The 57,671-nt window shown below is 64.0% G+C and carries 51 protein-coding genes (2 of these 51 cut by a window edge); 14 read left to right on the forward strand and 37 right to left on the reverse strand.

The annotated features are described in order from the left end of the window. Positions 1 to 385, forward strand: partial view of an acetyl-CoA acetyltransferase gene (locus I6F35_RS26015; RefSeq protein WP_225120513.1) — the 3' portion only. The gene continues 1,136 nt to the left of window position 1, outside the view; 385 of the gene's 1,521 nt are visible here — the last part of the coding sequence; its start codon lies beyond the left edge, outside the window; the stop codon is at positions 383 to 385. Positions 386 to 442: 57 nt separating this feature from the next. Here I6F35_RS26015 and I6F35_RS26020 read toward each other — a convergent pair whose 3' ends face one another. From I6F35_RS26020 to ltnD, 7 genes are all read right to left on the reverse strand, one after another. Continuing rightward, positions 443 to 1,639, reverse strand: coding sequence for an efflux RND transporter periplasmic adaptor subunit (locus I6F35_RS26020; protein WP_225120514.1), 1,197 nt, complete (start codon positions 1,637 to 1,639; stop codon positions 443 to 445). Then, positions 1,629 to 4,808, reverse strand: coding sequence for an efflux RND transporter permease subunit (locus tag I6F35_RS26025; RefSeq protein WP_225120515.1), 3,180 nt, complete (start codon positions 4,806 to 4,808; stop codon positions 1,629 to 1,631). The genes I6F35_RS26020 and I6F35_RS26025 overlap by 11 nt, the downstream gene beginning before the upstream one ends. 292 nt (positions 4,809 to 5,100) lie before the next feature. Next, entirely contained in the window at positions 5,101 to 6,792 is a 1,692-nt protein-coding gene (locus I6F35_RS26030; RefSeq protein WP_225120575.1) for a methyl-accepting chemotaxis protein, read from the reverse strand. A gap of 188 nt (positions 6,793 to 6,980) precedes the next feature. Continuing rightward, complete coding sequence (gene otnK / locus I6F35_RS26035) at positions 6,981 to 8,258, reverse strand: 3-oxo-tetronate kinase (protein ID WP_225120516.1); 1,278 nt, start codon at positions 8,256 to 8,258, stop codon at positions 6,981 to 6,983. Then, positions 8,255 to 9,037, reverse strand: coding sequence for a 2-oxo-tetronate isomerase (otnI, locus tag I6F35_RS26040; protein WP_225120517.1), 783 nt, complete (start codon positions 9,035 to 9,037; stop codon positions 8,255 to 8,257). Before otnI ends, otnK begins: the two co-directional genes overlap by 4 nt. A gap of 207 nt (positions 9,038 to 9,244) precedes the next feature. Beyond that, complete coding sequence (locus I6F35_RS26045) at positions 9,245 to 10,912, reverse strand: autotransporter outer membrane beta-barrel domain-containing protein (protein ID WP_225120518.1); 1,668 nt, start codon at positions 10,910 to 10,912, stop codon at positions 9,245 to 9,247. Between the two features lie 339 nt (positions 10,913 to 11,251). Continuing rightward, positions 11,252 to 12,166 carry an L-threonate dehydrogenase gene (gene ltnD / locus I6F35_RS26050; protein WP_225120519.1) on the reverse strand — a complete coding sequence of 305 codons (915 nt, stop codon included), beginning with the start codon at positions 12,164 to 12,166 and terminating at the stop codon, positions 11,252 to 11,254. A gap of 98 nt (positions 12,167 to 12,264) precedes the next feature. Between ltnD and I6F35_RS26055 the strand changes: the two genes are divergently transcribed. Next, positions 12,265 to 12,939: an aldolase gene (locus tag I6F35_RS26055; RefSeq protein ID WP_225120576.1), complete on the forward strand. Its 675-nt coding sequence runs from the start codon at positions 12,265 to 12,267 to the stop codon at positions 12,937 to 12,939. A gap of 117 nt (positions 12,940 to 13,056) precedes the next feature. Here the strand turns inward: I6F35_RS26055 and I6F35_RS26060 are convergent, their stop codons facing one another. The 6 genes from I6F35_RS26060 to I6F35_RS26085 all read right to left on the reverse strand — a co-directional run bounded on the left by I6F35_RS26060 (position 13,057) and on the right by I6F35_RS26085 (position 18,679). Next, positions 13,057 to 13,761, reverse strand: a complete 705-nt coding sequence (locus I6F35_RS26060; protein WP_225120520.1) for an ABC transporter ATP-binding protein — start codon at positions 13,759 to 13,761, stop codon at positions 13,057 to 13,059. Next, positions 13,745 to 14,476: an ABC transporter ATP-binding protein gene (locus I6F35_RS26065; RefSeq protein WP_225120521.1), complete on the reverse strand. Its 732-nt coding sequence runs from the start codon at positions 14,474 to 14,476 to the stop codon at positions 13,745 to 13,747. The genes I6F35_RS26060 and I6F35_RS26065 overlap by 17 nt, the downstream gene beginning before the upstream one ends. Next, entirely contained in the window at positions 14,473 to 15,465 is a 993-nt protein-coding gene (locus I6F35_RS26070) for a branched-chain amino acid ABC transporter permease (protein WP_225120522.1), read from the reverse strand. Before I6F35_RS26070 ends, I6F35_RS26065 begins: the two co-directional genes overlap by 4 nt. Next, positions 15,465 to 16,343 carry a branched-chain amino acid ABC transporter permease gene (locus tag I6F35_RS26075; protein ID WP_225120523.1) on the reverse strand — a complete coding sequence of 293 codons (879 nt, stop codon included), beginning with the start codon at positions 16,341 to 16,343 and terminating at the stop codon, positions 15,465 to 15,467. The genes I6F35_RS26070 and I6F35_RS26075 overlap by 1 nt, the downstream gene beginning before the upstream one ends. Positions 16,344 to 16,515: 172 nt before the next feature. After that, entirely contained in the window at positions 16,516 to 17,760 is a 1,245-nt protein-coding gene (locus I6F35_RS26080; RefSeq protein ID WP_225120524.1) for an ABC transporter substrate-binding protein, read from the reverse strand. Between the two features lie 100 nt (positions 17,761 to 17,860). After that, the gene (locus I6F35_RS26085) at positions 17,861 to 18,679 is read right to left on the reverse strand and encodes a putative hydro-lyase (RefSeq protein ID WP_225120525.1); all 819 of its coding nucleotides are present in this window, start codon (positions 18,677 to 18,679) and stop codon (positions 17,861 to 17,863) included. Positions 18,680 to 18,796: 117 nt separating this feature from the next. On the opposite strand from I6F35_RS26085, the gene I6F35_RS26090 reads away from it, so the two are divergent. The 5 genes from I6F35_RS26090 to I6F35_RS26110 all read left to right on the forward strand — a co-directional run bounded on the left by I6F35_RS26090 (position 18,797) and on the right by I6F35_RS26110 (position 24,571). After that, positions 18,797 to 19,714: a LysR family transcriptional regulator gene (locus tag I6F35_RS26090; RefSeq protein ID WP_225120526.1), complete on the forward strand. Its 918-nt coding sequence runs from the start codon at positions 18,797 to 18,799 to the stop codon at positions 19,712 to 19,714. 120 nt (positions 19,715 to 19,834) lie between these two features. Further along, positions 19,835 to 21,085: a Zn-dependent hydrolase gene (locus I6F35_RS26095; protein ID WP_225120527.1), complete on the forward strand. Its 1,251-nt coding sequence runs from the start codon at positions 19,835 to 19,837 to the stop codon at positions 21,083 to 21,085. Positions 21,086 to 21,116: 31 nt separating this feature from the next. Next, a complete protein-coding gene (locus I6F35_RS26100; RefSeq protein ID WP_225120528.1) occupies positions 21,117 to 22,028 on the forward strand; it encodes an NAD(P)-dependent oxidoreductase in 912 nt (303 codons plus the stop codon). 175 nt (positions 22,029 to 22,203) lie between these two features. Beyond that, positions 22,204 to 23,793: a tyrosinase family protein gene (locus I6F35_RS26105; protein ID WP_225120529.1), complete on the forward strand. Its 1,590-nt coding sequence runs from the start codon at positions 22,204 to 22,206 to the stop codon at positions 23,791 to 23,793. 7 nt (positions 23,794 to 23,800) lie between these two features. After that, entirely contained in the window at positions 23,801 to 24,571 is a 771-nt protein-coding gene (locus I6F35_RS26110; protein WP_225120530.1) for a DUF2182 domain-containing protein, read from the forward strand. Between the two features lie 161 nt (positions 24,572 to 24,732). On the opposite strand, the gene I6F35_RS26115 is transcribed toward I6F35_RS26110, so the two are convergent. Beyond that, positions 24,733 to 25,812: a tartrate dehydrogenase gene (locus I6F35_RS26115; protein WP_225120531.1), complete on the reverse strand. Its 1,080-nt coding sequence runs from the start codon at positions 25,810 to 25,812 to the stop codon at positions 24,733 to 24,735. 223 nt (positions 25,813 to 26,035) lie between these two features. Here I6F35_RS26115 and I6F35_RS26120 point away from each other — a divergent pair, with 223 nt between their 5' ends. Then, the gene (locus I6F35_RS26120) at positions 26,036 to 26,809 is read left to right on the forward strand and encodes an SDR family oxidoreductase (RefSeq protein ID WP_225120532.1); all 774 of its coding nucleotides are present in this window, start codon (positions 26,036 to 26,038) and stop codon (positions 26,807 to 26,809) included. Between the two features lie 104 nt (positions 26,810 to 26,913). Here I6F35_RS26120 and I6F35_RS26125 read toward each other — a convergent pair whose 3' ends face one another. Further along, on the reverse strand, positions 26,914 to 27,765 hold the full coding sequence (locus I6F35_RS26125; protein WP_225120533.1) for an alpha/beta hydrolase: 852 nt from the start codon (positions 27,763 to 27,765) through the stop codon (positions 26,914 to 26,916). A gap of 103 nt (positions 27,766 to 27,868) precedes the next feature. Here I6F35_RS26125 and I6F35_RS26130 point away from each other — a divergent pair, with 103 nt between their 5' ends. From I6F35_RS26130 to I6F35_RS26145, 4 genes are all read left to right on the forward strand, one after another. Further along, positions 27,869 to 29,296, forward strand: a complete 1,428-nt coding sequence (locus I6F35_RS26130; RefSeq protein WP_225120534.1) for an amidase family protein — start codon at positions 27,869 to 27,871, stop codon at positions 29,294 to 29,296. A gap of 240 nt (positions 29,297 to 29,536) precedes the next feature. Further along, the gene (locus I6F35_RS26135; RefSeq protein ID WP_225120535.1) at positions 29,537 to 30,850 is read left to right on the forward strand and encodes an MFS transporter; all 1,314 of its coding nucleotides are present in this window, start codon (positions 29,537 to 29,539) and stop codon (positions 30,848 to 30,850) included. A 25-nt stretch (positions 30,851 to 30,875) separates the two neighbouring features. Continuing rightward, entirely contained in the window at positions 30,876 to 31,541 is a 666-nt protein-coding gene (locus I6F35_RS26140) for a sulfite oxidase-like oxidoreductase (protein WP_225120536.1), read from the forward strand. Positions 31,542 to 31,606: 65 nt separating this feature from the next. Beyond that, positions 31,607 to 32,833 (forward strand): bifunctional alpha/beta hydrolase/OsmC family protein, encoded by a 1,227-nt coding sequence (locus I6F35_RS26145; protein WP_225120537.1) that lies wholly within the window; start codon positions 31,607 to 31,609, stop codon positions 32,831 to 32,833. 298 nt (positions 32,834 to 33,131) lie between these two features. Here the strand turns inward: I6F35_RS26145 and I6F35_RS26150 are convergent, their stop codons facing one another. From I6F35_RS26150 to I6F35_RS26225, 16 genes are all read right to left on the reverse strand, one after another. After that, positions 33,132 to 34,136, reverse strand: a complete 1,005-nt coding sequence (locus I6F35_RS26150) for a zinc-binding alcohol dehydrogenase family protein (RefSeq protein ID WP_225120538.1) — start codon at positions 34,134 to 34,136, stop codon at positions 33,132 to 33,134. Between the two features lie 6 nt (positions 34,137 to 34,142). Next, entirely contained in the window at positions 34,143 to 34,463 is a 321-nt protein-coding gene (locus I6F35_RS26155; RefSeq protein WP_225120577.1) for a GIY-YIG nuclease family protein, read from the reverse strand. A gap of 476 nt (positions 34,464 to 34,939) precedes the next feature. Then, a complete protein-coding gene (gene paaK, locus I6F35_RS26160; protein ID WP_225120539.1) occupies positions 34,940 to 36,271 on the reverse strand; it encodes a phenylacetate--CoA ligase PaaK in 1,332 nt (443 codons plus the stop codon). Between the two features lie 18 nt (positions 36,272 to 36,289). Next, positions 36,290 to 36,754, reverse strand: a complete 465-nt coding sequence (gene paaI / locus I6F35_RS26165) for a hydroxyphenylacetyl-CoA thioesterase PaaI (protein WP_225120540.1) — start codon at positions 36,752 to 36,754, stop codon at positions 36,290 to 36,292. A gap of 167 nt (positions 36,755 to 36,921) precedes the next feature. Continuing rightward, positions 36,922 to 38,001: a 1,2-phenylacetyl-CoA epoxidase subunit PaaE gene (gene paaE / locus I6F35_RS26170; RefSeq protein WP_225120541.1), complete on the reverse strand. Its 1,080-nt coding sequence runs from the start codon at positions 37,999 to 38,001 to the stop codon at positions 36,922 to 36,924. A gap of 126 nt (positions 38,002 to 38,127) precedes the next feature. Then, positions 38,128 to 38,631 (reverse strand): 1,2-phenylacetyl-CoA epoxidase subunit PaaD, encoded by a 504-nt coding sequence (gene paaD, locus I6F35_RS26175; RefSeq protein WP_225120542.1) that lies wholly within the window; start codon positions 38,629 to 38,631, stop codon positions 38,128 to 38,130. Further along, a complete protein-coding gene (gene paaC / locus I6F35_RS26180) occupies positions 38,625 to 39,401 on the reverse strand; it encodes a 1,2-phenylacetyl-CoA epoxidase subunit PaaC (protein WP_225120543.1) in 777 nt (258 codons plus the stop codon). The genes paaD and paaC overlap by 7 nt, the downstream gene beginning before the upstream one ends. A 147-nt stretch (positions 39,402 to 39,548) precedes the next feature. Further along, positions 39,549 to 39,836 (reverse strand): 1,2-phenylacetyl-CoA epoxidase subunit PaaB, encoded by a 288-nt coding sequence (gene paaB, locus I6F35_RS26185; RefSeq protein ID WP_225120544.1) that lies wholly within the window; start codon positions 39,834 to 39,836, stop codon positions 39,549 to 39,551. Positions 39,837 to 39,846: 10 nt separating this feature from the next. Beyond that, positions 39,847 to 40,839 carry a 1,2-phenylacetyl-CoA epoxidase subunit PaaA gene (gene paaA, locus I6F35_RS26190; protein ID WP_225120545.1) on the reverse strand — a complete coding sequence of 331 codons (993 nt, stop codon included), beginning with the start codon at positions 40,837 to 40,839 and terminating at the stop codon, positions 39,847 to 39,849. A 74-nt stretch (positions 40,840 to 40,913) separates the two neighbouring features. Next, on the reverse strand, positions 40,914 to 41,783 hold the full coding sequence (gene paaX, locus I6F35_RS26195; RefSeq protein ID WP_225120578.1) for a phenylacetic acid degradation operon negative regulatory protein PaaX: 870 nt from the start codon (positions 41,781 to 41,783) through the stop codon (positions 40,914 to 40,916). A 186-nt stretch (positions 41,784 to 41,969) separates the two neighbouring features. Further along, on the reverse strand, positions 41,970 to 42,740 hold the full coding sequence (locus I6F35_RS26200) for an alpha/beta hydrolase (protein WP_225120546.1): 771 nt from the start codon (positions 42,738 to 42,740) through the stop codon (positions 41,970 to 41,972). A 138-nt stretch (positions 42,741 to 42,878) separates the two neighbouring features. Beyond that, the gene (locus I6F35_RS26205; RefSeq protein WP_225120547.1) at positions 42,879 to 44,165 is read right to left on the reverse strand and encodes a DUF445 domain-containing protein; all 1,287 of its coding nucleotides are present in this window, start codon (positions 44,163 to 44,165) and stop codon (positions 42,879 to 42,881) included. Positions 44,166 to 44,374: 209 nt separating this feature from the next. Further along, positions 44,375 to 44,851 (reverse strand): phasin, encoded by a 477-nt coding sequence (locus I6F35_RS26210; protein WP_225120548.1) that lies wholly within the window; start codon positions 44,849 to 44,851, stop codon positions 44,375 to 44,377. Between the two features lie 180 nt (positions 44,852 to 45,031). After that, positions 45,032 to 45,631, reverse strand: coding sequence for a GNAT family N-acetyltransferase (locus I6F35_RS26215; protein ID WP_225120549.1), 600 nt, complete (start codon positions 45,629 to 45,631; stop codon positions 45,032 to 45,034). Next, entirely contained in the window at positions 45,628 to 46,710 is a 1,083-nt protein-coding gene (locus tag I6F35_RS26220; protein ID WP_225120550.1) for an alpha/beta fold hydrolase, read from the reverse strand. The genes I6F35_RS26215 and I6F35_RS26220 overlap by 4 nt, the downstream gene beginning before the upstream one ends. Continuing rightward, positions 46,707 to 47,090 carry a hypothetical protein gene (locus I6F35_RS26225; RefSeq protein ID WP_225120551.1) on the reverse strand — a complete coding sequence of 128 codons (384 nt, stop codon included), beginning with the start codon at positions 47,088 to 47,090 and terminating at the stop codon, positions 46,707 to 46,709. The genes I6F35_RS26220 and I6F35_RS26225 overlap by 4 nt, the downstream gene beginning before the upstream one ends. Before the next feature lie 176 nt (positions 47,091 to 47,266). On the opposite strand from I6F35_RS26225, the gene I6F35_RS26230 reads away from it, so the two are divergent. Continuing rightward, the gene (locus I6F35_RS26230; protein ID WP_225120552.1) at positions 47,267 to 48,187 is read left to right on the forward strand and encodes an alpha/beta hydrolase; all 921 of its coding nucleotides are present in this window, start codon (positions 47,267 to 47,269) and stop codon (positions 48,185 to 48,187) included. A 107-nt stretch (positions 48,188 to 48,294) separates the two neighbouring features. Here the strand turns inward: I6F35_RS26230 and I6F35_RS26235 are convergent, their stop codons facing one another. From I6F35_RS26235 to I6F35_RS26260, 6 genes are all read right to left on the reverse strand, one after another. Then, positions 48,295 to 51,528, reverse strand: coding sequence for a cytochrome P450 (locus I6F35_RS26235; protein ID WP_225120553.1), 3,234 nt, complete (start codon positions 51,526 to 51,528; stop codon positions 48,295 to 48,297). Positions 51,529 to 51,689: 161 nt separating this feature from the next. Next, positions 51,690 to 52,682, reverse strand: a complete 993-nt coding sequence (locus tag I6F35_RS26240) for an alpha/beta hydrolase (RefSeq protein ID WP_225120554.1) — start codon at positions 52,680 to 52,682, stop codon at positions 51,690 to 51,692. A 12-nt stretch (positions 52,683 to 52,694) separates the two neighbouring features. After that, positions 52,695 to 54,242 (reverse strand): wax ester/triacylglycerol synthase family O-acyltransferase, encoded by a 1,548-nt coding sequence (locus I6F35_RS26245; protein ID WP_225120555.1) that lies wholly within the window; start codon positions 54,240 to 54,242, stop codon positions 52,695 to 52,697. A 73-nt stretch (positions 54,243 to 54,315) separates the two neighbouring features. Then, the gene (locus I6F35_RS26250) at positions 54,316 to 55,116 is read right to left on the reverse strand and encodes an alpha/beta hydrolase (protein ID WP_225120556.1); all 801 of its coding nucleotides are present in this window, start codon (positions 55,114 to 55,116) and stop codon (positions 54,316 to 54,318) included. Further along, entirely contained in the window at positions 55,117 to 55,365 is a 249-nt protein-coding gene (locus I6F35_RS26255; protein WP_225120557.1) for a DUF6489 family protein, read from the reverse strand. A gap of 140 nt (positions 55,366 to 55,505) precedes the next feature. After that, the gene (locus tag I6F35_RS26260; protein WP_225120558.1) at positions 55,506 to 56,759 is read right to left on the reverse strand and encodes an FAD-dependent oxidoreductase; all 1,254 of its coding nucleotides are present in this window, start codon (positions 56,757 to 56,759) and stop codon (positions 55,506 to 55,508) included. Positions 56,760 to 56,959: 200 nt separating this feature from the next. On the opposite strand from I6F35_RS26260, the gene I6F35_RS26265 reads away from it, so the two are divergent. Beyond that, positions 56,960 to 57,671: the beginning of an ABC transporter substrate-binding protein gene (locus I6F35_RS26265; RefSeq protein ID WP_225120559.1), read on the forward strand. It continues 881 nt past the right edge of the window; only the first 712 of its 1,593 coding nucleotides appear in the window; the start codon lies at positions 56,960 to 56,962; the stop codon falls past the right edge of the window.

Genomic DNA, 57,671 nt, shown 5'->3' on the forward strand with positions numbered 1-57,671 from the left:
CGGCCTGCTCTATGGTCAGGGCGGCTTCGTCACCAAGCATCATGCGCTGGTGCTGTCGCGTGAGGCACCGAAAGAAGCGCTCGAGCAGGATACCAGCGTGCAGGCCGCGGCCGACCGCAACCGCCGAAAGGTGCCCGACTTCGTTGCCGAGGTCGCGGGCAAGGGCAAGGTCGAGAGCTTCACCGTGATCTACCGCGGCAATGGCGAGGTCGAGCACGGCGTCGTCATGTTGCGCACCGAGGACGACCGCCGCACGCTCGGCCGCGTGCCGGCGCGCGATGGCAAGACATTGGCGCATCTGTTGAGCATGGACCGCACGCCAGTCGGCAGCACGGGCGATATTGTCATGGCAAATGACGGCGTGCCGGAGTGGCGCGTGGCGTAGGGAATCGCAGGGTGGGCACAGCGCAGCGTGCCCGCCTCACGCGACGACGTGAACGCGTTAGCCCTTCACGTCCTGCTTTTCGGAGGCTGTGGTTGGCTTCTTCGGGCCGCCGCCGACCACGCGGACCTGGTCGCCGTCGTTGATGCCGTCGGGCGGGGCGATGATGATGCGGTCGTCGGCGGTAAGGCCGGAGGCGATCTCGATCTCCCTGCCGAGGTCGCGCGCGATCGTCACCTTCTTGAACAGGATCTTGTCGTCGGGGCCGACGGTCGCAACGCGCAGGCCGTTGCCGTCGAAGATCAGCGCGCTGGCGGGGATGTGCAGCGGAATGGTGTCGCGCTGCAACGTCAGCTTCACATTGGCATAGCCGCCCGGCATCAATTCGCCGCTGGAATTGTCAAGCGCGAGTTGCATCCGCGTCGTCCCCGAGCTGACGTCAACGGCCTGCGAGGAGGTTTCCACGGTCGCCGTGAAAGTGCGGTTCGGATATTCGGGCAACGTGATGACGGCCTTGGCGCCCATCTTGATCGACGGCACGAAATTCTGCGGCACGTTCACATAGACGCGCAGCTTGGAAATGTCGGAGACGATGAACATCGCCGGCCCCGCACCGCCGCCCGCATTGATGAGCGCGCCGACGTCGGTATTGCGCTCGGTGACGACGCCGTCGAAGGGCGCGGTGATCTTCTTGTAGCCGGCAAGCGCTTCGAGCCGCTCGACATTGGCCTGGCCGGAATTGACGGCGGCTTTCTTGTTGGAGAGGTCGGCGGTGCGCTCGTCGATCTCCTGCATCGAGACGAAGTTGGAGGCAAGCAGCGACTTGCGCCGGGTCAGCGTCGCCTCCGACAGTTTGGCGCTGGCCTGCTGGCTCGCGAGATCGGCCCTGGCCTGCAGCAATTGCTGGTCGAGATCGGGCGCCTCGATCTCGGCGATCACCTGCCCGGCCTTGACGCGGGCGCCGATGTCGACGCTCCAGCTCTTCAGGTAACCCGATACGCGTGCGAAGATCGGGGCGCGATAATAGGCCTCCAGCCGGCCCGGCAGGTCGATGGTGGGGTTGAGCACCTTGGCGCTGGGCGGCGCTACCGCGACGCTCGGAATGGCCTGATTATCGGTCCATTCCTTCAGCTTGGTGCCCTGCTCCTCGCGGGCACGGATGCCGGTGATGACGACGAGGACGAGACCGACACCGGCGGCAAGCCCGAAAATGCCCAGTTTCCAGCGCGAGACCGGCGGGCGTTGTTCAGTGGGCATGCGACATCTCCGGTGCGGCGGCGGCGCTGGCGCCTTGCTTCTTGTGTACCATACTAAAGACGACGGGAACAAACATCAGCGTCGCGAACGTTGCAAAGATCAGACCACCGATCACGGCGCGCCCGAGTGGCGCGTTCTGCTCGCCGCCTTCGCCCAGGCCAAGCGCCATCGGCGCCATGCCGATGATCATGGCAAGTGCGGTCATCAGCACCGGCCGGAATCGGACGAAGCCAGCCTCGAGCGCGGCGGCAATGGGATCACCGAGTTGCTCGTAGCGCTCGCGGGCGAAGCTGATGACGAGCACGCTGTTGGCGGTGGCGACACCCATGCACATGATCGCGCCTGTCAGCGCCGGCACCGACAGCGTGGTCTCGGTCGTGAACAGCATCCAGACGATGCCGGCGAGTGCCGCCGGCAGCGCGGTGATGATCACGAACGGATCGGACCAGGACTGGAAGTTCACGACGATCAACAGATAGATCAGCACGACAGCGCCGAGCAGGCCGAACAACAGGCCGGAGAACGCACTGTTCATGGTCTGCACCTGGCCGAGCAGCACCACCGAGCTTCCCTTCGGCACGTCCTTTGCAGTCTCGGCGATCAGCGCTCGCACGTCCGCGGCGACCGCGCCGAGGTCGCGGCCCTGCGGCGTGGCGTAGATCTGCACCATGGACTGGATGTCATATTGGGAAACGACCGCACTCGAGGTCGAGCGCGTGATGTCGGCGATGCCGCCAAGGATCGGCGACTGCGGGTTGTTGCTCGCGGTGATCGGCAGCGTCTGCAGCGCGCTCAGCGAGTCGATCTGGTATTGCGGCGTCTGCATCACGATCGAATAGGACACGCCGTTATCCGGATTGAGATAATAGGTCGGCGCGACCTGCGAGCTGCCGGCGAGATTGACGACCAGGCTATTGGTGACGTCGCGCTCGGTCAGCCCGACATATTGCGCGCGGGTGCGGTCGACATCGATGTTGAAAGTCGGGTTGTTCGGCGACTGCTGGATGCGCGCATCCGCAATGCCGGGAATGCGACGGATCCGGCTCAGCAGCTTGTTGGCATAGGCGAAATTGGCGTCGAGATTGGCGCCGCGGATCTGCAGATCGATCGGCGCAGGCGCGCCGAAGTTCAGGATCTGGCTGACGATATCGGCCGGCAGGAACGCAAAGCTGATGCCGGGAAACAGCCGCGGCAGTTGCTCGCGCAGTGCCTGGACATATTCCTCGGTCGGCCTGTGGCCTTCCTTCAGCTTGACCTGGATGTCGCCGTCCTGCGGGCCGATGACGCCGGTGTTGTTGTAGGTCATGTTGATGCCGGAGATCGGCATGCCGATATTGTCGGCCAGCGTCTCGATCTCCTCGGGCGGGATGATCTTGCGGATCGCTTTCTGCACCTCGGCGAGCTGATTGGCGGTCTCCTCGACGCGGGTGCCGACCTGGGTGCGGACATGCATCAGGATGTTGCCGGCATCGACCGACGGAAAGAAGTTGCGTCCCAGGAACGGCACCAGCAGGAACGACACCGCGACGAAGCCGAGGAAGCAGGTGACGAAGACGGCCCGGTGACCTAGCGCCATCGCCAGCAGGTCGCGGTAGCCGCGCCGGATGCGCTCGAACCGCGCCTCGAAGCCACGCTGGAACAGAACCAGCGGATTGCGCGTCGGCGGCAGCCCACCCTCATGGTGCACATGGGGCTGCAGCAGATATTTCGCCATGGTCGGCACCAGCGTGCGCGACAGGATGAACGACCAGATCATCGCGAACATCACCGCTTCCGCCATCGGCACGAACAGGAAGCGCGCGACGCCGCTCAGGAAGAACATCGGCACGAACACGATGCAGATGCAGAGCAGCGACACGAAGGCCGGGGTGACGATCTGGTTGGCGCCGTCGAGAATGGACTGTTCGACCGGCTTGCCCTGCTCCAGATGGTAGTTGATGTTCTCGATCGTCACGGTGGCGTCGTCGACGAGGATGCCGACCGCGAGCGCCAGGCCGCCGAGCGTCATGATGTTGAGGGTCTCACCGATTGCCGACAGCATGATGATGGCGCCAAGCACCGAGAGCGGGATCGAGACCGCGATGATGATCGTCGACCGCCAGCTCCCGAGGAACAACAGAATCATCACGCTGGTGAGCAATGCGGCAATCACGCCTTCGAAGGCGACGCCGGTGATGGCGCCACGGACGAAGACCGACTGGTCGCCGATGAAGCCGATCTTCAGCGCGTCCGGAAGCTGGTCCTTGACGTCGATCACCTTCTGCTTGATGCCGGCGATGATATCGAGCGTCGAGATTGCGCCCGCCTTCAGCACCATCATCAGGACCGAGCGGTTGCCGTCGACATGGACGATATTGGTCTGCGGCGGATTGCCGTCGCGAACGGTGGCGACATCCCGCACATAGACCATGGCGCCGTTGACGGTCTTGATCGGCAGATTGCCGAGATCCTCCATGCGAAGCGGCGAGTTGTTGAGCTGGATGTTGTATTCGAACTGACCGATCTTCTGCGTACCGACCGGCGTGATCAGATTTTGTGCAGCGAGCGCATTGGCGACGTCCTGCCCTGACAGGCCGCGCGCTTGCAGCGCGGTGGAATTAAGGTCGATCTGCACCTGACGCTGCTTGCCGCCGAACGGATAGGGTATGGCGGCGCCGGGCACGGTGACGAGCGGCGTGCGGAGCTGATTGATGCCGATGTCGGCGAGGTTCTGCTCGGTCAGCCCCTCACCTGACAGCGCGACCTGGATGATCGGCACCGTGGACGCGCTGTAGTTCAGGATCAGAGGCGGCGTTGCGCCCGGTGGCATCTGCTTCAAGAGCGTCTGCGAGATCGCCGTGACCTGGGCGTTGGCGGTGCGGATGTCGACATTCGGCTGGAAGAAGATCTTGATGATCCCGAAGCCGTTGTAGGAGTTGGCGACGATATGCTCGATGTCGTTGACGGTCGTGGTCAGCGCGCGCTGAAATGGCGTGGTGATGCGCCCCGCCATCTGGTCCGGCGGCAGGCCGGTGTACTGCCAGACCACTCCGATCACGGGAATTCGGATGTCGGGAAAGATATCGGTCGGTGTGCGCAGGGCGGCGAGCGGTCCGACGATCAAGAGAAGCAGCGCGAGCACGACGAAAGTATACGGCCGGCTCAGCGCAATACGGACCAGTGCAATCATTGACGAGTTATTCCCCGGAACCCGTGAAATAAACGGATTGGCGCCCCTGCACCCAATTCGCTCGCCGATTTACCGAAAAAAGCGCGAAAAGCCAACTTCGGGTGAGAAATCCGCGTTCACATCCTCGACATACGTGATTGATCGGGCCGGCCGCGGACCAAGTCGCAGCATTTCCTTCCAATCGCAGTGGACTCGATAGGGCGCTTTCACGCACACGATCATGCGCCCGTTTGTTTCGTCCCACGGCGCCGTGTCAACAGACGGCGCCGGCTCTCGTCGAGCTCAGCGGCGCCTATGCCGCCCGCACCGAATCCAGGAACTTGCTGACCTCGACCTTGAGGCGGCCGCTGTCGCCGGACAACGCCTTCGCGGCCGAAAGCACCTGGGTAGACGCCGAGCCGGTCTCGGTCGCGCCGCGCTGCACGTCGGTGATGTTGGCCGAGACCTGCTCGGTGCCCTGGGCAGCCTGCTGGACGTTGCGGGAGATTTCCTGCGTGGCCGCGCCCTGCTCTTCCACCGCCGCGGCGATCGTCGAGGAGATTTCCGACAGCCGCTCAATGGTGTTGCTGATTTCCTTGATCGCGTTCACCGAGTCCTGGGTCGCAGCCTGGATGCCGGTGATCTGCTGGCCGATCTCACCGGTCGCCTTCGCGGTCTGCTCGGCCAACGCCTTCACCTCGGAAGCGACGACCGCAAAGCCGCGGCCGGCCTCGCCGGCGCGTGCCGCCTCGATGGTCGCGTTCAGCGCCAGCAGATTGGTCTGGCCGGCGATCGTGTTGATGAGTTCGACGACGTCGCCGATCCGGGCGGCCGCTTTCGAGAGCTCGCTGACGCGGTCGTTGGTGCTGCGGGCCTGGCCGACGGCATCGCTTGCCATGCGCGCCGATTCCTGGACCTGGCGGCTGATCTCGGTGACGGAGGACGACAGCTCCTCGGTTGCCGAAGCCACCGATTGCACATTGGTGGACGCCTCTTCCGAGGCGGAGGCGACCGCGGTGGTCAATTCCTGCGAACGCGTGGCGGTCGAAGAGAGGGTGCCGGCCGCAGCTTCGAGCTGGGTCGAGGCGGAAGAGACGGTCTGGACGATCTCGCCGATCATGGTCTCGAAATTGCGGGTGATGGCGTCGACCCGACGGCCGCGCTCGATCTTGGCTTCCGCATCGGCGGCGGCGGCTTCGTCGGCAGCCTTCTTGGCGATCAGCGCTTCCTTGAACACCTGGAGCGTGTCGGCCATGGCGCCGATTTCGGTCTTCTCGCCCTGGTGCGGGACTTCGGCGGTCAGGTCCCCATTTCCAAGCGCCTGCATCGGCTTGACGATGGACGCAATGCCGGCCGAGACGTCGCGGATGAGCAGGAAGCTGACGACAGCGCCCGTGACCACCGCGGCCAAGAGAATGAAAGCGAGCATCACGAAGGCGGAAGAGAAGTTGTCGGCGGCGTCCTGCGCGGCCTTGTCGGCACCCGTGTTGTTGAGGTTGATGTCCTTGTTGAGGATATCATCGGCATCGAGCCCGATCTTGTTCACGGTCTTGCTGTTCAGCTCATGCGCGTCATGCGGGATCTTGCCGACGTCCCTCCGCGACAATGCCATCACTTCTTCGGCGCCTTTCTTGTAGCGCTCCCAGATCTCGGCCCATTGCTTGTAAAGCGCCCGCTCCTCCGCCGAGGTGATCATCGGCTCGTAAGCCTTGCGAGCCTTGTCGTTGGCGTCGACAACCGCGGCCAGGGTCTTCTCCTGGGCCAACTTCTCATCGAGTGTTTCCGCGAGCATATGCTCGCGGATCACGTTGCGGTAAGTGATGACACTGGCGCGCAGCTCGCCGAGCACGCGCACGCTTGGCAGCCAGTTGGTCGTGATGTCGACCGTATTGGCATTGATCGCCCGCATGTTGCGGACCGCCAGCAGCCCCATGCCCGTCATGGCAACGAGTAGCAGCGCAACGACCGTGATGATCTTGGCGCGGATCGAATACTTGGCGAACATGTCGGGGAATCTCTTGGCGTTGGGCGTGTCGGGCACGCCGTGTGATGCAAGGTGCTTGGGGTTGACCGAATCGAAGGAGGCCGTGCCGGCGATCAAACCGCGCAACGTTCTGAGGTCGCGTTAATTTGCCCCTCCGTAAAGTTACGGTAGGCAAAAGACGTCACTAACAGATGAACGGCGCGATGCGATCAGCGCATCAGCGCAAGCGCGTCCGAGAAGAATTGCGGGCCGCCGAAATTGCCTGATTTCAAGGCAAGCAGCATCTCGCCTTTGCTCGCGCCGACCGCACGCAGCACCGGCACGCCGGCGGCGATCTCAGCGCCGACGAGGAAGCCTGGAATTCGCAAACGATCGACCACGGCGCCTGACGTTTCACCACCAGCGACCACCAACCGACGCACGCCGTCGTCGACGAGGCCTTCCGCGATGTCGGCCATCGCCTGCTCGATGGCATGCCCGGCTGCATCACGGCCATGACGGGACTGCAGGGCTGCGACCTCATCGGGCGTGGCACTGCTGGCGATCAGCACCGGACCTTCACTGACCCGGTCGCGCGCCCAGGCGAGCGCGCGGCGGACTTCGTCCTTGCCGGTCACGATCCGCTCGGGGTCGAGATGCAGCACCGCCATGCTGCGCTCGGCGTTGGCGATCTGCTGCAGTGTCGCCTGCGAGCAGCTTCCGGCGAGACAGGCGGCAGGGCCGCCGACCGGCGCCCCGGCCGCAGCACTCGCGGCCTCCGGCCTGACCTTGGCGGAGCCGACCAGCGCCCGGGCAAGGCCGAGCCCGATCCCGGAGGCGCCGACCGACACGCGATGATCCAGCGCCACGGTGCCGATGGTGCCGAGGTCGCCGTCGAACACGGCATCGATGATGGCGGCGCCGAAGTCGCCGGCGGCGAGTTCGGCAAGACGCGCGCGAACCGCGTCCGGGCCGCGCGCAACGGTGGCAAGATCGACCAGCCCGACCTTGGTCCTGCTCTGGCGGGCCAGCACCCGCACCAGGTTCGAGTCATGCATCGGGTTGAGCGGGTGATCCTTGAGCGGGCTTTCGTTCAGCGGCACCGCGCCGACGAACAGATTGCCCTGGTAGACGGTGCGGCCAGTTTCCGGGAAAGCCGGCGTGACCAGCACGATACTGTCGCCGGAATCCTCGCGCAGCGCGTCCATTACCGGGCCGATATTGCCGGCATCGGTGGAATCGAAGGTCGAGCAGATCTTGAACAGGATGTGGGAGGCGCCACGGCCGCGCAGCCATTTCTCCGCCGCCCGCGAGCGCGCAACCGCCTGGCTCGCCTCGATCGAGCGGCTCTTCAGCGAGACCACCACCGCATCGACCTCGGGCAGAGCGAGATCGTCCGAGGGCACGCCGATGGTCTGCACCGTGCGCAGGCCGGCGCGGGTCAGCGTGTTGGCGAGATCGGAGGCGCCCGTGTAATCGTCGGCGATGCAGCCCAGCGCCAAAGTCATGCTCTTGCTCCGGCGTAGGGCTTGAACCAGCCGAGACCGTCGGTGGTCTTGCCGCGCGGGTTATACTCGCAGCCGACGAAGCCGGCATAGCCGAGCCGGTCGAGCTCATCGAACAGGAACGGATAGTTCAGCTCCTCTCCGTCAGGCTCGTTGCGCGAGGGGATGCTGGCGATCTGGACATGGCCTGTGATCGGCATCATCTCGCGCAGCCGCATCGTGACGTCGCCATGAATGATCTGGCAGTGATAGATGTCGAACTGCAGCTTCAGGTTCGCAATCTTCAGTTCGTTGATCAACTCGCTGGCAAAGCCGAAATCGTTGAGGAAATAGCCGGGCACGTTACGCGGATTGATCGGCTCGATCACGACGTCGAGGCCGTGCGGCGCGAAGAACTCGGCGGCCCATGTGACGGATTTGTAAAACGCCTCGACCGCCCGGCTGTCGCTCCTTGCGGCGATCCCCGCCATCAGGTGCACGCGCTTGACGCCAGTCGCCTCCGCATAGGGCAACGCCGTGGAAAGGCTCGCCTTCAGATCGTCAAACCGCTCCGGCAGCGCCGCAAAGCCTTTCTCGCCGGCCGCCCAATCGCCCGGCGGCAGATTGAACAGCGCCTGCGTCAGGCCGTTTCCGCGCAGCCGCTCGCCGATCTGCTGCGGTGGATGGTCATAGGGAAACAGGAACTCCACCGCGGTGAAGCCCGCTTTCGCCGCGGCCTCGAAACGATCGAGGAACGGGACCTCGTTGAACATCATGGTGAGATTGGCGGCAAAGCGGGGCATTGACGGTCCTCTTTCTTATCGTGCGGCCCTAGCTAGCACAGTTTTGCGCCACCCGCGCGTCGTATCAACCCCCGGAGCGTGCTGGATATTCGCATAGATGCATAGCATGGAAAAAGCGCGGCCCCCCCCGGAAGGATTCCGCGCTTTGATGTCCGGACCGGGCCCATCCAGCATCGTGTGCGGGATGGGCGTTTGCTCGGCCTGGGATCACCACTGATAGCGCAGCGTTCCCGTTCCCCCATAGGTCTGCGTGCTCGACGCGAATTCGCCGTCGAACTTCAACCCGAATGACAGGCCGTTGGCGAATTTGAGATCAGCGCCTGCGGACACCAGTCCGGTGTCCGGCGCCGTCGCCGCACCGTTGACCGTGAAGCCCGAGGTCGGGAACGATTGAAACACCGCATTGACCGCAGCACCGCTGACCCAGTCATGGGCCCAGGCCGCCCGGCCGCGCAGCACCAGCGTGCGGTCTCCTTCGAGTACAAAGGCACGGTCGATCCAGCTTCCGAGTTCGGTGCGGGTGTCGACCGCATCGCTCGCACCATAGCTGAGTGCGAAGTCTCTGATTCCGGTGGATGATGTTTCGCTGTAGGACGGCAAATGGAACGCCTGAACCTGAACCGCGGCATAGGGCGTAATGCCGGCCGCCGGCGTGTCGAAGCGGTAGCCGCCTTCGACCCGGCCGCCATAATTCACCGCATCGAAGCTGGCGCCGAGCCTGGCAAAGCCGCCAACATCGATGTTGCGTTCGGTCGACATCGAATGCAGTGCGACCGCGAGCGAACCCGAAAGATAGGCCGCGCCGAACTTCGTCGATCCGTAGACGCCGGCCTGGAAGGCATCGCTGCGGCCGCCGCCGAGATTGTCCGCCAGTCCCCACGACGTGGTGGCTCCTGCCAGCGCAAAACCGACGATCGTGGACGGGGCGACGCGATAGTCGAAGCCGGTCGCAACGCCGGCGGTGCGCACCGAGGTGTCGTGGCTGCCGACATCGATATTGCCGCCGGCCCGGCTTTGGCCACCGAACGCCGAACCCCAGACATTCCACCGCGAAACCGGCGCAGCAGGCGGAGGCGCCTTGGTGAAGGCCGCATAGGCTTGCGCGATGGCCGGTGACAATTCGCTGCGCTCGGGCGCGAAACCAAGCGCGGCGGCGCCGAAGGCAGTGCCCCGGCTGACCACGAAGGGGTCGACCATCATGCTGAGAAACGGATTCAAGGTCTGCATGGCGGCCTGGCGCGCGCCTGTCGCGTTCTCCCCCGATAGCTGGGTCAGCGAATTGGTGATCTGGTCCGCCCCCATCGATCCCAGGGCCGACAATCCGGCATTGGTCGTGCCCGCCGCCGTCGCCGCGTCGAGTGCGCTTGCGACCGAGCGCTGGTTGGCATTGGTCGCGAATGGCGACACCTGGGTATTGCCAAGCACGGCGCCGCTGAGATCGACCGTGTAGGACAGGATAACGGAGTCAATCGGCTGCCACTCCGCCGTCGGCGTCGCGATCGGAATATAGGTGAAGGTGTAGGTGCCGGCGCGCAGGCCAGTGAAAGACGCCCCCTGCCAGGTGGCCACCGTGCCCGCGTAGGTGCCGACCAGTGTTGTGCCATCGGAATAGAAGTTGGTGGTTCCATCGATCAAGCCACCCGGCTTGGTCGTCGTCAGGAGCGTAAAGGCCACGGTCGCGGCATAGCTGCCGCCAACCAGTTGCAGCGAACCTTCGGTGAAGGGCACGGCAGCGTGATAGGTACCGTACCAGAATGTGACCGCCCCTGGGCCACTGTTCTCAAAGCCGATCGAGACCGTGTGTGCTTGCACCGCTTCGACCTGCCAAGCCAAAAATGCGCTCGCGGAAAGAACGGCAAATGCGCCGTTCCGCATACTTCTCTTATCCATAATGCCCCCACGCGCGCCTGCAATGTTCTTTCAAACGTTTCTCATCGAAATCATGCCGCGCGCGAAACAGACTTCAACTGCGTGGGGGCACCAAGCAATCCGAATCAATTCCCCTCGCAGAAGCAACATGGCCGCAATTATGGCGCTGCGATCAACTCGTATAATTGCGGGAGAGAAAAGTTTGCGCAGCTTCCACAGCCACGCCAATGGAGAAAGGTACGAATTTCCGGACAACTGTATTGGCGTACGGGCAAAGCCGCCCCCGCCACGAGTATCCGATATTGACGAGAAGCCGGCGCGCTTGCCGACCTGAGCGGGCTGGGTCTACTTCGGCTCGCCCGGCAGGGCCGTGCCCGTGACGCGGGCGTACATCCGCGCCACCGAGGCATCATCGTCGCGGCCCATGCCGGCGGCGGCCGTCATCAGGAACATCTGCAGCGCCGCGGCCGAGACCGGCACCGGGAATTTCGCTGATCGAGCCATGTCCTGGATGATGCCGAGATCCTTGACGAAAATCTCCACCGCGCTGCGCGGCGTGTAGTCGCCGTCGAGCACATGCGGCATCCGATTCTCGAACATCCAGGAATTGCCGGCGGAGGCCGTGATCACCTCATAGACCTTGCGGATGTCGAGGCCCTGTTTGGCCGCGAACGCGATCGCCTCCGAGGCGGCGGCAATATGCACGCCGGCGAGAAGCTGGTTGATCATCTTGAACGCAGCGCCCTGCCCGGCCGCATCGCCGAGTTCGTAGAGCTTGGCGGCCATCGCATCGAGCGCGGGACGGGCTTTCGCGAATGCCGCCGCGCTGCCGGAAGCGAGGATGGTGAGTTCGCCTTGCGCGGCGCGCTGGGCGCCGCCGGAAATCGGGGCGTCGAGATAATGCCGTCCGGTCGCTTCGAGCTGCTTTGCCAACCGCCGCGCCACGTCGGGGTCCATGGTCGCGGAGGAGATGAACACAGCCTCCTTCGGCAGCGTCTCAGCCACGCCATTTTCGCCGAACAGGATGGTTTCGGTCTGGGCCGCATTGACGACGACGCTGACCACAATGTCGGCGCCCTCGGCGGCCTCTTTCGGCGTCCTGGCGCCCTTGCCGCCGCCCTGGACGAACCGCGCGACGCTGTCGGCTGCGACATCGCAGCCTGTCACCTCGAAACCCGCGCGCAACAGGGAAGTTGCCATGCCAAATCCCATCGAGCCGAGCCCGATTACGGCGACGCGCGGTTTGGTCTGTCCTGGCATGCGGCGATCCCTCATGTTCTTCTTGGTGTCGCCCTGCCTATCACGGCTTGGCCGCCGTGCCAAAGCGTGAGACAAGGCGGGAAACGGGTATGGCTGCCATGAGCGAAACAAAGCTGCGTGAGGACATCTGCCGCTTCGGCCGCTCGCTGTTCGAACGCGGGCTGACGCCGGGCTCGTCAGGCAATATCAGCGTGAGGCTGGACGATGGCGGCTGGCTGGTGACGCCGACCAATGCCTCGCTCGGTTTCCTTGATCCTGCCAGGATGTCGCGGCTCGATGCCGATGGACGGCTGGTCTCGGGCGATGCGCCGACCAAGGAAGTGCCACTGCATACGGCGCTCTACCAGACCCGCGGCGCGGCGCGCGCCGTGGTGCATCTGCATTCGACCCATTCGGTGGCACTCTCGATGCTGCCCGAGATCGACCCGCGCGCCGCGCTGCCGCCGATGACGGCCTATTATGTGATGAAATGCGGCCAGACCGCGCTGGTGCCCTATTATCGTCCGGGCGATCCGGCGGTGGCCGACGCGATCAAGGGATTGGCGGGCAGATATTCGTCCTTGCTGCTCGCCAACCACGGCCCGGTGGTGTCGGGCGATACGCTCGAAGCCGCGGTGTTCGCGACGGAGGAGCTGGAAGAGACCGCAAGACTCTATCTGCTGCTGCGCGGGCTGAACCCGCGCTATCTCTCGCCGCAGCAGGTGGCGGACTTGACGAAGGTGTTCGGGCTGACGCTGCCGGAGCATTCGCCGCACAAACCGACCTCATCCTGAGGAGCGGCGTCTTCGCCGCGTCTCGAAGGATGGCCGCGAGTGCTGTGGCCCATCCTTCGAGACGCCGCTTCGCGGCTCCTCAGGATGAGGTCGTCGTTGGTGGAGATATCGCAGAGATCACAGTCCCAGATACGCCTTGCGAACGTCGGGGTTGGACTGGATCTCGGCGGCCGGTCCCTGCATCAGCACGCGGCCGGTCTGCAGGATGTAGGCGCGGTCGGCGATCTCGAGGCATTCGGCCATGCGCTGCTCGACGATCAGCACGGTCATGCCGGCGTCGCGGATGCGCTTGACCGCCTGGAAGATCTCGTCGACCAGCTTGGGCATGATGCCCTGCGACGGCTCGTCGAGCATCAACAGCCGCGGCCTCGTCATCAGCGCGCGGCCGATCGCGAGCATCTGCTGCTCGCCGCCGGACAGCGTCTCGGCGCGCTGCTCCAGCCGCTCCGAGAGCCGCGGAAACAATTTGAACACGAGGTCCAGCGGCTCGTCGCGATTGGCCTCGCTGCGATAGAGATAGCTGCCGAGGCGGAGATTGTCGCGCACCGACAGGCGCGGAAACAGCCGACGGTTTTCCGGCACATAGGCGATGCCGCCGGCGGTGATGACGTGCTGCGGCTTGCCGTCGATCCGCGCGCCGTCGAAGGTGACGGTGCCGGAGCGCGGGCGCTCGGCGCCGGCGATGGATTTCAGAAGCGTCGACTTGCCGGCCCCGTTGGCGCCGGCGACGCAGACGATCTCGCCCTTGGCGACTTCTATGCTCACGGCGGAGATCGCGACCAGCCCCTGATAGGCGGTGGTGACTTCATGCACCGACAGCATGACGATCCCCAAGATAGGCGGTGATGACCTTCGGATCGCGGACGACCTCGGACGGCTTGCCCTCGACCAGCACCTTGCCGAGGTCGAGCACGATGGCTCGGTCGACCAGCGGCATCACGATCTCCATGACATGCTCGACCATCAGCACCGTGACGCCGGTGGCGCGCACCTTGCGCACCAGTTCGACGCCGGTCTGCGCCTCGATCGGCGTCAGCCCGGTGAGCACCTCGTCGAGCAGCAGCAATTTTGGCTCGGTCGCGAGCGCGCGGGCCACCTCGAGCCGGCGCTTCTCGGACGGAATGAGATCGCTCGCCAATACGTCGGCGCGCGCGGCGAGCCCGCAGAAGTCCAGCACTTCATAGGCCTTGCGGCGGGCCACGCGCATCACCGTGTTGCGGATCAGCGCGCCGACGATGACGTTGTCGATCACCGTCATGGTCTCGAAACTTTTCACGACCTGGAAGGTGCGGCCGATGCCGCGCTGGCAGCGTTCCGCTGCCGGCAGTCGCGTGACGTCCTCGCCATCGAACCAGATCGAGCCTTGGGTCGGCGGCAGCACGCCGGCAATCAGGTTGAACAGGGTCGACTTGCCGGCGCCGTTCGGGCCGATCAGCCCGACGATCTCGCCGCGACCGACCGAGATCGAGACGTCGCTGTTGGCGACGAGGCCGCCGAACCGCTGCCAGACGCCGCGGGTTTCCAGGAGCGCCGTCATCGCACGGCCGCCTTGCGCCAAAGGAACTTGGGCCGTGCGAACAGGCTCACCAATCCCCGCGGCAGCGCCAGCGAGATCAGCACGATCAACGTGCCGTAGACGATCAGGTCGACGCCGCGTCCCGAACCGCCGATGAAGGATCGCGTCAGTTCGGTCAGCGGGATCAGGATCACGGCGCCAAGCACCGGTCCCCACAGCGTACCGATGCCGCCGAGCACCGCGGGCAGCGCCATCAGCAGCGAGAATTGGAAGCCCATCACGCTTTCAGGATCGATGTAGGACACGAACTGCGCGTAGAAGCTGCCGCCGACGGCGACCAGGAACGCCGACACCGCAGCCGCTCCCATCTTGGAATTGAACACGACGACGCCGAGGCTTTCGGCGGCGTCCGGATTGTCCTTCACCGCGCGCCACCAATAGCCCCATTTGGAATCCTCCAGCCACCAGGTGACGAACCAGGCGACGCAGGCGAGCGCCAACGCGAAATAGAAGTAGGGCAGCTTGCTGCGCGTGAACTGGAATTTCAGCCAGCTATCGCCGCGTACGGGGATATCGATGCCGAGGGCGGCGCCCGCCCATTCCCAATTCTGGATCAGCAGCAGCCCGATCTCGGCGATGACGATGGTGGCGATGACGAAGTAGTGCCCGCGCAGACGGAAGCAGGGATAGCCGAGCGCCATCGCGATCAGCGCCGAGAGCACGCCGCCCGCGAGCATGCCAAACCACGGCAGCACGCCGAACTTGGTGAACAGGATCGCCGTCGTATAGGCGCCGAGCCCGAAATAAAGCGCGTGGCCGAGCGAGATCTGCCCGCAATAGCCGGACAGGATGTTCCAGCTCTGCGACAGCGCCGCATACATCAGCGTCAGCACCATGACGTTCTGGACGTAGACGTCCTTCACGAACAGCGGCACCAGCGCGGCGATCGCCGCAAGGCAAAAAGCGATGATGAGCTCGCGGCGGCGCCGCCTGGCGAAATCCTTGTCCATCACATCGACCCGAACAAGCCGCGGGGGCGAACGAAGACGACGAGCAGATAAACCGCGTAGATGCCGACCGACTTCAGCGACGGCGGCAGGATCAGCGCAGTGGTCGCCTCGACCAGGCCGACGATGATGCCGCCGGCGAAGGCGCCGAACACGCTGCCGAAGCCGCCGAGCGCCACGGTGACATAGGCGATCAGCGCGAAGGAGGCGCCGACGTCAGGATAGACATAGAAGAAGATCGCCATGATCGCGCCGGCGAGGCCAACCAGCGCCGCGCCGAGTCCCCAGCCGAGCGCGAACACCCGGTTCTTGTCGATGCCGACCAGCGCCACGGCGCCGGCATCCTCGCGCGTTGCTTCCAGCGCGCGGCCGAAATCGGTGCGGTGGATGAAGAAATAGAGCCCTGCAAAGGCCGCGATCGACACCAGCGCGCCGACGAGCTGCGGCTCCGGCAGATAGATGCCGCCAATCGAGATGGTTTTGCCGCCCAGCCAGGAATTGGTGACGCTGCGATAGTCCGGCGTGAAGAAGAACTGCGCCAGTCCGCGCATCACGATCGCAAGGCCGAAGGTCGAGAAGATCTGCACCATGCCGGCATTGGCCTTGGCACGCACGGCAAAGCGCACGATCAATAAGTAAACTATCGCCCCGAACACGAACAGCGCCGCAGCCACCAGCGGCGCCGATAGTAGCGGGTCGATCGCGAAGAACGCGAACAGGAAAAATGTCGCGTACATCGCGATCATCAGGAACTCGCCATGGGCGAAGTTCACGACGTCCATCAGGCCGAAGATCAGCGCCAGCCCGACGGCGATCAGCCCGTAGAGCAGCCCCATCAGGAGGCCACTCGCCAGGCTCTGGATAATGGTCTCGGCCGTCACCGCCGTTGCTCCGCACCAGCGCCGCCATTCGTCATTGCGAGGAGCGAAGCGACGAAGCAATCCACTGTTCGATCTCGTGGCGGCATGGATTGCTTCGCTTCGCTTGCAATGACGGAGTGCGCAGTTATCATCGATTCAAGGCTCACGACGGTTGGTCCCCTGCCCGCGCCGCTCACTTCATCGGCCAGACGGCTTCGGCGACCGCCGCCTGTGGCGGGAAGATCGTGACGAACTTGCCGCCGATATATTGCAGCAGCACCGGATCGGCGTCGTTGTTCTGGCCCATATCGTCGAACTTCACGCGCTTCCAGGGCATGATGGTCGTCTCGCCCGGCATGTCGGTCGCGACCAGCGCCTCGCGGATCTTCTCGCCATCCGTGGACTTGGCGCGGTTGATGGCATCGGCCATCACGATCAGGCCCATGAACTGGCGCGACGAATAGTCGTTGAAATCCTTGCCCGACCTTTCCTTGAACATCGCGTTGATCTTGCCGACCATCGGCCGCTTGGCGGCGAGATCGAGCGAGAAGCTGCCGCGCGAGATCACGCCTTCCAGCTTGTCGCCGACCGCATCATACAGCGCCTTTTCCGAGAAGCCGGCGTCCTGCGCCACGATCGCATTCGGCTTGTAGCCGAGCTCGGCCATGGTCTTCACCAACAGGATGCCGTCGGTGGTGTAGCTCGAGGGCATCAGGACGTCGGCATTGGCCGCCTTGAGCTGCTGCACTTCGGCCGAGAGCGACGGCGAGTTGGCGCGATACTTGATGTCAGCGGCAATCTTGTAGCCGCGCTCGCCCGCGAGCTTGGCCTGCGCGTTGCCGGAATCGGTGCCGAAGATCGTATCCTCGTGGAACAGCGACAGGGTGTCGATCTTGGTGCCCTTCTTCTTCATCGTATCGAAGAAGTCGAACATAGCGGTCGAGAACATCTCGTCATGGGGTGCCGCGCGGAAATAGAATTTCAGGCCGCGGCGATGCAGGCTCGGCGAGGAATTGTCGGCCGAGATGAAGGGGATCTGGTAGCGCTCGCAGATCTGGCTGACGGTGACGGCAACCGCGCTCTGGTAGGTGCCGACGATGGCGCAGACCTTATCCTGCGTGATCAGGCGCTCGGCTTCGGCGCGGCCCTTCTGCGGATCGGCCTGGTGATCGGCGAAGACGAGACGGACCTTGGCGCCGCCGAGGCCGGACAGGCCCTCGCCCTTGGCGAGCGGCAATTCGAAATCATAGTTCTTGTTGATGATGTCGGCTGCGGTCTCGAATGCCTTTTGCGCGTCGACGCCGATCTGGGCGCTGGCGCCCGACAGCGGATAGATCACGCCGATCACCACTTCACTGGTTTGTGCCCGCGACGCGATCGGGGCGAGCGCGGCGGCAGCGGTGGCTCCAAGCAGCACATTACGGCGAGTGATCGTCATTTGCGGAAATTCCCCTATTGAAGCGAAGCTCTCGAATGAAACGGATGACGCTTGCGGTAAAGCCTCAAGAAACGGCAGACGCTGCCCTTTCGAGCATGATCTAGAGCACCGCCAATTGTTTGTTCCTGAGATCTGTGATCAACATCAGTCCCGGCGCATGCGTGATTGCGAATGGCAGCTTAGCATTCGCGATCACCGCCTGCGGGGTGACACCGCATGCCCAGAATAACGGGATCTCGTCGGCTGCGACCGGGACCGGATCGCCATAGTCGGGCTTGGCGATGTCGTTGATGCCGATCAGGTGCGGATGGCCGAGATGCACCGGCGCGCCGTGCACGGAAGGAAAACGCGAGGTGACCTGCACCGCGCGGATCGCATCCGCCGGCTTGAACGGACGCATCGACACCACCATCGGCCCCGCGAACGGGCCCGACGGGCTGCAGGCGATAGTGGTGCGGTACATCGGCACCCGCACGTTGCGCTCGATGTGGCGGATCGGCAGGCCCTCGTCCATCAGCGCTTCTTCGAACGAGAACGAGCAGCCGAGCACAAAGGCGACGAGATCATCGCGCCAGTGCTGCATGATGTCGGTCGGCTCCTCCACCACCTCGCCGTCGCGCCAGACGCGATAGCGCGGCACGTCGGTGCGGATGTCGAGGTCGAGACCGAGCGCGGGGATGCGAGGGTCGCCGACATCTGACATGCCGATGATCGGGCACGGCTTCGGATTGAGCTGGCAGAAGCGGTGGAAGGCGGCGGCGAGCTTTTCCGGCAGGATGGCGAGGTTGCCCTGGACGAAGCCGTTCGCGACCCCGGCGGTGCTCGAAGCCATCCCGTTGCGACAGGCCAGCCGCGCCTTTTGGCTCGGAAGCATGGCGTTGCCATCACTGGTTTGCTGCACTGCCGCTAAAACAGTCATTTGATCGGCCTGCCTAATATCTCGACAAGCGCAGCCAACACCAAGCGTGATATAAAGTCTAATCTTCCTTTCTAATCGAATTCGATAAGTCTCATTTATCGGATGGGAAAGCTTCCAATGCTCGATTTCAGGTCGCTCGAAACGTTCCTCTGGGTGGTCAAGCTCGGAAGCTTTCGCGGGGCGGCGCAGCGGCTGAACACGACCCAGCCGGCGATCTCCCAACGCATCGCCCAGCTCGAACGCGAATTGGGCGTCAAGCTGCTCAATCGCGATCATCGGGTGGCTTCGCCGACTCCGAGCGGCCGGCAGATGATGGTCTATGCGGAGAAGCTGATCGGACTGCGCTCGGAAATGATGGCCGAGATCGGCGATCGCACCGCGATGCGCGGCGTGCTGCGGCTCGGCGTCGCCGAGACCATCGTGCACACCTGGCTGACGCGCCTCGTCAAGAGCGTCAACGAGGTCTACCCGAACCTGTCGCTGGAAATCGAGGTCGATATCACGCCGAATTTGAGCGCGCGGCTGCTCGCGCAGGAGATCGAGCTGGCCTTCGTGGTGGGGCCGCTGTCGGCGTCGGGCGTGCAGAGCCGCGTGCTCTGCGACTATCCGATCGGATTTCTGGCGAGCCCGGCGCTTGGTCTCGGCAATGGCCCGGTGACGCGGCATGAGCTTGCGCGCTTTCCGATGATCACCTTTCCGCGCAAGACCCAGCCCTATGAGGCCGTCCGCGCCGTGTTCGACCGGCCGGATCTGCCGCCGATCCGGCTGCACGCCAGCGCATCGCTCGCAACCGTCATCCACATGGCGATCGAAGGGCTCGGCATCGCCGTGATCCCTTCCGCCATCGTCGAGAATGAACTGTCCGATGGACGGCTCCAACTGCTCGACACTGATGTGAAGCTGGCGCCGCTGACCTTCAGCGCAAGCTGGCTCACCTCGCCCGACATCGCCGCAGTCGAGCGCGTCGCCGACCTCGCGCATCAGATCGCGCAACAGGACCTGTCGGTTGACGAGCCACCGCAGGCGCGTCATTGAACGAATGCTGGACAACTCCTCGTCATTCCGGGGCGATGCGTTAGCATCGAACCCGGAATCTCGAGATTCCGGGTTCGCCCTTCGGGCGCCCCGGAATGACCGCCAAAAGGTAATAGACGCATGAGCCGAGCCGCATCCAACCTGCAGATCGATTCCGCCCGCCTCTGGGGCACGATTCACGAAACCGCGAAATTCGGCGCGACGCCGAAAGGCGGCGTGCGGCGGCTGACCTTGAGCGCTGAGGACAAGCAGGTCCGCGACTGGTTCCGCAAGGCGTGCGAAGACGCAGGGCTGGAGGTGCATGTCGACGCGCTCGGCTCGATGTTCGGGCTGCGCAAGGGCCGCGACATGTCGAAGCCGCCGATCGGGCTTGGCTCGCATCTCGACACCCAGCCGGCCGGTGGCAAATATGATGGCGTGCTTGGCACGCTCGCCGCGCTCGAAGTCGTGCGTACGCTCAACGATGCCGGCATCGAGACCGAGACGCCGATCTGCATCTGCAACTGGACCAACGAGGAGGGCTCGCGCTTCGCGCCGGCGATGATGGCCTCCGCCGCCTATGTCGGCGATTTCACCACCGACGACATCCTGTCGCGCAGGGATGCCGAGGGCGTCACGGTTGGCGAGGCGCTCGACAGCATCGGCTATCGCGGCGCGACGCGGGTCGGTACGCAAAAATTCTCCGGCTTCGTCGAGCTGCATATCGAACAGGGCCCGATCCTGGAAGCCGAGAACAAGACCATCGGCGTGGTCGATTCCGGCCAGGGCGTCTTGTGGTACGACGGCAGGATCACGGGCTTCGAAAGCCATGCCGGCTCGACGCCGATGCCGCTGCGGCGCGACGCGCTGGCGACCTTGTCGGAGATCGTGCTGGCGATGGAGAGCATCGCCAGAAAACACGGTCCGAACGCGGTCGGCACCATCGGCGAGGCCGTGATCGCAAAGCCCTCGCGCAACGTCATTCCCGGCGAGATCGCCTTCACCGTCGATTGCCGCAGCGCCGATGGCGCCATCATGGACGCGCTGGACAAGGATCTCCGCGCCGCGATTGCCGAGATCGCCGCCCGCCGCAAAGTCGAAGTCACGCTCGACCTGGTCTGGCGCAAGCCGCCGACGCATTTCGATCCGAAGCTGGTCGACGCCGTCGAGAACGCCGCCAAGCAGCTCGGCTATTCGCACCGGCGCATCACCTCGGGCGCCGGCCACGACGCCTGCAACCTCAATACCGTGATGCCGGCGGCAATGGTGTTCGTGCCCTGCAAGGACGGCATCAGTCACAACGAGCTCGAGGACGCCACCCAAACCGATTGCGCCGCCGGCGCCAACGTGCTGATGCATACTGTGCTGGCGCTCGCCGGCGTCGCATCCTGATCCGGTCCACCAAGCAAGATGGAGATGTGCTGTGCGCGGGGTTTTTGTCGACGCCAATGAATCGCTTGCGGTGATCTTCGAGCGGCTGGAAAAACCGGGCGATCCCAAGGTGCGCATCCACCGCGATCCCGACATCACGCCGGATCAATATCCCGCAGTGCTGGGCGGTGCCGAAATCGCCATCGTCGACCACACCGCGCTGCCGACCGACATCGCGAAACGATGCACCGGGCTGAAGCACGTCGTGTTCCTCGGCACCGGCGCACGCGGCTACATGAATCCGGAGGAACTCGCCGAGCTCGGCATCTCCGTGCACCTGATCAAGGGCTATGGCGACACCGCCGTGGCCGAATCCGCTGTTGCGCTGATGTGGGCGTCGGCACGCGTGCTGGCGCAGATGGACCGCGAGACGCGCGCCGGCAACTGGCTGCGCGAGGACGGCATGCAGCTCACCGGCAAGACGCTCGGCCTGATCGGCTTCGGCGGCATCGCCGCCGAAGTCGCGCGCATCGCCCTAGGATCAGGAATGAAAGTGATCGCCTGGAACCGGTCGCCGAAGAGCTATCCGGGTGTCGAGTTCGTCGATCTCGACACGCTGCTGGCACAGAGCCACGTCGTCTCGCTGCATCTTCTGCTCAATGACGCGACGCGCGGCTTCATCACGCGCGAGCGCATCGCTGCGATGAAGCCGGGCGTCATCTTCATCAACACCGCGCGCGCCGCGATCATCGACGAAGCCGCGATGATCGATGCGCTGAAGTCCGGCCACATCCGCCACGCCGGCCTCGACGTCTTCAACATCGAGCCGCTGCCGGTGGATCATCCGCTGACGAAACTGCCAAACGTCACGCTGTCAGCGCATTCCGCCTTCCGCACGCCGGAGGCCAGCGAGAACTTGCTCCACGCCGCGTGGGAACATTGCCGCAGGATTGCGGCGTCCTGATCCACTCATTCTGATAACTGGTCGGTTGGCTTTTCCTGCGTTCGGTGCGGCAATGCGCCCGGGCCATTTACGCGAGTGCCGAGATGTACTATCATTGATTGCAGTACGTCATATAAGTTTACCTTAAGTTTGAAGGCCGGATTTTGATATTGCGATTTATTTCGGGAGGCTTCCCATGGCGCGCGTGCGCAAAGACGTGTGGCAGTTGCCGGCGAACGACAAGACCCTGTTCTGGTACGGCGAAGCGATCAAGACATTGCAGGCAAAGCCAATTACCGACATCACCAGCTGGTGGTCGCTTGCCGCGATGCATGGCATCGACAGGCAGCTTTGGATCGATCTCGGCTATCTCGACGCGACGGTGACACTGCCGTTCAACCCGAACGCACTAGGCTTCTGGAATCAATGCCAGCACGGCTCGTGGTATTTCCTGCCCTGGCACCGCGCCTATCTCGCCGCGTTCGAGGCCATTCTGCTCGATGCCATCGTGAAGAAAGGCGGCCCGGCCGACTGGGCGTTGCCATATTGGAATTACGATCCGACCAGGCCCAATACGCTGCGATTTCCCGCTGCCTTTGCGCAGGAGTTCCTCGACGATGGCAGCAAGAACCCGCTGTGGGTGAAGGAGCGGTATGGCCGCAGAGGCAACGGCGCGATCACCATCCGGGCAGCCGATGTCCCTGTCGTCCAGTTGTGGCAGGAGCCGGATTTCTTCAACGAGCCTGATGACATTCCGACTTCGTTTGGCGGCACGCGAACCGCCTTTAGTCATGGTGGGGCGGGCCCCGGGCTGTTGGAACAAGTGCCTCACGGCCCCGTGCACGTGCTCGTGGGTGGCACGAAGGAAGGCGCAGATCCGGACATCGCAGAGAACAACGGTCTGATGGCGATGTTCGAAACCGCCGGTATCGATCCGATCTTCTGGCTGCACCATGCCAACATCGATCGTCTCTGGGAGTCCTGGCTCACCGTGCGCCGGCGTCCTCAGGATCCACCCGATGCCTACGAGAACCCGACCGACACTGACTGGCTGGATCAGCCGGCAGGTGAATTCGTGATGCCGCGACCGGACGGCACGACCTTCACGACCACCGCAAGGCAGGTATTGAACACGAGAGATCCGGCGCTCAACTATGAGTACCAGGATATTTCGATCGCCGGTCAGCAACCCCTTCTTGCGGCGCGCCTGAACAGGCTGGGCGTGCCTACGGCCGATGCCAACCAACTCGCGGGAGCACTTGCCATGGCGTCGCGGAAGAGCACGGAACTTGTGGGGCAAACCAGCACTGCGGTCCGGATTGCCGGCCCGGCGACCGATGCCAGCGTTCAGCTCGACAGCGGCGCAACGAGGAACCTGACCGCGAACCTCTCCGTCAGATCGCTGGCGCGCGCGGCGCCCGGCGCGGCGCCGCAAGCGCCGGATCGCGTCTACCTTGCGCTGGAGAACATCACCAGCAGCACCGACGCAGGGGTGTTCAACGTCTATGTGAACCTTCCCAAGGGCGCCAATCCTGCAGAGCATCCCGAAAACCTCGCGGGTGTCGTCTCCCTGTTCGGCGCCCGCGCGGCCAGCAAAGCCGGCGGTCCGCATGCCGGGGCCGGCCTGACCCAAACCCTGGAGATCACCGACATCGTCGATGCCATGCATCTGAAAGGCGAGCTGAACACGCAGACGCTCGACGTCAAATTCGTCCCGGAGACGCCGATATCCGCCAACAGCAAGGTCGACGTCGGCCGGGTGAGGATCTACCGCCAGAGCCGGTGACGTCGCGATGGCGCGCATCCCGCTGCCGGCGATGGTCCGACAGATGTCGCCGGCATTGTTGATCACCAGCCTGTTCTGCTGGCTGCTGCTTTACGCGACCAGCCACGAGCTGCAATCGGTCCCGCTGTGTGCCCCATCTCAGACCCTGGTCACTGCGGGAGCCGCCTACTCCACGATCCATGGCATCAATGCAACGGCAATACTGGCGACCGCGTTGTGGATCGTCATGGTCATTGCCATGACCGCGCCGTTGCTGGCGCAACCGATCGCGCAATTGCGGCTGCGCAGCTTGGCGCGACGGCGGAACCGGTCGCTCGGCCTGTTCGCCGCCGCCTATCTGCTGGTCTGGATCGCGGCCGGTCCGGTGCTGCTTGCGGTGCCGAAGGCCGTCGAGGTTCTTGCCGGCGCCGTCGACCTGCCGGCGATCACAATCGCAGTTGCGATCGCGGCACTATGGCAGGCAGCGCCGCTGCGCCAGCGGGCGCTCAACCGCTGTCACCGCCTGCCGAACCTATCGGCTTTCGGCACCGCCGCCGATCGCGACTGCATCCAGTTTGGTCTGACGCACGGCTTGTGGTGCGCGGCGACCTGCGCACCACTGATGCTGCTGCCGATGATGGCTCCGGCGTTTCACCTTCCCCTGATGCTCCTGCTCTCGGTCGCCCTGCAGCTCGAGCGCCTCGCGCCGGCGCGGCCGCCGTCGTGGACGCTGCGCATCCTGCCGGGCCAGCTCACGGCGGTGACGCTGTTCAGATCGATCCGATGGAGCTTGCGGTGAACTTCGCGTGCAATGCTCCGCGCGCGACGGTGGGCACGCGGAGCCTGTCATCGGGCGCGCGTTCGCGCGACCCGTTGGCTTTGCCCACCCGACTTTTTTCTGCACAGGCCGCCCTCATCCTGACGGCGCTGCGCGCCTCCTCACCATGAGGGGTTCAGCCGCTAATCCACCATGTCCGCGACCGCCTTGCCGCAGGCCTCGGTGTCGGCGTTGCCGCCGAGGTCGCGGGTGCGGAGCGTGCGTTCGGCGAGCGTGCGCTCGATCGCGCCGACCACCGCATCCGCGGCCTGCTTCTCACCGAGATGCTCCAGCATCATCGCGCCCGACCAGATCATGCCGATCGGGTTGGCGATCCCTTGGCCCGCGATGTCGGGCGCCGAGCCGTGCACCGGCTCGAACACCGAGGGGAAATCGCCTTCCGGATTGATGTTGCCCGAGGGCGCAATGCCGATGGTGCCGGTGCAGGCCGGGCCGAGATCGGAGAGGATGTCCCCGAACAGGTTGGAGCCGACCACCACATCGAACCAGTCCGGATGCAGCACGAAGTTCGCGGTCAGGATATCGATGTGGTACTTGTCCCACTTCACGTCGGGATATTTCTTTGCCATCGCCTCCACGCGCTCGTCCCAATAGGGCATGGTGATGGAGATGCCGTTCGACTTGGTCGCCGAGGTCAGATGCTTCTTCGGCCGCGACTGTGCGAGCTCGAAGGCGAATTTCAGGATGCGGTCGACGCCGATGCGCGTCATCACCGTCTGCTGCGTCACGAACTCGCGCTCGGTGTCCGGGAACATCCGCCCGCCGACTGATGAATATTCGCCCTCGGTGTTCTCGCGCACCACCCAGAAGTCGATGTCGCCGGGCTTGCGGTTCGCGAGCGGCGACGGCACGCCGGGCATCAGCCGCACCGGGCGCAGGTTGACGTACTGATCGAACTCGCGCCGGAACTTGATCAGTGAGCCCCACAGCGAGACGTGATCCGGAATCTTGGCCGGCCAGCCGACCGCGCCGAAATAGATCGCATCGTGCTTGCCGATCTTTTCCTTCCAGTCGTCAGGCATCATCTGCCCGTGCTTCTCGTAATAGTCATAGGACGCGAAATCGAAATGATCGAACTGCACGGCAACGCCATGTTTCTTCGCGGCAGCCTCGAGCACGCGCAGGCCTTCGGGCATGACTTCCTTGCCGATGCCGTCGCCGGGAATGACCGCGATCCGATACTGCTTCTTTGCGTTCGCCATGAAGAACACCCTTGTGATTTTGCCCGGCTTGAGGTGCCGTCTATTGTCTCGCCCTGCAATGGACCAAACTTCGCTTCGACGCAACGCTGCAGTGCAATGTTGACCTGCGGAGCATGATCGCGAAAAGTGGACACCGGTTTTCGGGCTGGATCATGCCCCAAACGAGAGAGTGCGCCCTGTCGCCGACCAATTCCGATCCGTTCCACCAACAGCGAGTAATGCCATGGACCTGCATCTGCGCGGCAAGCGCGTCCTGATCACCGGCGCCTCCAAGGGCATCGGCGCGGCGGCCGCCGAGGCCTTTGCCGAGGAAGGCTGCCATCTGCTGCTGGCCGCCCGCAGCGGCGACCAATTGAAGGCAGTGGCCGACCGCCTGCGCTCGGCGCACCAGATCGATGCGGCAATATCGGTCGTCGATCTGCGCAAAGCGGAGGATCTGGCGCGGTTGGCAAAAGAGGCTGCCGATATCGATGTCCTCGTCAACAATGCCGGCGACATTCCCGGCGGCTCGATCGACAAGATCGATGAGGCGACCTGGCGGCACGCCTGGGAGCTCAAGGTGTTCGGCTATATCAACCTCACCCGCGCCATCTACGCGCAGATGAAGGCGCGGGGCGGCGGCGTGATCATCAACGACATCGGCGCCGCCGGCGAGAAATTCGATGCCAACTACGTCGCCGGCAGCGCCGGCAACGCGGCGCTGATGGCGCTGACGCGCGCGCTCGGCGGCAAGAGCCTTGCCGACAACATCCGCGTCGTCGGCATCAACCCCGGACCCGTCGGCACCGACCGCCATGTGACATTGCTCAAGACCCGCGCGAAAAATCAGTTCGGCGATGAAAACCGCTACAAGGAATTCCAGAAGAGCCTGCCGCTCGGCCGCCCCGCGCATGCGCGCGAGATCGCCGACCTCATGGCGTTCCTGGCGTCCGACCGCGCGGGCTACACATCGGGCGTGATCTACACCGTGGATGGCGGGCTCAGCGCCGGGTGGTGACACTCCGGGCCGCCTCCACCGTCATTGCGAGGAGCGTAGCGACGAAGCAATCCATGCCGCAGCAAGCGGACATGTGGATTGCTTCGCTTCGCTCGCAATGACGGCTAGGCTGCCACCTGCTCACACAGCCGCCGGATCAGCGCGGTGATGCGCCCCTTCGGCGACATGATCTCGTCCATGATCGAAAAATGGTCGGCGCCGGGGATCTCCTCATAGGTCACCGGCAATCCATAATTGGCGCGGTGCCCGGCGAAATCGGCGGTCTGCTTGCGTAGCAGCGGCAGTTCGCCGCCGCCAACCACCAGCGACAACGGTTTCAGCGGCCCGGTGGTCTGCAGCATCGGCGAATTGCGGTAGGAAGCCGCCTCGTCGAGGGCGAGCTTGACGTTGAGATAGCTCAGCCTGATCGGCTCGAGATCATAGATGCCGCTGATCGCGACCCCGGCTCGGACGTTCGGGTTCGACAGCGCCATTGCGGTCAGATGCCCACCGGCTGACCAGCCGGACACCACGAGCCCGGTTTCGGCCGCGCCCAGCGCCGGCAATTGCTTGGCGAGGAAGTCCGTGCCGGCATGAATTTCCGCGACGATTTCGTCAAGCGTCGCCTCCGGCGCCAGCGTATAGCCGATCAGCGCGACATTGATGCCATGCGCCATCGGCCCTTCGGCGATCACCGTGAAGAACTCCTTGGCGCGCATCTGCCAATAGCCGCCATGGATGAACAGCAGCGTCGGCGCGCGCTCGCCGGCCTTCAGGAAATCGATGCGGTTGCGCTCCCGCGGGCCATAGCGGAGATCGATGTGACTGGGATCGCGCTTGCGCAGCTCCGCGGAACGCTGCCCCCAGCCTTCCACGATGTCGCCGCTGCCTATAACTGCGGCACCATTGTTGAGGCCGCGGTCACGCTCCTCCTGGCTCATGGCGCGCCAGTCGAGCGCAGAGAAGGGTGTCGTCATCAGCAGATCTCCAGTTCCAGCCATTCCCCCAGCGCGTTCCACTTTGCCGGAAAATGGTTTAGAGCACTACTCCCTCCGCTGCCACGAACTGCAATCAATGGAGATGCGAGTGACGGATCAAAGCCTGGTGCGGGAGACCGCCTGCACAGTCGTCGACAAGTTGCGGACGGGCGAGGTCACCCCGCTCGACCTGCTCGACGTCCTGGAAAAACGGATCGCCGAGGTCGACGACAAGGTCAACGCGCTCCCGATCCTGTGCTTCGACCGCGCACGACAGCACGCCAAGGCACTGATGCAGAAGCCGGCCGCCGAGCGCGGCCTGCTCGCAGGCATGCCGGTGCCGATCAAGGACCTCACCAATGTCGCCGGCGTGCTCACCACGCAGGGCTCGCCGATCTACAAGGACAACGTGCCGGCGCGTTCCGATATCCTGGTCGAGCATCTCGAAGACAATGGCGGGGTGATCTACGCCAAGTCGAACACGCCGGAGTTCGGCGCCGGCGCCAACACCTTCAATGAAGTCTTCGGTGCGACGCGGAATCCGTGGGACACTTCGCGCTCGGCGGCCGGCTCTTCCGGCGGCGCGGCGGTGGCGCTCGCAACCGGCATGGCGTGGCTGGCGCATGGCTCGGACATGGGCGGCTCGCTGCGCAACCCCGCGAGCTTTTGCGGCATCGTCGGCCTCAGGCCGAGCATCGGCCGGGTCGCGCATACGCCGGTGGCCGCCATCGACCGCAATCTCGGTGTGCAGGGCCCGATGGCGCGCAATGTCGAGGATCTTGCGCTGCTTCTGGACGCGATGAGCGGCGAGCATCCAGCCGATCCGCTGTCGCTGCCGGCACCCGTGACATCATTCCTTTCCGCCGCACGTTCCGGCAGGAAGCCGAGGCGCATCGCCTATTCGCCTGATCTCGGCATCACGCCCGTCCACCCCGAGGTCAAGGCCATCACGCGCAAGGCGGCGGAACGTTTTGCCGAAGCGGGGGCTATCGTCGAGGAAGCGCATCCCGATCTCAGTGAAGCCCATGAATGCTTCCATGTGCTGCGCGCCTTCGATTTTGCGATCAGCAAGGCGGCGCTGCTCCGCACCAAGCGCGACCTGCTCAAGCCGGAGGTGATCTGGAACATCGAGGAAGGCCTGAAGTTGACGGTCGAGCAGATCGAGCGCGCCGAGGCCCAGCGCGTTGCCATGACGGCACGCACGCTGGAATTCTTCCAGACCTACGACCTGTTGCTGGCGCCCGCGACCATCGTCGCGCCGTTCCCGGTCGAGAACCGCTACGTCGCCGAATGCGACGGCAAGAAGTTCGACAATTACGTCGAGTGGCTCGGCATCGTCTATGCGATCACACTTGCGTGTTGTCCGGCACTGTCCCTGCCCTGCGGCTTCACCGCCTCCGGCCTGCCGGTCGGATTGCAGATGGTGGCGCCGCCGCGCGGCGAAGCCCAGCTATTGGCCGGCGCGAATGTTTTGGAGGACATTCTGGGGCTGCGCAGCACGACGCCGATCGAGCCGAGAGCGGCGAGATAGCCATTCGAACAATCTGCGCTCTCTCCCCTTATCCTGAGGAGCGCGCTTGCGCGCGTCTCGAAGGATGAGGCCACTGGCGGAGCCTCATGGTTCGAGACGGCGCTTGCGCGCCTCCTCACCATGAGGGGAGAGAGGCAATTGCGCTCGCGACATTTGACGTGCTAGGCGGGCCACGACCGCTCCCGATGCCGTGAGAACTGTCGGGCCGGATGATCAAATTGCCGTGCGTGGAGTTCCGATATGACAGATCAAGTCGCCGACGAGCGCATCGACATTCAGGATGTCGAACGACGGATCAAGGCGATCTTCATCGGCTCGGTCGGTAATCTCGTCGAGTGGTACGACTTCTACGCCTACACTGCCTTTGCGCTGTATTTCGCGCCTGCGTTTTTTCCCGGCAACGATCCGGTGGTGCAGCAGCTCAATGCAGCCGTGATATTCGCTGCGACCTTCCTGATGCGGCCGCTCGGCGGCTGGCTGTTCGGCTTCATCGCCGACCGCTACGGACGGCGGCTGTCGCTGACGATTTCCGTGGTCTGCATGTGTTTCGGCTCGCTGATCATCGCGGTGACGCCGACCTACGCGACGATCGGCTTTGCCGCGCCGGTGATCCTCGCGCTGGCGCGCGTCATCGAGGGTCTCAGTCTCGGCGGCGAATATGGCGCGAGCGCCACCTATCTCAGCGAGGTCGCGGATGCCAAGCATCGCGGCTTCTATTCGAGTTTCCAGTACGTCACCTTGATCGGCGGCCAGCTCACTGCGATCATCGTGCTGCTCTTGCTGCAGAAGGTGTTCCTGACACCGGAACAGCTGAAAGACTGGGGCTGGCGGATTCCCTTTGCGATCGGCGCGGCGCTTGCCGTGATCGCAGCGGTGATGCGGCGCAACCTGCAGGAGACCGACGCCTTCGAGGAAGCCAAGAAGGTCAGCAAGCCAACCGGCTCGATCACGAAACTGCTGAGCTATCCTCGCGAACTGCTGCTGGTGGTCGGATTGACCGCGGGCGGCACCGCGGCGTTCTACACCTTCACCACCTACATGCAGACCTTCGTCAAACTGTCGGTGGGTCTTACCGAGGACCAGACCACGTTCGTCATCTTCGGTTCGCTGATCTTCGCGACGATCCTGCAGCCTCTTTACGGCGCGCTGTCCGACCGCATCGGCCGCAAGCCGCTCCTGATCTTCTTCGGCGTCGTCGGCACGATCTCGACGGTCCCGATCCTGACCACGCTGAAGGACGCCAACTCGCCGTTCGTCGCGTTCCTCCTGATCTGCGCCGCCTGGATCTTCACCGCCGGCTACACCTCGATCAACGCCGTGGTGAAGGCCGAACTGTTTCCGACCAATGTCCGCGCGCTCGGCGTTGGCCTGCCCTATGCGATCACGGTGTCTCTGTTCGGCGGCACCGCGCCGGCGATCGCGCTCTATTTCAAGAGCCTCGGCCGCGAGGAATGGTTCTATTATTACCTCAGCGGCATGATCTTCCTCTCGCTCCTGATCTATGCAACCATGCGCGACACCAAGCATGCATCGGCGATGCACCGCCACGAGTAACTGACAGCACCAAAGATCGACGACAATGGCTGACGACCAGGAGCCACCGCCGGAAAGCAAGCTGACGCGCAGCAAGGAGCGCTGGGCGCGCGAGGGTCGTTTCCTCACCGGCAGGATCGCGCGCCCCGAGGAGCAGCGTCTGCCGCCGGGCCAGCATCTCACCCGCGACTGGCCAACGCTCGATCTCGGACTGACGCCGGAGATTTCCCGCGAGCGCTGGCGGCTCGACGTCTATGGCGCCGTCGAACATCCGGTGTTCTGGGATTGGGCGCAGTTCACCGCGCAGCCGCAATCGCAATTCGTCTCCGACATCCATTGCGTCACCACCTGGTCGCGCTACGACAATCAATGGGAAGGCCTCGCGACACGCGATCTATTGGCCGCCTGCCAACCGCATGAGGAGGCGCGCTTCGTCGTGCTGCATTCCTATGACGGCTACACCACCAACCTGGCACTGGAAGATTTTGCCGCCGAGGACGCGCTGCTGGCCCATAGCTGGTCAGGCCAACCCCTGACCGAGGAGCATGGCGGTCCGGTGCGGCTTGTGGTGCCGCATCTCTATTTCTGGAAAAGCGCCAAATGGCTGCAGGGGATCGAATTGCTCACGCAGGATGCACCGGGCTATTGGGAAGTCCGCGGCTATCACAACCGCGGCGATCCCTGGAAGGAAGAACGTTACTCAGGCGATTAGAGCGCGCTGGCGCTGTTCGCCTCTCCCATAAGGAGAGGTGAGGAAAACAGTGATGGAGGGTAGCCGTGCCGACTGAACGCTTCCAATTCGCAAGTTCGGAAGGACACCAACTCGCCGCCGCGCTGGATACGCCTGAGGGCGAGATTCGCGCCTATGCGCTGTTTGCGCATTGCTTCACATGCGGCAAGGACGTGCTGGCGGCCAAGCGTATCGCGGTCGCGCTTGCCGCCAAGGGCATCGCGGTGCTGCGCTTTGATTTCACAGGGCTCGGCTCCAGCGAAGGCGATTTCGCCAATTCGACGTTCTCCTCCAATGTCGCCGATCTCGTTCGTGCCGCCGATCACTTGCGCGAAACCCGCAAAGCGCCTGATCTTTTGATCGGCCACAGCCTCGGCGGCGCCGCGATCCTCGCCGCTGCCGCGCAGATTCCGGAGGCGAAGGCGATCGTTACCATCGCCGCGCCGTCCGACCCCGCCCACGTCACCCATTTGCTCAAGGACCAGGTCGAGAACATCCGCGCGCAAGGCGAAGTCGAGGTCTCGCTCGCCGGCCGGCCGTTCCGCATCAAGCGCGAATTCCTCGATGATGTCGCCGAGCAGAATCTGCTGGCGCAGGTCGCAAAGCTGCACAAGGCGCTGCTGATCATGCATGCGCCCACCGACGATACCGTCGGCATCGAGAACGCCACCAAGCTGTTCATCGCGGCAAAGCATCCCAAAAGCTTCGTCTCGCTTGCCGACGCCGATCACCTCCTCGCCGACAAGCGCGACACCACTTATGCGGCCGACGTCATCGCGGCCTGGTCCGAGCGCTATATCGGATCCGCGGCGGTCGAGACCGCCATCGATCTCACCGAAGCGCCGCGGCATGTCGTGGTGCGCGAGACGCGCAACAGCAAGTTTCAGCAGACCGTCACCGCCGGCCCGCATCGCTTGCTGGCGGATGAACCGGTCGCGGTCGGCGGCGAGGACTCAGGCCCCGGCCCTTACGATCTCGTGCTCGCGGGACTTGGCGCCTGCACCTCGATGACGATGCGCATGTATGCCGACCGCAAGGCGCTGCCGCTCGATCGCGTGACGGTGACGCTGACCCACAGCAAGATCTACGCCAAGGATTGCGCGGAATGCGAGACGCGCGAAGGCATGCTCGACCAGATCGACCGCGTGATCAAGATCGAGGGTCCATCGCTCGACGACGATCAGCGCAAGCGGCTGATGGAGATCGCCGACAAATGCCCGGTGCACCGCACGTTGACGTCGGAGGTGCGCATCGTGACCAAGGCCGCGGATTGACGCGCCGGTTGGCGTGACGTGCGGTGCGTCTGCGACGAACACTGCGCTCCCTCTCCCGCTTGCGGGAGAGGGCTGGGATGAGGGTGTCTCCGCATTGGGATTCCCCGTGGGGAGAGAGCCCTCACCCGGATCGCATCTAGAGAATTTTCGGTTCTGATTGAATCAGAACCGAAGCTCTAGATTCTAGTTTTGACGCGTTTTCTTCACGCGAACCGGTGTCCACTTCGCTCGAAAACGCTCTAGCGATGCGATCCGACCTCTCCGCAGGCGGGGGAGGTGAACTCGCGGAGACAGCTGCTCACGGCCTCAGAATTATCCGGTCTCGCGACGAACCGGCCACCGCGATGAAGGCTTGCTTCGCCTGCTCCAGCGGATAGCTCGCGTTCGCCTTGATCGGAAACGGCTTCAAGTGCCCGCTGGCAAAACCGGGGCCGAGCTCGCGCAGCACCGCGCCGGTCGCGATCGAGGACAGCCCCAGCGTGTCGATGCCGACATAGGTGTGCTGGCCACGATAGAATTCCAGGATGTTGAACTGCACGATGCGATCGACCGCCGCGATCAGGATCTGGCGCCCGCGCCGCGCCAGCGATTTGTGCGCAGCCTGGAAATAAGGATCGCCGACGGTGTTGAACACAATGTCGGCGCCTTTGCCGTCGGTGAGCTCGCGGACGCGCGCCGCCACATCGGTCGTTGACGCATCGATCATCTCGACCTTGGCGTTGCTGTGTCCTTCATAGGGCTCGCTCTTGCGCGCCACGCCGATGACGCGCGCGTCCTGCCAGGTCGCGATCTGCACCGCCGCCTGCCCGACCTTGCCGTTGACGCCCATCACCAGCACCGTCTCGCCTGGCTTGGGCAGGCCGGCGCGGCGAAAGCCCTCTGTCGCGGTGACGAAGGGAACGCCGATGCCGGCGGCCTCCTCCCACGAAATGCTTTCCGGCTTCTCCACCACCGCCTCGGCCTCGACCACAAGATGCGTGGCATGCGTGCCGTCGCGGCGAATGCCGAGATCGCCGGACGAGCCGAACACCTCGCGACCGATCCACTCTGCCGGCCCGTCGATCACGACGCCGGCATAGTCGCGGCCGGGCGTGCGAGGAAACACTGCATAAGGCATCAGCCCGGTCGCCGCCTTCACGTCGGAGGGATTGACGGCAGCAGCCTTGATCTCGATCAGCACCTCGTCCGCCGCGCGCGACAGCGCGTGCGTTTCCATCATCGGATCGAGCGCGGCCGGATTGTCCGCCTTGGCCAACAGCCGCACGCAGCGGGCCTGGATGGTTTGGTTGCTTGGCCTAAACATTGAGCGTCAATCCGTCACAGCGGTGACCGGAAGATGAGGCGATCTTCGCGCCGACAGTTGTCGCAGCGACGCAAAATCGCCGTGGATGAACGCCTCTTTCTTCGCCCTGCTCCATTTCTTGAGCTTACGCTCGTTCTCGATTGCGTCCGTGATGCGAGCGAACCATTGAGAATAGACCAGCATTACCGGTCGTCGCGTCGCGGTGTAACCGCCGAGCGTCCCGGCATTGTGCTGCGCTATCCTGATCTCAAGCGCGGTCCGTATGATCCCGATGTAGAAACTCCTATCGGCGCACCGGAGAATATAGAGAAACGCCCCTTCAACCATATCGATCCCCATTTCCCACGCTCACCCCTGATCCTGAGGAGACGCAAAAGCGGCGTCTCGAAGGATGCGGCCACAGCCCGGGCCTCATGGTTCGAGACGGCGCTTACGCGCCTCCTCACCATGAGGGGAGAAAGTTACGTGCGTGACTCGCGCTTGTCGAGTACTCGCTTTGCCGCCACAAGTGAGCCTGTTGCTCCTCACCCTGAGGAGCGGCGTCTGCGCCGCGTCTCGAAGGATGTGGCCACCAGCCGGGCCTCATGGTTCGAGACGGCGCTTACGCGCCTCCTCACTATGAGGGGAGAAAGTTACGTGCGTGACTCGCGCTTGTCGAGTACTCGCTTTGCCGCCACAAGTGAGCCTGTTGCTCCTCATCCTGAGGAGCGGCGTCTGCGCCGCGTCTCGAAGGATGTGGCCACCAGCCGGGCCTCATGGCTCGAGACGGCGCTTACGCGCCTCCTCACCATGAGGAGTGAGAATTACCCCCTCGGGCGCTTGTCGTAAACTCGTTTGGCCTTGCCGAGCGAGCGCTCCAGGGTTTCGGGGGCGACGGCTTGAACGCGGGCGGTGATGCCGATGGTGTTCTTGATGAAGACTGAGACCTTCTCGGCGTGCGCGGCAAGCCCGCTGCCGTCCCAGCTTTCGGGGCGGGCTTCTGCGAGCACCGTCATCTCATCCATGCGACCCTCGCGCGAGAGTTCGATGATGAAATGGCCGCCGCACCAGTCGGTCGCGAGCAGCGCCTCCTCGATCTGGGTCGGGAATACATTGACGCCGCGCAGGATGATCATGTCATCGGAGCGTCCGGTGACCTTCTCCATCCGCCGCATGCCCGGCCGCGCGGTGCCCGGCAGCAAGCGCGTGAGATCGCGGGTGCGGTAGCGGATCACGGGGAAGGCTTCCTTGGTCAGCGAGGTGAAGACCAGTTCGCCCTTTTCGCCGTCAGGCAGCACCTGTCCGGTCTCGGGATCGATCACTTCGGGATAGAAATGATCCTCCCAGATGTGCAGCCCGTCCTTGCTCTCCACGCATTCCTGCGCGACACCGGGGCCGATCACCTCGGACAGGCCGTAGATGTCTGTGGCGTCCATATCAAAGGCGTGCTCGATCTCGGCACGCATCGCATTGGTCCAGGGTTCGGCGCCGAAGATACCGAACTTCAGCGACGATTTTCGTGGATCGAGCCTTTGCCGCCCGAACTCGTCCAATATCGCGAGCATGTAGCTCGGCGTCACCGTGATGATGTCGGGCCGGAAGTCATTGATGAGCTGCACCTGCCGCTCGGTCATGCCACCAGAGACCGGCACCACCGTGCAGCCGAGCTGCTCGGCGCCATAATGCACGCCGAGCCCGCCGGTGAAGAGGCCATAACCATAGGCATTATGGATGATCATGCCGCGGCGGCCGCCGGCGGCGCGGATCGAGCGCGCCATCACCGCCGACCAGATGTCGATATCGGCTTGCGTGTAGCCGACCACGATCGGCTTTCCCGTCGTGCCGGAGGACGCATGGACGCGCACCAGCCTTTCGCGCGGCACCGCGAACATGTTGAACGGGTAATTGTCGCGCAGGTCGGTCTTGGCCGTGAACGGGAATTTCGCGAGGTCGGAAAGCTCCCTGAAGTCGGACGGATGCACGCCGGCCTCATCGAAGGCGCGCCTGTAGTGCGCGACGTTGTCGTAGGCGTGCTGCAGCGACCAGGCGAGCCGCTTGATCTGCAGCGCGATGATTGCGTCGCGCGAGGCGCCTTCGACTTCGTCTATCTCGGCGCTGTAACCACTTCCCGTCGACTTGAGCTTTGGCATGGCCATGGCGCGTTCCTCGGATGTCTATTTTTGTTTGGTCTCGCTGTCCGCTGTCGGCAGCCAGGTGCCGCCGATGGCGCGGGAATGTCCGCGGAACTCGGCGATCACTTCGTCTCCTGACGTGACGCGGACGTCGTAGATTCCGGATCGCCCGCTGCGCGAAATCTCCCGCGCAGTGGCGATCAGTTGGTCGCCGAGCTTGCCGGGCCGGATGAAGGTGATGTTGCCCTGCGCGGCGACGACGCGTTCATTGTGGGTGTTGCAGGCAAAGGCGAAGGCTGAATCGGCGAGCGTGAAGATGAAGCCGCCATGGGCGAAGCGCTGGCCGTTGACCATGTGCGGCTGCACCGTCATCGCAAGCGTCGCCCGCCCCGGCTCGATCTCGACGATCTCCATGCCGAGGCCCTTGCTCGCGGCGTCCTCCTTCCACATCGCTTCGGCGCAGGCGCGCGCGAGATCTTCAGGCGATAGCGTGGCCTTGACGTTCACGTTCAACTCCCTTCGCCGGGCCCGTTGAATGGGCCTCTTGGCATTATTTGTGAGACGCTGCACCAGGTGTCAACGTTTGCGCTCGTCATTCCGGAGCGCGAAGCGAACCCGGAATCTCGAGATTCCGGGTTCGCGTCTGCGACGCGCCCCGGAATGACGGTCAACTATCACACGTGGTCGTAATCGACCACGATCTTGTCCGAGCATGGCCGCGCCTGGCAGGTGAGGATGAAGCCCGCCCGCAATTCCCACGCCTCCAGCGAATAGTTCACCTCCATCTCGGCCCTGCCTTCGACGAGCTTGGCGCGACAGGTCGAGCACATGCCGCCCTTGCAGGCGAAGGGCAGGTCGATGCCGGCGCGCAGCGCGGCGTCGAGGATGGCTTCACCATCCGCCACCGGCACCTCGCGCCGCTTGCCGTCGATGATCAATGACGCCAGCGCCTTCGGCGGCGCACCCGGCTCCACGATCTTTTTCGGCCGCGGTTTGCCGCCGAATTCGGAGACGAAACGCTCGACATGGATTCTATCCTCAGCGAGGCCGAGTTCACGGCAGGCCACTTCGACCTCCTCGCTCATCCCGGTCGGGCCGCAGATGAAGACATGATCGACGCTTGCGGCCGGCACCAGCGAGCGCAGCAGCACCCTCACCTTCTCGCCGTCGAGCCGGCCATGCAGGATCGGGATGTCCTGTTCCTCGCCGGAGATCACGTGGAACAGCGAGAACCGCTGCATGAAGCGGTCCTTCAGTTCCTCCAGCTCTTCGAGGAACAGCATGCCCGAGGTCGAACGGTTGCCGTAGAACAGGAAGAAGCGGCTTTCCGGTTCCCGCGCCAGCACGCCTTTGACGATCGACAGGATCGGCGTGATGCCGCTTCCAGCGGCAAAGCCGACATAGATCCGCGCCTGCTCCGCCGTCGGCACGGCACCGAAGCGCCCGGTCGGCGTCATCACGTCGAGCTCGTCGCCGGCTTTGAGGTCTTCGGCCGCCCAGTTCGAGAACGCGCCGCCATCGACCTTCTTCACGGCAATGCGCAGTTCGCCATCGTCCGGGCCGGAGCAGATCGAATAGGACCGTCGCACTTCCTCGCCGTCCAGCATGGTGCGCAGGGTCAGGTATTGGCCGGGCGAGAAGATGTAGTCGTTTGCGAGCTCCTTCGGGATCGCAAACGTCATCGATATCGCGTCCGCGGTTTCGCGGCGCAGATCGTGGACGGCAAGGCGATGAAAGCGGGGTGCGAGCGACATCAACTATCTCCCATCGTCATTGCGAGCGAAGCGAAGCAATCCATGGTGCCACACGCGGAGAGATGGATTGCTTCGCTTCGCTCGCAATGACAGCGCTCTGGGTCGGACGGCACGCAACATCATGGATCAATGGCACTTGAAATAATCGAACGGTTCGCGACAGCTCCTGCAGCGCCATAGCGCCTTGCAGGATGTCGAGCCAAATTCGGACAGGAGTTCGGTGTCCTCGGATCCGCACTGCGGGCAGGCTACGTGCTGCTGGCCGAACAGCGCACGGCGCGAACTGCCGGGCAACGGCGGCGCGATGCCATATTCCTTCAGCTTGCGGCGGCCATCTTCGCTCATCCAGTCGGTGGTCCAGGCCGGCGAGAGCACGGTGCGGATTGTCGGGCCGCGAATGCCCTCGCGCTCCAGCGCAAGTTCTATCTCCAGCGCGATCATGTTCATGGCGGGACAGCCGGAATAGGTCGGCGTGATCGCGACCTCGACCCGGCCGCCGTGAACCGCGACATCACGCAGCACGCCGAGATCGGCGATGGTCAGCACGGCAATCTCGGGATCAACCACCTGCGCGGCCGCATCCCATGCGCGACGGCGCAGGTCGGCGTCGCTGATATCAGCGGTCACCATGTCGCCCCCGGAAAGGTTCGCTGCAATGACTGCAATTCACTGAGAAGATGGCCGAGATGCTCGCTGTGCCGGCCGCTGCGGCCACCCTGCTGCATCCAGTTGCTCGCAGGCAAGCCAAGCGTCGCCTCGTTCACCACAGTGGTGATCGTCTTCAGCCATTGCGGCTGCAGTGGCGCCGGATCGACCGCGATGCCGGCATCGATCAGGCCGCGCTCGGAGTCGTCGACGGCGAACATCTCGCCGGTGAAGGACCAGAGATCGTCGATCGCGGTCTGCGCGCGGCGATGGCTTTCCTCGGTGCCGTCGCCGAGCCGGATGATCCATTCCAAGGCATGCCTGACGTGATAGGCGCTCTCCTTCTCGGACTTCGCCGCGATCGCCGCGAGCGTCGCATCCTTCGACTGCATCATCGCGCGCCAGTAGAGATCGGCGAAGACGGCGTAAAGGAACTGCCGCACCATGGTGCGCGCGAAATCGCCGTTCGGCTGTTCGACCAGCAGGAGATTGCGGTACTGCCTGACGTCGCGCAGATAGGCGAACTTGTCCTCGTCGTTGTCCTTGCCTTCGACCTTGGCGGCGTAGGCATAAAGCTCGCGCGCCTGTCCGAGGAGATCGAGCCCCATATTGGCGAGCGCCATGTCCTCTTCCAACGTCGGCGCATGTCCGCACCATTCCGACAGCCGGTGCCCGAGGATCAGCGCATCATCGGCGCGCCGCAGCGTATAGAGCACCAGCGGCGTTTCGGAGATCTGGATGTTGGCAACGGCCATTTGCTCTCAATCCACCTGTATCAACTTGCTCAAACCTCATCCTGAGGAGCCTGCGCAGCAGGCGTCTCGAAGGATGGACAACGGGCACGATCCGGGCCTCATGGTTCGAGACGGCGCTGCGCGCCTCCTCACCATGAGGGGAGAGAGCTACATATGCCCGACTTCCTCGGGCACGTCGTAAAACGTGGGGTGCCTGTAAATCTTCGACTCCGCCGGCTCGAACATCATGCCCTTCTCGGCCGGGTCGGAGGCGGTGATCGCGCTCGACGGCACCACCCAGATCGAGAGGCCCTCGCCGCGGCGGGTGTAGATGTCGCGCGCGGCCTGCAGCGCCAGCGTCGCATCGGCGGCGTGCAGCGAGCCGACATGCTTGTGCGCAAGCCCGTTGCGGCTGCGGATGAAGACTTCCCAGAGCGGACTGTTCGGCGTGGTCATCTCCGCCTCCCTATTCGGCTGCCTGCGCGAACTGCCGGCGCTTGCGCTTTGCGGCGTAAGCGGCCGCCGCCTCGCGCACCCAGGCGCCCTCGTCATGAGCCTTGCGGCGCGCGGCGAGACGATCGCGGTTGCAGGGACCGTTGCCTGACAGCACCTGCTTGAATTCGTCCCAGTCGATCGGGCCCGGCAGCCAGTGCCCGGCTTCGTCCTGCTTCATCTCGGGATCGGGGATGGTGAGGCCGAGAAATTGCGCCTGCGGCACCGTCGCATCGATGAATTTCTGGCGCAGCTCGTCGTTGGAGAAGCGCTTGATCTTCCATTTCGTCGAGGTATCGCTGTGCTGGCTCGCCTTGTCGGGGGGGCCGAACATCATCAACACCGGCCACCACCATCGGTTCAGCGCGTCCTGCGCCATCGCCTTCTGCTCGTCGGTGCCGCGGCACAGCGTCAGCATGATCTCAAAGCCCTGACGCTGATGGAACGACTCTTCCTTGCAGACGCGGATCATCGCCCGCGCGTAAGGGCCGTAGGAGCAGCGGCACAGCGGAATCTGGTTCATGATCGCCGCGCCATCGACCAGCCAGCCGATGGTGCCGATGTCGGCCCAGGTCAGGGTCGGATAGTTGAAGATCGAGGAATACTTCGCCTTGCCCGCCAGCATCGCGTCGACGAGTTCCTCGCGCGAGGTGCCGAGCGTCTCGGCAGCGGCATAGAGGTAGAGCCCGTGGCCGCATTCGTCCTGCACTTTTGCCAATAGTGCGGCCTTGCGGCGCAGCGTCGGCGCGCGCGTGATCCAGTTGCCCTCGGGCAGCATGCCGACGATTTCGGAGTGGGCGTGCTGGGAAATCTGCCGCGTCAGCGTCTTGCGGTAGGCCGCGGGCATCGAGTCGTTCGGCTCGATGCGCTCGTCGGCATCGATGCGCGCCTGGAATGCGGCTGCGCGCGCGGCGTCCTCGACATTGCGGTCATCTGCGTCAGACGTATTCAGCGCCTGCGTGTACATGGCCGACCTCCCGAATTTTATTGTCTTTGATATATATCAAAATTCGAATTCTTGCAAGTATTCTTGTAACATATTTATGTACCCTCAAACCGCCGGCAAAGTTCCACGCCGGGCTTCGGCAGCGGGCCGTCCTCGTTGGTCGCATGCGCGTCAAGCCATTGTTCGGACAAGGCAAGCACGCCGCGATAGATTTCGCCGCAGAGTTTTCGCGCTGCACTCCCCGGCCAATCCTTCGGTAACAAGGCCGTCGGCAGCAGCGGATCGCGCAGCACGACGCGGCGATAATAGTGGATCAGGAGGATACGGGCGGTGAAGGCGTCGGCATCGGTGAGTTCCTCGCCGCGCGCAAGCCAGTTGCGCAGCGGCTCGAACGTCCGGATGAACTTCTGATAGGCATCCGCGGTGCGATCGAGCGGCCAGCTTTCGCTCAGCAGTCGCCGTCCGTTTTCATCTTCGGCCGCGACTTCCAGACGGATGGCGCCCGAGGCCTCATCGGGGATCGGCACGCCCGACGGTGCGACCCACACACCCGGCAATGGAGTGCCGAAGCCGGCATTCTTCAGCGCCTCGCGCGCAGCGTCGCGATCCTCGCCGTTGCCGATCAGCAGCAATTCGAAACGGCCGGTCCAGTCCGACGGCGGCGGGTCGTAGATGTGCCTGGTCGCGGTGTCGAAGGTCTGCCGCCCCCGCTCATTCAACCGATAAAAGCTGTTGCGGCCGACCTTGCTGCGCTCGAGCCAGCCGTCGGTGGCGAGCCGCGACATCGCGGTGCGAACCACGCCGCCATCGATGTCGAGAAAGGCGAAGAAATCCAGCAGCGTGCCGAGCCACACCGAGCCGCCGCGCGGCACGATGGCGTCGCCGAACACGGTGATGACGATGGACCCGGTGCGCGACGGTTCGCGCTTCAACTGGTCGATGATGCGGTCAAGCGGCTGCGGCATGCGTGCAGGCATACCGCGTTTCGTGCGAGCGGGACAACGTGGCTTGTGGTGGGTAACTGAGCTGCATCCTTCGAGACGCCGCTTCGCGGCTCCTCAGGGATGAGGTCTGGCATGGGCGCAAGCTGCTGGCAGTCCCTCATGGTGAGGAGCGCGAAGCGCGTCTCGAACCATGAGGCCCCAATGCCGCTACCGGTTCGGATCCGGATAAACCACGCCGCGCCAGCCGCTCCGATCGAACGGCGCCCATTCCCCTTCGCGCTGCGCCAGCCGATCGGCCACCGCATAGACGACGGCGGGATGGTGGCCCATGCCGCAATGGCTGCTCTCAACCTCGATGCTTTCCGACATCGCGGACGCCTGTTCGCGGCAGCCCTGCCAGGCGCAGATGCCGTCGGTGCGGCTGAAGATCGCCGTGGTCGGCACAGGCGGCGCGCTCGCCAGCGATCCGCCGAAGCGCGGATCCTCCTCCTCGGCGCGGCGGCCGCTCGCGATCTCATAGACGCGCCAGGCATTGGTCGATTTCGGCCCGGCCGCGAACGGGCTGCCGAGCGTGATCACCTGCCGCACGCGCTCGGGCATCATCTTGGCGAGCTGGCGCGCATAGAGTCCGCCGAGACTCCAGCCAATGAGCGAGACCTTGCGGCCATGGGCGTCGTTCATCTCCTGCAGCAGATCGACCATCCCCTGCTGCACGCCCGTGCGCAGGCCGAGATTGCGGCCCTGACGCCAGCCGCTCACCGCATAGCCCCTGCCCTTCAGGAACGCGCGCAGCGGCCGCGTCGAGATATCCGATGCGACAAGGCCGGGCAGCACCAGCACCGGATGCCCATCGCCGCGCGGCGCAAGACTCAACAGCGGCAGGGCGCCGAGGAAGGCGCCGAGTTCGTGGATCGCGCGCCCCTCCAAGAGCATCAGCGTCCTGGACGGCGGGCGAAGCGTCTCTGCGGCAAGGGACATCGTAACTCCTCCCACCGGCCTTCGCGTTGCGGCAGCCGGGCAATGGTTCAATCAACAACTATACCTAGGGAAACGGTGTTCTTGTTTCAAGCGAACTGGATCACATCGGCCACAACAAAACCCCTCGTGCCCGACCGGTCACACCAGCCGCAGCAGGTATTCGATGGTGTACAGGATCAATCCTGCAAGGCCGCCGATCAGCGAGCCGTTGAAGCGGATATATTGCAGGTCCCTGCCGACATTGATTTCGAGCAGCGAAATCAGTTGCTGCATGTCCCAGGCCTTCATCTGATCGGAGATGAAGGTCGAGACCCCGCTCTTCTGATCGGCGACTACCGTGCGCAGGATCGCGACCAGTCCTTCATTGATCTCGGCGCGCAACTCGGCATCGCCAGCCAGCGCCTCGCCGGCTTCGGCGAACATCCTGGCCAGATGCTGCTGCAGCACCTGCGTCTCTCCCGAGGCGCTGCGCTCGATGAAATCCTTCACGTTCGACCAGATGTTGTGCGCGAGGCTTCCGAGCTCCGGCCGCGCCAGCAGATCGCGCTTCAATCCGTTGATGCGATCGGCAAAGGCGCGATCGCTGCCGAGCCGCTCGACGAACGACAGCAGCATGCGGTCGAACTCGCCGCGGAACGGATGCTTCGGATCGTCACGCACCTCCTCGAAGAATTTCGTCGCGGACGCGATGATCCGGTTCACGACAAACTTGTCGGCGCGATAGAGCCGCAGCAGTGTCGGCATTTCCGCACGGACCTTGTCGCGGATGACAGCCATGGTCTCCTTCGTCGTCAGCGTCTGGTGCAGGACGCGCAGGATATCGTCGAGCAGGCCCTCGTGCTTGCCTTCCTGCACGAAGCCGCGCAACGTGCCGGCGGCAAGCGGCGCCAGATCGATCGCCAGCAATTGCGCGGTGACGCGGCGGCTGACGAATTTCATCAGCCCCGAATTCTCCGTCGCCGCGAACGCCTCCGGCAACAGACGCAGCACGAAACGCGCAAGATCGGTCGAGCGTTTGCGGTCGCGCAGCCAGTCGGCGATGAAGGCGCCGAAATCGATCTCGCGCAGCTTGGCTTCCACCGGCCCGGCTTCCAAAAAGTTCTTCTCGATGAATTCGCCGAGCTTCTCGGCGATGCGCTCCTGATTGCTCTGGATGATCGCAGTGTGCGGGATCGGCAACCCCAGCGGCCGCTTGAACAAAGCGACGACGGCATACCAGTCGGCGAGTCCGCCAATGGTCGCCGCTTCCGCAAAGGCTGCGATGAAGCCGAACACGGGATGCGCCGGCAACAGCGCTTTCGCGGCAAGGAACAGCACGAATGTCGCAGCCAACACCCCGGTCGCCAGCCACTTCACACGCCGCAACTCCGCCGCGCGGATCGCATCGGCCGGAGTGACGATGGTGAAGGTGGCGGGAAGGGTCATGACAGTCTTCGATGAACGATGACCCTCATCCTGAGGAGCGGCGTCTTCGCCGCGTCTTGAAGGATGTAGGCCCCGGCCGTGGCCTCATGGTTCGAGACGGCGCTAACGCGCCTCCTCACCATGAGGGGATGTATGGGAGCACACCGCAAAAAAGAAGGCCCGCAACCGGCGGGCCCTTCGGAAAACCAGAGTTGGCAGGCCTGACGCGATCAGGCGGTCTTGCCATAGACCTTGGCAAAATTGTCCTGCGCGGACCTCGCACCTTCGGTGACGAGCTTGCCGAGATATTCGGTGCTGGCCTTGGCCCGCGAGACGAACGCTTCGCCGCGCGCACGCACCAGGTCCGACTGGATCTGCACCGCTTCGTTCAGCGACTTGGCGGAAGCCAGCTTGTCGATACCGTTGAAGAACGCTTCCGCGTCCTGATAGAACGCCTCCTGGATATTGCGGCTGATCTTGGCGGCCTCGGAAACCGAACCGGCAACGGCGGATTCGATCACGGCGGTCACCTTCTCCGAGCCGGCGTGCAGGTCGGCGGCACGAACCTTGGCGGTCTCGGCCTGCTTCTTCACGAACTCACGGGCGGCTTCCGGCACTTCCAGGTTCTGCAGCTTGTTAAAAGCTTCGGTCACAGGCGCGAAGGCCTGCTTGACGCTATCAAACACAGAATTGGTCTCGGTGGTCATAACGGGTCTCTCCATCCTCGGTTAGAGCTATGGGCTCACCCCGTCCAAATTTGGCCCGGGGCATCGTCCTTATGCCATGGTTAATGGTGCATCGCAACATCAATGGTGCGATGCAATATCACAAATCCGTGAAAAGCAACAGTATTGGGCGATTTGCCCGCGCCGCGGGCGGCAGGCTGGTCAAACCTGTTGCCGAACAGCCCCCGGCAAACCGTAGGCCTCCATCTGTGCCCGGACTTGCGCCACATTGTGCCCGAGCACCACGATATCGTGGGTCGCACCGGCGGCATCCCGGACATGGTCGCGCAGCAGCGCCTCGGCCCTGAAGCCGAGGCTTTCGAACAGGGCAATCGCGCCCCGCTGGTCGACCGTCATCTGCACCGAGAGCTTCTCGAGGCCAGCGCCAAGCGCCAGCGCAAACGTCTCCTGCGACAGCGCCCGCCCCACACCTTTCCCGCGGACGTCCAGAGAGACCACCATCCGGATCTCGCCGAGATGGGGCGACCAGGAGTGGCGGTCGCGCACCAGCGTGCCGCAGCCGACCACCACGCCATCCCTCAGCGCCAGCAGGCTCACGATGTCGCCGCGCTCGATCTCGTTCAGCCAAGCCGAAAGCACCTTCGGCTCGCTGATGTTGCGCGGCAGGAACAGCAGATCATGCGTCGGCAGCTTTTGCGCAAAGGCCAGCACCGCGGCCTCGTCGGCCCGCGACATCAGGCGGAATTCGATCTCGCCGGCGTCGGTCTTGACGCGCCGCGGATAGGAACGTGTCTCACTCATGTCGATCGCTTCCCCAGCCAGGAATCCAGTTTCGGCCACAGCCGTTTGATGGCATTGGCGCCGGCGACGAGGCTGACATGGCCGCCTTTGAGGATCACTTCCTCCTTGTCGGTCGAACCGACCTTCGTGATCAGGTGTCGCGCCGCCTCATAGGGCACGATATGGTCGTGCTCGGCGACCGCGTGCAGGATCGGCACCTTGATGTTTTCCAGCTTCGCCGCGCGTCCGCCGACCGACATGGCGTCGTTATAGAGCTTGTTGTCCCACATCAGGTCCTTGGTGATGGTTCGGAAATAGTCGCCGGCGAGCGGCAGCGTGTCTGTCGCCCAGCGATCGAACATCCGGTACGACTTCACGAACTCATCGTTCCAGATGTTGTCCCAGAGTTGCACCTGGCTTGCCGCGCGCGAAGCCGGCCGCAGCATCTCGAACGAGGACAGGATCAGTTCGGGCGGCATGTTGCCGACGCTGTCGATCAGGCGGTCGACGTCGAAATAGCGGCGGTCGGAGAAATTCGAAAACAGCTTCATCTCGCGGAAGTCGATCGGCGTGGTGAAGCAGATCAAATTCTTCATCGGCCCGTCGCGGAAGATCGAGCCATAGAGCAGCGACAGCACGCCGCCGAAGCAATAGCCGATGACGGAGACATCCATCTCGCCGGAATCCTGCTGCACCCGACGCACACAGTCGGGAATAAAGTCGAGAACATAGTCCTCCATCCCAAGGTGCTTCTCTTCCGGCTTCGGCGCGGCCCAGTCGAGCATGTAGACGTCGTAGCCGCGCTTGAGCAGGAATTCGATGAAGCTCTGTCCCGGCACCAGATCGAGAATGTAACCGCGGTTGGTGGTCGCCATCACGATCAGCACGGGCACGCGATAGATTTCATCCGCGACGGGTCGATAGTGATAGAGGTTCATGGTGCCGCGGACATGCAGGATGTCCTTTGGCGTCGAACCGAGCGACGGGCCGGAGGTCGACAGATATTCGACGCCCTTGATGCTGCGCTGAATCGCGCGTTGCACCTCGGACTGAACGCGCTCCGCGATCGACGCGGCATCGATCCCCAAAGGCGCGTTCATTTCTGCTCTTTCTCCCCGGGCGGGCGCTTGGTGCGCGGCGGCCGCGGCTTGGCGGCTGCCGGGCTCTCCGCATTACTCGCGCTGCGGTTCATCTGGTTGAGCAGCGCCCTGATCTCGTTGAGCTGGCTTTCGATCGATTGCAGGCGCTCGGCCATGCCGACGAGTTGTGACCGGCTCGGCAGGTTCATGCTCACGAGATATCTCTCCATGAGCTCGCCGAGCTGCTTCTGCGCACCGGCCGCGAAGCCGCCGGCCTGGTTCATCAGCCTGCTGAATTCCGGCGTACCCATCGCCTGGTTGGCGAAGGAATTGAATCCCTTCTCCATCTCGCCGATCATCGTCTGCCAGATGACGGCGGGGTCGTTGCCCTTGTCGGCCATTGGCGCTCTCCCACGTGGTTACGAGCGCTTGCCACGCTTCGCTTGTTTGCCGTCCATACCACACCGTTGCAGGCAGCCGGTCAACCCAAGTTGACGCTGAACGCCGCATCAGAAAGCTTCTGCGCTGCGGCAAACCGTGGCATAGAGGGCTCGAAGAACCCAGCCGAGGAGGCCCCGTGACCACCCTCGCCCACCAGCCACCGCAGATGATCCGCGCCAATGGCATCGACATCTGCTACGAGATATTCGGCGACGAGAGCGCCGAACCGTTGCTGCTGATCATGGGGCTCGGCGCCCAGATGATCCTTTGGGACGATGAATTCTGCGAACGGCTCGCTTCACGCGGCTTTCGCGTGATCCGCTTCGACAATCGCGACATCGGCCAGTCCGGTAAGCTCACGGGCGGCAGGCGGCTGACGGCATTCGAACTCTTGAAGCTGCGTCTCTTCAGGATTCCTGTCGCCGCACCCTACAAGCTGATCGACATGGCAAAGGACACAGTCGGCCTGATGGATGCGCTCGGGCTGAAGTCAGCGCATCTGGTCGGCGCCTCCATGGGCGGCATGATCGCGCAGGAAGTCGCGATCTCCTTTCCTCAAGCCGTGCGATCGCTCACCTCGATCATGTCGACAACGGGCAATCCGAAGATCCCGCCGCCGACCCGGGAGGCAGGAGCGATGCTGATGGCGCCGCCGCCGAGAACGAAGGATGAATATATCGAACGCTTCGCCCAGACCTGGAAGATGCTGCGCGTCGGCTCCTTCCCGGACGACGAAGCGCTCGATCGCTCGCGGGCGCTGCGCACCTATGAACGCGGCCTCAATCCGGCTGGCGTCAACCGCCAGCTCCGAGCCATCCTTGCCTCCGGCAGCCGCAACCAACGCCTGAGCGCGGTGAAGGCGCCGACGCTCGTCATCCATGGCACCGTCGATCCGCTGGTGCATCCGGCCGGCGGCAAGGATACCGCGGCCTCGATCCCGGGCGCAAAGCTGTTGATGATCGACGGCATGGGCCACGCGTTGCCGATCCCGATGTGGCCACAGATCATCGACGCCATCGATCAGCACGCGCATGCCGCTGCGGCAAAGGCGGCGTGACGGAATCGTACGATGGGTAGAGCGCAGCGAAACCCATCATTGTTACCAAGCGCACAAATGCGATGGGTTTCGCTTCGCTCTACCCATCCTACAACTGGACTTCGCGACTATCCGCCGGCCCAGACGTCGAGCACGTATCTATTCTTCGCGCCGAGGTCTTCGATCCAACGCGCTGCCGCGCCCGCATCGCCGCCATTCTGCTCGCGATGGATCGACATCAACGTCGCCTTGACGTCCGGCTCCATTTTGCCGCCGTCGCCGCAGACATAGATGATCGCGCCTTTCCCGATCAGGTCCCAGACGCGGTTCTTCTGCGCGGCAATCAGGTCCTGCACATAGGTCCTGGAGCCATTGAGCCGCGAGAACGCGGTGTGCAGCTCGGTGACGCCATCGGCCGCGAACGCCTTCAGTTCGTCGGCATAGATGAAATCCTGATCCGGATGGCGGCAACCGAAGAACAGCATCGCCGGCCCGAGATTGGCGCCCTGCGACTTCCGATGCGCGCGCTCCTGCAGGAAGCCGCGGAACGGCGCCAGGCCGGTGCCGGGGCCGATCATGATCAGCGGCACCGACGCATCGTCCGGCAGGCGGAAGCCGGCCTTGGTCTCGCGCACGGTGGCATGAATGGTGTCGCCGACGCGACGGCCGGAAAGATAGTTTGAGCACACGCCCTTATAGATGCCTCGGCCCGAGCTTGCCGGCGCCTCCACCACGCCGACGGTGACGCTGCAGCGCGTCGGATTGCCCGAGGGCGAAGACGAGATCGAATAATAGCGCGGTGCCAGCAGCGACAGCATTTCCAGATAAATGTGGAACGGCAGCTCGCAGGCCGGATGCTCCTCCAACAGATCGAACACCGATTTGCGCTTGTCCATCACCTCGCTGCGATAGCGTTCGGCGGCTGCATCGTCGTCACCGACATAGGCAAGCAGCTTCGGCGTCGTGAGCGGGCAACGCGTATGCTCGGCCATCAGCTGGATCTGCTTGCGGGTGGCGACCTGCTGCAGCTCCACGAATTCGGTGAGCAACCGCCCGACCGAGATGGCATCGCCGACCGGCAACTGCGCGCGGCGGCCTTCCGACACTTGCAGCCTGATCTGGTCCGCCGGCAGGAAACCGAAGCGGCGCGCGACCTGGTCCACGAGCGTCGGATCGTTGCGCGGCACTACGCTCAAGTGATCGCCGACGCGGTAACTGATACCGGGCGGCAGCTCCACCTCGACATGCCGCGTCGAACGCTCCGACGGATTGGCGCCGGACTTGTTCTGCAATTCGGCATTCTCCAGCACCTTCATCGCGACCGCGCCGCCCTGCGCGGCGATGGTGTTGACGGAGGTCGGCGCCACCGGCTCGACCGCATAGAGCGGCTCATCCTCCGGCGTGCGGGTGAAGTTCCAGTCAATGCCGAATTCCTTGGTAGCGACTTCCGCGGCGGCCGGAAACCATTTCTGAAATTGGCCATCGAGATCGGCGCGCGCATCACCCTCGCCGCGTGGATACACCGCGCGGGCGCCGTGGGCGGTAAGCTGTTCGTCGATGAAACGCGGCACCGACTGATACGTCGCCGCCCAATCGCTGTTGCCGCAGCCGAACACCGCGTAGCGCACGCCGGCGAACGCATCCTTCGGCAGATCGCTGCCGAGCCATTTGACGAACTCCGTTGCGTTGTCCGGCGGCGCGCCATTGTAGGATGCGGCGATGATCAGGACGCCACCTTCCTTCGGCAGCTTCCCGACATAGTCGTCGAGCGGACCGAGCCTGGTGTTGAAGCCATTGACTTCGGCGAGATCCGCCATCCGCGTCGCCAGCTCCTCGGCCGAGCCAAGATTGGAGCCATAGAGCACCAGCATCGGCGTGTTGTGCCCAGCGCGCTGTTTCGGCCGCGGCGCTCTTGGCGCGGCCGATGCTGTTGCGGCCGCGCCGGCGAAGGCGCCGCGCTCCCTGTCCTCGCGCGGGCGTACCTTGATCTTGAACCCCTCGGGCTTGATCGTCAGCGTCTCCTTCAGATGCAACTGATAGCGATGCACATCGATCAGCTTGAAGCGCTGCAGGATCATGCCGAGCGCGAGCGCCGCTTCATGCATCGCAAAGCCGCGGCCGATGCAGGCGCGCTGGCCGTTTCCGAACGGCTTCCAGGCATTAATCGGCCGCTTGGCCTCGGCCTCGCGGCTGAAATTCTCGGGATCGAACACATCGGGATTCGGTCCCCAGACGCTGGGGTCGCGATGCAGCGCCATCACCAGGACTGTGATGAAGGTGTTCTTCTTCAGCTTGTACTTGGCGCCGATGGTCTCGTCCTGCAGCGGCGCGATGCCATAGGCCGGCGCCGGCGGCCATAGCCGCAGCGCCTCTTTCAGGATCTGCGTGATATAGGTGAGCTGGGTGACCTGCTGATAGGTCGGCTTAGCGTCGATATCGGGGCCGAGCACGCGGTCGACCTCCTGATATGCCTTCTTCAACACCTCGGGGTGCTTCAGCAGCGCATAGATCGTGCTCGACAACAGGCCGCTCGTGGTCTCATGGCCCGCGATCAGGAATGTGTTGATCTGGTAGCGGATGTTGACGTCGTCGAGCTGCTCGCCGGTGACACGGTCGACGCCGGTCATCATCGCCGCCAGCATGTCCTTCTGGCCTTCGCCGACATCGGCCTGGCTCCGCCTGCGTTCGGCAATGATCTCGTCGACCATCTTGTTCATGAAGGCGACGTCCTCAGCGAGCGTCTTGCGCCGCTGATGCATCCACAGGCGTTCCAGCGGCAGGCCGCGGGTCATCATGATGGTCTCGAGCGAACGCACCAGCGATTCCACGAAGGGGTGGTAGTCGCGGCGGTAGAACGAGTTGAAGCGGTAGTCGAAACCGCAGAGCCCGATGGTGTCGAGCGTCAGCGCCGTCATGTCGTGGACGACGTCGATTTCCTCATCGGCGTTGAGCCGCTCCCACTTCTTCACGAGCTGCTCGGCGATATCGACCATGCTCGGATGGTAGGACTGCATGGCGCGGTTGCCGAACGGCTGCAGCAGGATGTTGTGCGCCTTGCTCCAGTTCGGCTCCCTGGTGTCGGCGGTGAACAGCCCGTCGCCGCCGACCGCGCGCACCCGCCGCAGCGAGCCGCGCACCGCCTTGTCGAAGCGTTTTTCGTCACTGAGCTCGTCGACGAGATCGTGGCCGGAGACGATCACGAGCGGCGCCCCCATCATGTCGAGCCAGTAGATCGGCCCCAGCTCCCTGGCGAGCCGCACCAGATGCTGCACTGGCGCGGCCGAATCCAGCGACAGCATGTTGCCGACCACGGGCATGGTCGGCGGATGCGGGATCGGACTCAGTCGGTTGCCGGACGCCATGTCGCAAGTGCCTCCCCTCCTCATTCCGGGATGCGCCTCTTGGCGCAGACCCGGAATCCATTATGCCTCATCGCATGCGGTCCGAGGGATTCCGGGCTCGCGCTTCGCGCGCCCGGAATGACGACCGGAGTCGCTGATGCGACCGGAGTCGCTGATGCACGTCACCCAAACCGCCTTCTACGCCATTCGATCAGCTTGGCGCTGACCTCTTCCGGCTTCTCCTGCTGCGTCCAATGGCCGCTGTCCTTGACGAGATATTTCTCGAGGTCCGGGATGAGCTTCTCCATTCCGTCGGCGGCCGACGGCGGCAGCACCGCGTCGTTCTCGGCCATGATCATCAGCGAAGGCACGCGCACGATGTGATCGAGCCCTTCCGCGCGTTGCCAGTTGCGCGACATGTTGCGGTACCAGTTGATGCCGCCGGTGAAGCCGGTCCTGGTGAAGGCATCGACGAACACCTGCTTTTCTTCCGGCGACAGGATCGGCGTGCGGGGATCGTGCCTGGCATCGTAATTCGCGATCATCTGCGGGAACGCCAGATTGAGCCGCGGCGATGCGCCGACGCCGGCGACGACCTCCTCCGCGGGAGCGTCAGGCCGTCGCGCCGGCTTGCGCATGAAGGCATCAAACGTCTGCTCGACGCGGCTGCCAAAAATCTTGTCCGGCTCGTGCCCTGGGTCCTGGAATTGAACGATATACATGTGCTCGCCGAAACGCTTGCGCAGCAGCTCGATCGGATCGGCCCAGGCGCGGTTGGTGTGCGGGGTATTGATGCCGACCACACCGGCGACGCGGCCAGGATGCCGAAGCGGCATCTGCCAGACGACGAACCCGCCCCAGTCGTGACCGACGAAGATGGCCTTCTCGATTCCGAGATGATCGAGCAGGCCGACGAGATCGGCGGTCAGATGTTCGATATCATAGGCCTCGACCGGCTCCGGCCGGTCGGTTGCGCCATAGCCGCGCTGGTCCGGCGCGATCACGCGGATGCCGGCTTCGCTCAGCGCTTTGATCTGGTGGCGCCAGGAAAAAGCGAGCTCGGGCCAGCCGTGGCAGAGCACCATCGGCGGCTTGTCGTTCGTGGGCCCGGCTTCGTAGAAACCCATGCGGATGCCGTTGGTCTGGGCGAACTGCAGCGGAGGCATTTCCATCATCGAAGACAATCCTTATTCTGCGGCGCTCTTGGTCTCGGCTGGCGGCGGCACGAAGGCCGCCTCCAGCGCCTCGAATTCGATCGGCAGCATGTCGCACAAAATCTGCACATGCGGAATGATGTTGGCACCGGCGATGAAGCCGAAATCGAGCTGGTCGCGATAGCTCTGCACGGTGATGTTGAGCGCAAGGCCATGGGTCGCGATCGACACCGGGAAGATATGTAATAGCTCCGCGCCCGCGGCGTAGAGCGTCTGCCGCGGCCCCGGCACATTGGAGACGGTGATGTTGGCGGCCGGCGGCAGCACGTTCGACAGGTCCGAGCGGCTGTAGAGCAGCGCCAGGATCTGTACCAGGATCGGCGCGCCCAGCATCGAGACGTTGGAGACCTGCGGCATGAACGCCCGCAGCGGATGCGACATCTCCTTCGACTTGGTGGACTGCGCGATGATCGCTTCCAGTCGCGCCTTGGGATCATCGATATTGGTCGCGATCGAGCAGATCATGCCGAACACCTGGTTGTTGGACTCGGTATTGCCCTCCTCGCGCAGCGAGATCGGCACCGCCGCGGTCAGCGACTTGTTCGGCAGCGCGCCCTGGCTGATCAAATGGCGTCGCACCACGCCGGAGGCCAGCGCCAGCACCACGTCATTGAGCTTGCCGCCGGCCTGCTTCGCCACCGCCTTGGCCCGCGACAGCGAGATCGAGGTGCCGGCGAAGCTGCGCTCCGAGGAGATCGCCTTGTTCAGGATGGTTGGCGGCGACACCATGCTGGCAAGACTTTCGCGCGCCTTGGGATCGGAGATCTTTGTTACCACCTCCGACACGCTTTTCAGCATCGCCGGCACGGCGCTTGCGAACTTGATCGCGTTCTCGATCTGGAACATCGCGTTGTCGAACAGGATCGAGCCGAGATCGCTCTTGCCCGAGCGCGGCAGCTCGATCGTCCTTGGCGTCGCCGCGGCATCGATCGGCAACGTGAAGAGCTGCTGATAGGAATCGATCAGGTTGGCCGCGATGTCGCGCGGTTCCTGCGCGACCTTGCGCGCGGTCGGCGGATCGACCTTCCGCGGGATCGGCGAGATGTCGTAGATCATGCTGGTCAGCGCGGCGCCCGCGCCGCCGTCGATGCAGGCGTGGTGCATCTTCGAATAAAGACCGATCTCGTTGTTCTGCATGCCCTCGAAGACATAGAACTCCCATAGCGGCCGGGCGCGATTGAGCAGCTTCGCATGGATCCAGCCGACGAGGCGCTCCAGCGTCGCGCGGTCATGCGGCGCCGGCAGGCTGCCGCGGAAGATGTGGCGGTCGATGTCGAACTGGTCGTCCTCCACCCAGGAGGGGTGGTCGATGTCGAGCGGCGCCTTCGCCAGACGCGATTTCAGGATCGGCGCAATGTGCAGTCGAGAGGCGATCATCGCCTTGAAAGCTTCGAAGAAGTCGCCCTTGTAATCATCGGGCAGGCGGAAGATCGCCATGCTCCCGACATGCATCGGCATCTCCGGCGTTTCCAGATAGAGAAACGACGCGTCCAGCGACGACAGTTTCTTGGCGTCGGCCATGGCTTCCTCCCGGTGATTGTGTACGGCGCCTTGGTGGCGCTCTCACTCGGACGGCCGCTTGCCGCGGCGTCGATCAGGATTGTGCCTGTTCCGGGGGTGGATAGGCAATGGCAAAGGGGCCGGACCGGTCAAAATGCCTGAACTCGCCCTCCGCCTGCGCAAGCCGGTCGGCCACCGCCCAGAGCGCGGCGGGATTGACGCCGAGCCCGATATGGCTTGCGAGCAGCACCTCGATATTCTCCGATGTGGCCGACGGGCGCAGCACGCTGGTGCGCCAGTTCACGATGCCGTCAGCGCGCGAGTAGATCGAGGTGGTCGGCACCGGCATGTCGCCGGCGATTGCCTGCCGGATCTCGGGAATGTCATCGACGCCCTCGCCTGTCAGCGCCTCGTAGAGCCGCGTCGCGTTGGTGGCGCGGATGTCGCCCGCAAACGGGCTGCCGAGCGTGATGACAGAACGCACCGTCTCCGGCGCGTGCAGCGCCAGGTCGCGCGCATAGACGCCGCCAAGGCTCCAACCGACGATGCTCACCTTGCGTCCGGTGGTGTCGCTGATCCGCCGCAACAGATCGCGCAGCGACGCGCGCATCCGGCTGAGGCCGCCGACATTGCGGCCCAGGCTCCAGGCATAGGTGTCATAGCCCAGCGTCTTCAGGTACCGCCGCATCGGCGCCATCGACAAATCGCTCGCCAGGAAACCCGGCAGCGTCAGCACCGGATGGCCGTCCCCTCGCGGCGCGCGCATCAAGAGCGGTAACAGCAGGAGGCTCGAATTGAGCTCGAGCAGACCTCTGCCCTCGGCCAGCATCAAACAGATGTTCGGTGGACGCAGCCGGTGCTCGCGCTCCTCGCGGCTGCCATCCACGGCCACCATCTATTTCCTGTCCTTCTTCTGGGAGCCGCCGAGGCCGGCCATCGCCACGAACATGTCCTGGAAACGCTCGGCCAGTTTGGGATCGAGCCAGCTCTGCATCAGCGATTCCGGCGAGATCTTCTCGATGTTCTGAGTCATTTGCTGCTGCAGCTTGTCCATCACCGCCATCTGCATCGGTCCGACATCCGGCAGGCCGAAGAACTGCCGGGCTTCGAGCGGCGTGCAATCTATTTCGATGTTGACCTTCATGACCGCTCCTCAATGCCGTTAACGCAAGAACATGATCCGGCAATCGATTCTTCGAAAGGATCCTGCCCTAGGGCAGTATCGCCACGAGAGGGCAAGCAACGCAAGCGGCACGATGACGGCGGGCGGCGGACGTTGCCCGGTCAACCAAACCGCTCGACCGCAAACGGCCTCGCATCGGCAAACGGCGTCTCGCCGGTCATCATCTCCGCGAGCAGCCGGCCGCTCACGGGTCCAAGCGTCAGCCCGTGGTGCTGATGGCCGAAATCGAACCAAAGCCCGGAATGGCGCGGCGCCTTCCCGATCACCGGCAGCATGTCGGGCAGGCACGGCCGCGCGCCCTTCCAGGGCTTCGCCTCCACGGGATCGCCGAGCGGAAACAGGTTGCGCGCCCGCGGCACCGCCCGCTCGACCTGGACCGGGGAAGCCGGCGCGTCGCGATGGGCGAACTCGACGCCCGTGGTCAGACGGATGCCGCGGCTCATCGGCACCAGACAATAGCCGAGATCGGAATCGAGGACGGGATGGCTGAGCATGGCGTTGCCGCCGGGCTTCAGGTGCAGGTGATAGCCGCGCTTGACCTGAAGCGGGATCGAATAGCCGAGCGGGCCGAATACCTGGTCGGACCACGGACCCATCGCGACCACGACCTCGCGCGCCGTCACGGTGCCCTCGCTGATCGCCACGCGCCATCGGCCGCCGGACTGTTCGAGGGTACGGGCATCGCCGACAAAGAAGCGGCCGCCCCTGCGGCCGAACAGCGCGGCATAGGCCTTTGCCAGCGCCCCGGGATCGGCGACCGAGCCCGGCGCCGGCGAATATACCGCGCCGGCGAAGTCGCCGGACAGGTTCGGCTCACGCGCGGCGATGCCCCCGGCATCGAGGACCTCGTTGGTCACGCCATATTGCTTCGCACGCTCGGTATCGCGCACCGCCTTGGCGAAGGTCGCCTCGCTGCGATAGAGTTTGATCCAGCCGGTCTTGCGCAGCAATTCCGGAACGCCGGCTTCTGCGATCAGCGCCTCGTGCTCGATCAGACTCTGGCGGATCAGCGGCATCTCGGCTAGCGCGCTGCGCAATGCCCCCTCCGGCGAAGAGGCGACATAGTAGCGGGCGAGCCACGGCAGGAAGATCGGCAGGTCGGCGACACGGTAGCGCACCTGCGGCGCGCGGTTCAGCGCATAGCGCAGGATCTCGCCGAAATTCCGCGGGAACATGTAAGGAAAAACCGAGGCGCATTCGATGATGCCGGCATTGCCGTAACTCGTCTCTTCGCCCGCGGCATCGCGCCTGTCGACGAGAACGACGTCGCGGCCTCGTTTTTGCAGATGCAAGGCGGCACCGACACCGACCATGCCCGCCCCCAGCACAACGACATCAGCTTTCAGTTCCGCCATCCCCACTCCGAAAGTTGAATGTCACGCGCACGCCCAACCGCCCGCAAGGGTCAAGCTAATCATTGCGGCACCGCTGCGCAAACTGGTCTCACCTTCTGCGGGAAATCGCGCTTGCGCACTCGGTAAACTTTGGCAACACTGGCCGGCAATATCCTACCAAACAGCGCGCGTCGCGGGGCCCAAACGGGGAACAGGTTCAAATGTCGGCACGTCACCATCTGCTTGCGGCAATAAGTCTTGCCATCATCGCGACGACGACACCCGTTTCGGCCCAGACGCTACGCTACGCCAATCAGGGCGATCTCAAATCGCTGGATCCGCATACGCTGAATGAGACGACCACCCATGCCCATCTCGGGCAGGTCTATGAAGGCCTCACCGCGCGCGACAAGGATCTGAAGATCATCCCGGCGCTCGCCGAAAGCTGGGAGACGCCGGAGCCGACCCGCTGGCGCTTCCATCTGCGCAAGAACGTCAAATTCCATAACGGCGATCCCTTCACCGCCGACGACGTGGTGTTCTCGGCCGACCGCGTCCGCGCCAAGGGCTCCAATCTGCAAACCCGAATTCCCGCCGACGCCAAGGTCGTCAAGGTCGACGACCACACCGTCGATTTCATCCTGACCTCGCCCAATCCCATCCTGAATTCGCAATGGGATACCTGGTACATCATGGACAAGAAGTGGGCCGAGGCGAACAACGCCACGCAGCCCACGCCGGCGTCTGCCACCACGCCGAGCTTTGCTTCGCTCAACGCCAACGGCACCGGGCCTTTCACGATCGAAAGCCATCAACCAGGCGTGAAGACGGTGTTCAAGGCCAATCCGAACTGGTGGCGCAAGCCCGAACACAATTTGAAGGAAATTGTCTTCACTCCGATCAGTTCGGATGCGACCCGCGTCGCCGCGTTGC

The organism is Bradyrhizobium sp. BRP22, from assembly GCF_020194175.1.
GTDB lineage: Bacteria > Pseudomonadota > Alphaproteobacteria > Rhizobiales > Xanthobacteraceae > Bradyrhizobium.

Bases quoted from the DNA above. Each gene is read 5' to 3' on its own strand.
- paaK (WP_225120539.1), bottom strand. From the start codon at position 36,271: ATGGCCATGCCAAAGCTCAAGTCGACGGGAAGTGGTTACAGCGCCGAG.
- I6F35_RS26235 (WP_225120553.1), bottom strand. From the start codon at position 51,528: ATGGCGTCCGGCAACCGACTGAGTCCGATCCCGCATCCGCCGACCATG.
- paaX (WP_225120578.1), bottom strand. From the start codon at position 41,783: ATGCCGCAGCCGCTTGACCGCATCATCGACCAGTTGAAGCGCGAACCG.
- I6F35_RS26070 (WP_225120522.1), bottom strand. From the start codon at position 15,465: ATGGACAAGGATTTCGCCAGGCGGCGCCGCCGCGAGCTCATCATCGCT.
- paaA (WP_225120545.1), bottom strand. From the start codon at position 40,839: ATGTACACGCAGGCGCTGAATACGTCTGACGCAGATGACCGCAATGTC.
- I6F35_RS26045 (WP_225120518.1), bottom strand. From the start codon at position 10,912: ATGCGGAACGGCGCATTTGCCGTTCTTTCCGCGAGCGCATTTTTGGCT.
- paaD (WP_225120542.1), bottom strand. From the start codon at position 38,631: ATGGTGACCGCTGATATCAGCGACGCCGACCTGCGCCGTCGCGCATGG.
- I6F35_RS26225 (WP_225120551.1), bottom strand. From the start codon at position 47,090: ATGGCCGACAAGGGCAACGACCCCGCCGTCATCTGGCAGACGATGATC.
- I6F35_RS26130 (WP_225120534.1), top strand. From the start codon at position 27,869: ATGCGAGTGACGGATCAAAGCCTGGTGCGGGAGACCGCCTGCACAGTC.
- I6F35_RS26255 (WP_225120557.1), bottom strand. From the start codon at position 55,365: ATGAAGGTCAACATCGAAATAGATTGCACGCCGCTCGAAGCCCGGCAG.
- I6F35_RS26135 (WP_225120535.1), top strand. From the start codon at position 29,537: ATGACAGATCAAGTCGCCGACGAGCGCATCGACATTCAGGATGTCGAA.
- I6F35_RS26060 (WP_225120520.1), bottom strand. From the start codon at position 13,761: ATGCTGTCGGTGCATGAAGTCACCACCGCCTATCAGGGGCTGGTCGCG.
- I6F35_RS26210 (WP_225120548.1), bottom strand. From the start codon at position 44,851: ATGACCACCGAGACCAATTCTGTGTTTGATAGCGTCAAGCAGGCCTTC.
- I6F35_RS26125 (WP_225120533.1), bottom strand. From the start codon at position 27,765: ATGACGACACCCTTCTCTGCGCTCGACTGGCGCGCCATGAGCCAGGAG.
- I6F35_RS26090 (WP_225120526.1), top strand. From the start codon at position 18,797: ATGCTCGATTTCAGGTCGCTCGAAACGTTCCTCTGGGTGGTCAAGCTC.
- otnI (WP_225120517.1), bottom strand. From the start codon at position 9,037: ATGCCCCGCTTTGCCGCCAATCTCACCATGATGTTCAACGAGGTCCCG.
- I6F35_RS26120 (WP_225120532.1), top strand. From the start codon at position 26,036: ATGGACCTGCATCTGCGCGGCAAGCGCGTCCTGATCACCGGCGCCTCC.
- I6F35_RS26115 (WP_225120531.1), bottom strand. From the start codon at position 25,812: ATGGCGAACGCAAAGAAGCAGTATCGGATCGCGGTCATTCCCGGCGAC.
- paaE (WP_225120541.1), bottom strand. From the start codon at position 38,001: ATGTCGCTCGCACCCCGCTTTCATCGCCTTGCCGTCCACGATCTGCGC.
- I6F35_RS26200 (WP_225120546.1), bottom strand. From the start codon at position 42,740: ATGTCCCTTGCCGCAGAGACGCTTCGCCCGCCGTCCAGGACGCTGATG.
- otnK (WP_225120516.1), bottom strand. From the start codon at position 8,258: ATGACTTTGGCGCTGGGCTGCATCGCCGACGATTACACGGGCGCCTCC.
- ltnD (WP_225120519.1), bottom strand. From the start codon at position 12,166: ATGCCAGGACAGACCAAACCGCGCGTCGCCGTAATCGGGCTCGGCTCG.
- I6F35_RS26155 (WP_225120577.1), bottom strand. From the start codon at position 34,463: ATGGTTGAAGGGGCGTTTCTCTATATTCTCCGGTGCGCCGATAGGAGT.
- paaC (WP_225120543.1), bottom strand. From the start codon at position 39,401: ATGGCCGTTGCCAACATCCAGATCTCCGAAACGCCGCTGGTGCTCTAT.
- I6F35_RS26215 (WP_225120549.1), bottom strand. From the start codon at position 45,631: ATGAGTGAGACACGTTCCTATCCGCGGCGCGTCAAGACCGACGCCGGC.
- I6F35_RS26150 (WP_225120538.1), bottom strand. From the start codon at position 34,136: ATGTTTAGGCCAAGCAACCAAACCATCCAGGCCCGCTGCGTGCGGCTG.
- I6F35_RS26260 (WP_225120558.1), bottom strand. From the start codon at position 56,759: ATGGCGGAACTGAAAGCTGATGTCGTTGTGCTGGGGGCGGGCATGGTC.
- I6F35_RS26220 (WP_225120550.1), bottom strand. From the start codon at position 46,710: ATGAACGCGCCTTTGGGGATCGATGCCGCGTCGATCGCGGAGCGCGTT.
- I6F35_RS26110 (WP_225120530.1), top strand. From the start codon at position 23,801: ATGGCGCGCATCCCGCTGCCGGCGATGGTCCGACAGATGTCGCCGGCA.
- I6F35_RS26240 (WP_225120554.1), bottom strand. From the start codon at position 52,682: ATGATGGAAATGCCTCCGCTGCAGTTCGCCCAGACCAACGGCATCCGC.
- I6F35_RS26250 (WP_225120556.1), bottom strand. From the start codon at position 55,116: ATGGTGGCCGTGGATGGCAGCCGCGAGGAGCGCGAGCACCGGCTGCGT.
- I6F35_RS26205 (WP_225120547.1), bottom strand. From the start codon at position 44,165: ATGACCCTTCCCGCCACCTTCACCATCGTCACTCCGGCCGATGCGATC.
- I6F35_RS26065 (WP_225120521.1), bottom strand. From the start codon at position 14,476: ATGACGGCGCTCCTGGAAACCCGCGGCGTCTGGCAGCGGTTCGGCGGC.
- I6F35_RS26080 (WP_225120524.1), bottom strand. From the start codon at position 17,760: ATGACGATCACTCGCCGTAATGTGCTGCTTGGAGCCACCGCTGCCGCC.
- paaB (WP_225120544.1), bottom strand. From the start codon at position 39,836: ATGACCACGCCGAACAGTCCGCTCTGGGAAGTCTTCATCCGCAGCCGC.
- I6F35_RS26105 (WP_225120529.1), top strand. From the start codon at position 22,204: ATGGCGCGCGTGCGCAAAGACGTGTGGCAGTTGCCGGCGAACGACAAG.
- I6F35_RS26055 (WP_225120576.1), top strand. From the start codon at position 12,265: ATGAGCGAAACAAAGCTGCGTGAGGACATCTGCCGCTTCGGCCGCTCG.
- I6F35_RS26245 (WP_225120555.1), bottom strand. From the start codon at position 54,242: ATGGCCGACGCCAAGAAACTGTCGTCGCTGGACGCGTCGTTTCTCTAT.
- I6F35_RS26020 (WP_225120514.1), bottom strand. From the start codon at position 1,639: ATGCCCACTGAACAACGCCCGCCGGTCTCGCGCTGGAAACTGGGCATT.
- I6F35_RS26140 (WP_225120536.1), top strand. From the start codon at position 30,876: ATGGCTGACGACCAGGAGCCACCGCCGGAAAGCAAGCTGACGCGCAGC.
- I6F35_RS26085 (WP_225120525.1), bottom strand. From the start codon at position 18,679: ATGACTGTTTTAGCGGCAGTGCAGCAAACCAGTGATGGCAACGCCATG.
- I6F35_RS26030 (WP_225120575.1), bottom strand. From the start codon at position 6,792: ATGTTCGCCAAGTATTCGATCCGCGCCAAGATCATCACGGTCGTTGCG.
- I6F35_RS26025 (WP_225120515.1), bottom strand. From the start codon at position 4,808: ATGATTGCACTGGTCCGTATTGCGCTGAGCCGGCCGTATACTTTCGTC.
- I6F35_RS26095 (WP_225120527.1), top strand. From the start codon at position 19,835: ATGAGCCGAGCCGCATCCAACCTGCAGATCGATTCCGCCCGCCTCTGG.